44 protein-coding genes and 1 tRNA gene (1 of these 45 cut by a window edge) are annotated in these 57,671 nt (G+C 60.8%); 32 read left to right on the top strand and 13 right to left on the bottom strand.

The genetic code is table 11. The features are described from left to right. The 9 genes from ACTHXA_RS03400 to ACTHXA_RS03440 form a co-directional block, all read left to right on the top strand. Positions 1-710, top strand: a 710-nt coding sequence (locus ACTHXA_RS03400) for an LPXTG cell wall anchor domain-containing protein (RefSeq protein ID WP_441669358.1), incomplete at its 5' end; no start/stop codon positions are given. 158 nt (positions 711-868) lie between these two features. Further along, positions 869-5,083: a hypothetical protein gene (locus tag ACTHXA_RS03405; protein WP_441669360.1), complete on the top strand. Its 4,215-nt coding sequence runs from the start codon at positions 869-871 to the stop codon at positions 5,081-5,083. Then, positions 5,080-6,069, top strand: coding sequence for a hypothetical protein (locus ACTHXA_RS03410; protein ID WP_441669361.1), 990 nt, complete (start codon positions 5,080-5,082; stop codon positions 6,067-6,069). The genes ACTHXA_RS03405 and ACTHXA_RS03410 overlap by 4 nt, the downstream gene beginning before the upstream one ends. Continuing rightward, entirely contained in the window at positions 6,066-7,130 is a 1,065-nt protein-coding gene (locus tag ACTHXA_RS03415; protein ID WP_441669363.1) for a FecCD family ABC transporter permease, read from the top strand. The genes ACTHXA_RS03410 and ACTHXA_RS03415 overlap by 4 nt, the downstream gene beginning before the upstream one ends. After that, on the top strand, positions 7,127-8,221 hold the full coding sequence (locus tag ACTHXA_RS03420) for a FecCD family ABC transporter permease (protein ID WP_441669365.1): 1,095 nt from the start codon (positions 7,127-7,129) through the stop codon (positions 8,219-8,221). The genes ACTHXA_RS03415 and ACTHXA_RS03420 overlap by 4 nt, the downstream gene beginning before the upstream one ends. Before the next feature lie 35 nt (positions 8,222-8,256). Further along, on the top strand, positions 8,257-9,018 hold the full coding sequence (locus ACTHXA_RS03425; protein WP_441669625.1) for an ABC transporter ATP-binding protein: 762 nt from the start codon (positions 8,257-8,259) through the stop codon (positions 9,016-9,018). A gap of 99 nt (positions 9,019-9,117) precedes the next feature. After that, positions 9,118-9,852, top strand: a complete 735-nt coding sequence (locus tag ACTHXA_RS03430) for a FadR/GntR family transcriptional regulator (protein WP_441669367.1) — start codon at positions 9,118-9,120, stop codon at positions 9,850-9,852. A gap of 299 nt (positions 9,853-10,151) precedes the next feature. Next, positions 10,152-11,351 carry a hypothetical protein gene (locus ACTHXA_RS03435; RefSeq protein WP_441669369.1) on the top strand — a complete coding sequence of 400 codons (1,200 nt, stop codon included), beginning with the start codon at positions 10,152-10,154 and terminating at the stop codon, positions 11,349-11,351. A gap of 167 nt (positions 11,352-11,518) precedes the next feature. Next, positions 11,519-14,086, top strand: coding sequence for an ATP-dependent Clp protease ATP-binding subunit (locus ACTHXA_RS03440; RefSeq protein ID WP_441669371.1), 2,568 nt, complete (start codon positions 11,519-11,521; stop codon positions 14,084-14,086). 473 nt (positions 14,087-14,559) lie between these two features. Here the strand turns inward: ACTHXA_RS03440 and ACTHXA_RS03445 are convergent, their stop codons facing one another. After that, positions 14,560-15,579, bottom strand: coding sequence for a hypothetical protein (locus ACTHXA_RS03445; protein WP_441669373.1), 1,020 nt, complete (start codon positions 15,577-15,579; stop codon positions 14,560-14,562). 624 nt (positions 15,580-16,203) lie between these two features. On the opposite strand from ACTHXA_RS03445, the gene ACTHXA_RS03450 reads away from it, so the two are divergent. From ACTHXA_RS03450 to ACTHXA_RS03465, 4 genes are all read left to right on the top strand, one after another. Beyond that, on the top strand, positions 16,204-17,514 hold the full coding sequence (locus ACTHXA_RS03450; RefSeq protein WP_441669375.1) for a hypothetical protein: 1,311 nt from the start codon (positions 16,204-16,206) through the stop codon (positions 17,512-17,514). A 29-nt stretch (positions 17,515-17,543) separates the two neighbouring features. Then, a complete protein-coding gene (locus ACTHXA_RS03455) occupies positions 17,544-18,806 on the top strand; it encodes a nucleotide sugar dehydrogenase (protein ID WP_441669627.1) in 1,263 nt (420 codons plus the stop codon). A gap of 27 nt (positions 18,807-18,833) precedes the next feature. Next, positions 18,834-20,147 (top strand): hypothetical protein, encoded by a 1,314-nt coding sequence (locus tag ACTHXA_RS03460; protein ID WP_441669377.1) that lies wholly within the window; start codon positions 18,834-18,836, stop codon positions 20,145-20,147. Between the two features lie 130 nt (positions 20,148-20,277). Beyond that, on the top strand, positions 20,278-21,537 hold the full coding sequence (locus ACTHXA_RS03465; RefSeq protein WP_441669379.1) for an MFS transporter: 1,260 nt from the start codon (positions 20,278-20,280) through the stop codon (positions 21,535-21,537). Between the two features lie 89 nt (positions 21,538-21,626). Here the strand turns inward: ACTHXA_RS03465 and ACTHXA_RS03470 are convergent, their stop codons facing one another. Together ACTHXA_RS03470 and ACTHXA_RS03475 are read right to left on the bottom strand one after the other, a co-directional pair. Next, on the bottom strand, positions 21,627-21,773 hold the full coding sequence (locus ACTHXA_RS03470; protein ID WP_441669381.1) for a hypothetical protein: 147 nt from the start codon (positions 21,771-21,773) through the stop codon (positions 21,627-21,629). Between the two features lie 399 nt (positions 21,774-22,172). Continuing rightward, positions 22,173-22,331 carry a Ppx/GppA phosphatase family protein gene (locus tag ACTHXA_RS03475; RefSeq protein WP_441669383.1) on the bottom strand — a complete coding sequence of 53 codons (159 nt, stop codon included), beginning with the start codon at positions 22,329-22,331 and terminating at the stop codon, positions 22,173-22,175. On the opposite strand from ACTHXA_RS03475, the gene ACTHXA_RS03480 reads away from it, so the two are divergent. Continuing rightward, positions 22,324-22,491, top strand: a complete 168-nt coding sequence (locus ACTHXA_RS03480; RefSeq protein WP_441669385.1) for an SDR family oxidoreductase — start codon at positions 22,324-22,326, stop codon at positions 22,489-22,491. The genes ACTHXA_RS03475 and ACTHXA_RS03480 overlap by 8 nt on opposite strands. A 191-nt stretch (positions 22,492-22,682) precedes the next feature. On the opposite strand, the gene ACTHXA_RS03485 is transcribed toward ACTHXA_RS03480, so the two are convergent. The 3 genes from ACTHXA_RS03485 to ACTHXA_RS03495 form a co-directional block, all read right to left on the bottom strand. Further along, the gene (locus tag ACTHXA_RS03485) at positions 22,683-23,789 is read right to left on the bottom strand and encodes an alpha/beta hydrolase (protein WP_441669629.1); all 1,107 of its coding nucleotides are present in this window, start codon (positions 23,787-23,789) and stop codon (positions 22,683-22,685) included. After that, positions 23,789-25,273, bottom strand: a complete 1,485-nt coding sequence (locus ACTHXA_RS03490) for a flavin-containing monooxygenase (RefSeq protein WP_441669387.1) — start codon at positions 25,271-25,273, stop codon at positions 23,789-23,791. Before ACTHXA_RS03490 ends, ACTHXA_RS03485 begins: the two co-directional genes overlap by 1 nt. 71 nt (positions 25,274-25,344) lie before the next feature. Beyond that, complete coding sequence (locus ACTHXA_RS03495; RefSeq protein WP_441669389.1) at positions 25,345-26,544, bottom strand: alcohol dehydrogenase catalytic domain-containing protein; 1,200 nt, start codon at positions 26,542-26,544, stop codon at positions 25,345-25,347. A gap of 165 nt (positions 26,545-26,709) precedes the next feature. Here ACTHXA_RS03495 and ACTHXA_RS03500 point away from each other — a divergent pair, with 165 nt between their 5' ends. After that, the gene (locus ACTHXA_RS03500; RefSeq protein ID WP_441669390.1) at positions 26,710-27,990 is read left to right on the top strand and encodes a PucR family transcriptional regulator; all 1,281 of its coding nucleotides are present in this window, start codon (positions 26,710-26,712) and stop codon (positions 27,988-27,990) included. Positions 27,991-28,089: 99 nt separating this feature from the next. Here the strand turns inward: ACTHXA_RS03500 and ACTHXA_RS03505 are convergent, their stop codons facing one another. After that, positions 28,090-29,346: an ATP-binding protein gene (locus ACTHXA_RS03505; RefSeq protein ID WP_441669392.1), complete on the bottom strand. Its 1,257-nt coding sequence runs from the start codon at positions 29,344-29,346 to the stop codon at positions 28,090-28,092. 356 nt (positions 29,347-29,702) lie between these two features. On the opposite strand from ACTHXA_RS03505, the gene ACTHXA_RS03510 reads away from it, so the two are divergent. The 5 genes from ACTHXA_RS03510 to ACTHXA_RS03530 all read left to right on the top strand — a co-directional run bounded on the left by ACTHXA_RS03510 (position 29,703) and on the right by ACTHXA_RS03530 (position 33,880). Then, positions 29,703-30,308: an amino acid synthesis family protein gene (locus ACTHXA_RS03510; protein ID WP_441669394.1), complete on the top strand. Its 606-nt coding sequence runs from the start codon at positions 29,703-29,705 to the stop codon at positions 30,306-30,308. Then, complete coding sequence (locus ACTHXA_RS03515; RefSeq protein ID WP_441669396.1) at positions 30,305-31,471, top strand: amidohydrolase family protein; 1,167 nt, start codon at positions 30,305-30,307, stop codon at positions 31,469-31,471. Before ACTHXA_RS03510 ends, ACTHXA_RS03515 begins: the two co-directional genes overlap by 4 nt. Positions 31,472-31,505: 34 nt before the next feature. Then, entirely contained in the window at positions 31,506-32,189 is a 684-nt protein-coding gene (locus ACTHXA_RS03520; RefSeq protein WP_441669398.1) for an IclR family transcriptional regulator, read from the top strand. An 87-nt stretch (positions 32,190-32,276) separates the two neighbouring features. Further along, entirely contained in the window at positions 32,277-33,593 is a 1,317-nt protein-coding gene (locus ACTHXA_RS03525) for an MFS transporter (RefSeq protein ID WP_441669400.1), read from the top strand. Positions 33,594-33,661: 68 nt separating this feature from the next. Next, the gene (locus ACTHXA_RS03530) at positions 33,662-33,880 is read left to right on the top strand and encodes a helix-turn-helix domain-containing protein (protein ID WP_441669402.1); all 219 of its coding nucleotides are present in this window, start codon (positions 33,662-33,664) and stop codon (positions 33,878-33,880) included. Between the two features lie 171 nt (positions 33,881-34,051). Here the strand turns inward: ACTHXA_RS03530 and ACTHXA_RS03535 are convergent, their stop codons facing one another. Beyond that, positions 34,052-34,990, bottom strand: coding sequence for a Ppx/GppA phosphatase family protein (locus ACTHXA_RS03535; protein WP_441669404.1), 939 nt, complete (start codon positions 34,988-34,990; stop codon positions 34,052-34,054). A gap of 35 nt (positions 34,991-35,025) precedes the next feature. Here ACTHXA_RS03535 and ACTHXA_RS03540 point away from each other — a divergent pair, with 35 nt between their 5' ends. From ACTHXA_RS03540 to ACTHXA_RS03550, 3 genes are all read left to right on the top strand, one after another. Further along, positions 35,026-35,532 carry an amino-acid N-acetyltransferase gene (locus ACTHXA_RS03540; protein ID WP_441669406.1) on the top strand — a complete coding sequence of 169 codons (507 nt, stop codon included), beginning with the start codon at positions 35,026-35,028 and terminating at the stop codon, positions 35,530-35,532. 218 nt (positions 35,533-35,750) lie between these two features. Next, positions 35,751-38,969, top strand: a complete 3,219-nt coding sequence (locus ACTHXA_RS03545; protein ID WP_441669408.1) for an ExeM/NucH family extracellular endonuclease — start codon at positions 35,751-35,753, stop codon at positions 38,967-38,969. A gap of 226 nt (positions 38,970-39,195) precedes the next feature. Beyond that, entirely contained in the window at positions 39,196-43,656 is a 4,461-nt protein-coding gene (locus tag ACTHXA_RS03550; RefSeq protein WP_441669410.1) for a lamin tail domain-containing protein, read from the top strand. Positions 43,657-43,789: 133 nt separating this feature from the next. Here the strand turns inward: ACTHXA_RS03550 and ACTHXA_RS03555 are convergent, their stop codons facing one another. Further along, positions 43,790-45,172, bottom strand: coding sequence for an aspartate aminotransferase family protein (locus ACTHXA_RS03555; RefSeq protein ID WP_441669412.1), 1,383 nt, complete (start codon positions 45,170-45,172; stop codon positions 43,790-43,792). A 330-nt stretch (positions 45,173-45,502) separates the two neighbouring features. Between ACTHXA_RS03555 and ACTHXA_RS03560 the strand changes: the two genes are divergently transcribed. Both ACTHXA_RS03560 and ACTHXA_RS03565 read left to right on the top strand, forming a co-directional pair. Then, positions 45,503-48,178: a 5'-nucleotidase C-terminal domain-containing protein gene (locus tag ACTHXA_RS03560; RefSeq protein ID WP_441669414.1), complete on the top strand. Its 2,676-nt coding sequence runs from the start codon at positions 45,503-45,505 to the stop codon at positions 48,176-48,178. Positions 48,179-48,413: 235 nt separating this feature from the next. Then, entirely contained in the window at positions 48,414-49,073 is a 660-nt protein-coding gene (locus ACTHXA_RS03565; RefSeq protein ID WP_441669416.1) for a hypothetical protein, read from the top strand. Here the strand turns inward: ACTHXA_RS03565 and radA are convergent. Continuing rightward, complete coding sequence (gene radA, locus ACTHXA_RS03570) at positions 49,070-50,437, bottom strand: DNA repair protein RadA (RefSeq protein ID WP_441669418.1); 1,368 nt, start codon at positions 50,435-50,437, stop codon at positions 49,070-49,072. The two genes, ACTHXA_RS03565 and radA, sit on opposite strands and share 4 nt — an antisense overlap. A 120-nt stretch (positions 50,438-50,557) precedes the next feature. On the opposite strand from radA, the gene ACTHXA_RS03575 reads away from it, so the two are divergent. The 5 genes from ACTHXA_RS03575 (at position 50,558) to ACTHXA_RS03595 (ending at position 54,927) form a co-directional block, all read left to right on the top strand. Then, positions 50,558-50,647, top strand: a tRNA-Ser gene (locus ACTHXA_RS03575). A 435-nt stretch (positions 50,648-51,082) separates the two neighbouring features. After that, entirely contained in the window at positions 51,083-51,772 is a 690-nt protein-coding gene (locus tag ACTHXA_RS03580) for a SipW-dependent-type signal peptide-containing protein (protein ID WP_441669420.1), read from the top strand. Positions 51,773-51,794: 22 nt separating this feature from the next. Further along, a complete protein-coding gene (locus ACTHXA_RS03585; protein WP_441669422.1) occupies positions 51,795-52,316 on the top strand; it encodes a signal peptidase I in 522 nt (173 codons plus the stop codon). Between the two features lie 11 nt (positions 52,317-52,327). Further along, a complete protein-coding gene (locus tag ACTHXA_RS03590; RefSeq protein WP_441669424.1) occupies positions 52,328-53,098 on the top strand; it encodes a hypothetical protein in 771 nt (256 codons plus the stop codon). Beyond that, positions 53,095-54,927: a choice-of-anchor G family protein gene (locus tag ACTHXA_RS03595; RefSeq protein ID WP_441669426.1), complete on the top strand. Its 1,833-nt coding sequence runs from the start codon at positions 53,095-53,097 to the stop codon at positions 54,925-54,927. Before ACTHXA_RS03590 ends, ACTHXA_RS03595 begins: the two co-directional genes overlap by 4 nt. Here ACTHXA_RS03595 and ACTHXA_RS03600 read toward each other — a convergent pair. From ACTHXA_RS03600 to ACTHXA_RS03610, 3 genes are all read right to left on the bottom strand, one after another. Next, entirely contained in the window at positions 54,924-55,313 is a 390-nt protein-coding gene (locus ACTHXA_RS03600) for a TetR/AcrR family transcriptional regulator (RefSeq protein ID WP_441669631.1), read from the bottom strand. The two genes, ACTHXA_RS03595 and ACTHXA_RS03600, sit on opposite strands and share 4 nt — an antisense overlap. Positions 55,314-55,455: 142 nt before the next feature. Next, positions 55,456-56,007 (bottom strand): PIN domain-containing protein, encoded by a 552-nt coding sequence (locus ACTHXA_RS03605; protein WP_441669428.1) that lies wholly within the window; start codon positions 56,005-56,007, stop codon positions 55,456-55,458. Further along, positions 56,004-56,531: a helix-turn-helix domain-containing protein gene (locus tag ACTHXA_RS03610; protein ID WP_441669430.1), complete on the bottom strand. Its 528-nt coding sequence runs from the start codon at positions 56,529-56,531 to the stop codon at positions 56,004-56,006. Before ACTHXA_RS03610 ends, ACTHXA_RS03605 begins: the two co-directional genes overlap by 4 nt. A 52-nt stretch (positions 56,532-56,583) precedes the next feature. On the opposite strand from ACTHXA_RS03610, the gene ACTHXA_RS03615 reads away from it, so the two are divergent. Both ACTHXA_RS03615 and purU read left to right on the top strand, forming a co-directional pair. Beyond that, complete coding sequence (locus ACTHXA_RS03615; RefSeq protein ID WP_441669432.1) at positions 56,584-56,913, top strand: hypothetical protein; 330 nt, start codon at positions 56,584-56,586, stop codon at positions 56,911-56,913. 357 nt (positions 56,914-57,270) lie between these two features. Next, positions 57,271-57,671 carry the beginning of a formyltetrahydrofolate deformylase gene (purU, locus tag ACTHXA_RS03620; protein WP_441669434.1) on the top strand. Its footprint extends 508 nt past the window's final position, so only the first 401 of its 909 coding nucleotides appear in the window; it begins with the start codon at positions 57,271-57,273; the stop codon falls past the right edge of the window.

Here is a 57,671-nt window from a genome sequence, read left to right on the forward strand (position 1 = left end):
CGGAAACGCCTGAGCCGACTGAGACCCCTGAGCCGACCGAGACGCCGGAGCCGACCGAGACTTCCGACCCCGAACCGACCCTCGAGCCGGTCGCGGATGAGGAATTGACGGATGAGGCACAGGGCGATGTCGTCGCACCAGCGACTGCAGCTCCCGGAGACGTAATCACCGTGAGTGTCGGCGAGGATTACGCAGGCCAGGAAGTGCACGTGTGGCTGCACTCCGACCCGGACTACCTCGGCAAGGTCACGGTGGACGCAGAAGGCAATGTCTCAGTGACTCTGCCGGAAGACGCCGCGACTGATTCACACCGCATCGTGGTGCAGGCGCTCGACGGATCGCTGATCGGCTGGGATGACATCCTCATCGAAGTTGACCCTGCGAACACCGACCCGGCAACCCCTGGCCCGACCGACACCGATACCCCGGGTACTCCGGTGCCGACCGAGTCCGACACCCCGGGCACCGACACCCCGGGCACCGATACCCCAGGTACGGATACTCCGGGCACTGACACCCCCGATAAGGGCGACCCGACAGACAGCGGCAAGAAGGACGACAACGGTGCCAATACGTCACCTGAGTCCGACGACGCGCTCGCTCAGACCGGTGTCACCATGCAAATGGGAGCGGTAGCGGTAGCGCTGCTGCTCGTCATGGCAGGCGCGGTAGTGCTCGTTGCTCGCCGACGAAAGCTCAGCGAGAACTAATGAGCAACACGATCCGTGGGGAGCGCGCACGCGTTCGCGCTCCCCACAGATCGTGACTCCCGTACGAAACGGGCCGCTTCGCAGCCCTACCACCACAACCACAACTACAAGAACCCAACTCGCGGTCCAATGCGGCCGCCAATTCTTACTGAGGTACGATGTTCCGTCCACGACGCTCCACCAGCGCCACCCAACGTCGACGCCGCCTTGTGGCAGTGCCGCTGGCTGCGGCGCTCGCGCTTGGCTTATTCGCCGCGCCAGGAATGGTGAACGCTCCGGCGGCGCAGGCGGCACCGGGTCTGTCGGCCACGGCTGGAACGCCCGGAACGACTGCCGACAACGGTGACGGGACCTCGACCTACACCCACTGGGATGGCGAAACCGTCACCTTCGAGCATGAAATTGAACTCGGTGAATCCATCGAGCTCTCCGGCACCGGATGGCTCGCGAAACCAGACATGGTCGATGAGGGCGAAGAGGGTTCGGTCATCGGCTTCAAACTCATCGATGCCCAGTTGGGGATGCTCGACCGCACCTTTGCCCTGACCAATCCTCGCCTCGGCGAACCGGTCACGAACACGACGGTGTGGGACACCGTGTGGGCCGCTGGGTCCTACGAGGAAGCCGTCAACGGTAGTTGGGATATCTCGCTTGCTTGGCCAGACGCATCCAATGCCGTCACTGCCCCGAATTGGGAAGTCGGCGATACCTTCTCGATCCAGCTGCTTTCGGGAACGATGTACTCGGATGAAGCGAGCGTCGACCCGAATACGCGACCGGATGTGTCCCGGACTACCGCACTCGAAGTCGAAATAGTGGGTGAGGAAGAAGACCCCACCGACCCGACCGATCCTGACCCAACTGACCCTGATCCCACTGATCCAGACCCCACCGACCCGGACCCGACCGACCCGGATCCTACTGACCCTGATCCCACCGACCCCGACCCCACGGATCCCACCGACCCGGAGCCCGAAGAGAGCGCCCCCGTTTTCGTGGAGAACCTCGCCTCGGATGACGTGCGGATAAACCTTGGCGACAGCGGCAAACTGACGGTCAAGACGCAATCCTTCCCGAAACCAACATTCACGTGGCAGCGGAGCACGACCGCCGACTTCGCGAATCCTGAAACCGTAACCCAACGCGTGTCGCCTGGGCAGTACGACGCAACCACAGGTGAAGTTACCTCTGCATTGACGATCCCGGGTGACCAGGTCGGTGCCGCCTACTACCGCGTGATCGCTGGTAACGAGGTCGGCGCTGCCGCAGTGTCCAATATCGTCACGGTTTACGTGGTTGCCGTCGCGCCGAGAATTACGACTGACCTGCCGGATGCGCTCACGGTCCGCGTTGGTACCGATACCGAGTTGAGCATCGACGGCACGGGCGTGCCCACGCCAGAGGTCGTGTGGGAACGCAGCGACGATAGGGGCACCACGTGGACGACGCTGGACGGCGCCGGTGTCACCACCGAAACCGATCTCGGCTTCTCGAATAGCTTCACCATCGAGAACCCATCCCTCCAAGACAACGGCGCACTCTTCCGCGCGAAAATCACGAATGCCGCGGCCGAGGTGATCTCGAAGGAACTCGAGCTTTCCGTCACCGAAGACGCCGTACCGCTCCAGATCCTGACGCAGCCACAATCGCAGGAAATCGAAGCCGGCGAGACGGTGACCTTCGAGGCTGCTGCCGGCGAAACCGACGCCCAGGTGAAATGGCAGCGTTCCACCGACGGCGGAGTCAGCTGGAACGACCTGCGCGGGGCTACGAACAAGAGCTACTCGATCGCTTCGGTAACCGAATCCCTGAGCGGTGCGCTCTATCGAGCCGAGTTCACCTCCGTGATCTCGGGTGAACAGGCGACCACGGAAGCGGCGACGCTCACGGTTACCCCGCGCAACAACATCCGCACCTACTGCGGCACGAGCTACGGACCCGGATCGGTAAACACGGGCGTTCCCTTCTGCTTCGAGGGCCCCGAAAAAGTCGTCTACGGCGAGGACATCGTCATTAACGGCCTCAACGGCTACCTCGCAACCGACGGCCAAACCGGATCGGTGATCAACTTCTTCCTCGACGCGCAGTATTCCGGTGACCCGAACACGATCACCTCGAAACAGAACTTCACCAACCCGGCCACCGGCGCTCCACTCGGCGACAACCGCACCCACGCGATCACGCAGGCAGACTCCAACGGCACGTGGACCGCCACCATCAAGTGGCCGACTCCCGACAACGTGAATCTCACGCAAGCACAGATTGACGAGCGCTTCGCGCCGGGCACCAACCACTCCATCCGGATGCTTACCGGTTCACTGCTGCCATCACCAACCGACCTGCAGCGCGGTGGCTCCGTGTTCTTCACCGTGGTCGAGAGCCTTGACGACGAAGTGGAGATCACCGAGCCGCTCTACAGCCACTTCACGCTGAATTCGACGGCCGCCGGGGATGACGCGGTCGCCTGGGTGCCCTCCTCGGTTGGTTCGGGCAACCCCTTCGAACTCACCGGCACCGGATGGCTCACCAGAGACAAGCAGTGGGGTTCGACCGTGACGGTCCGGCTGTTGCAGGCGGATGGCAGCTACTATGAGTCCCCGAATCCGATCGATGTGAGTGACCCCAGCGTCTGGCAAATCGTCCAGGCGAGTGAAGACGGGGTGCTGAACACCGAGGTCGCACTCCCCGCGGGAATTAAGGGTGGTGACTTCCTCGCCGTTGAACTGTCCACAAGCGACGACGGCACCGAGCTCGGCGACGTGGACCGGCTCCTGACCTCCCTAAACTTCACGATCGACCAGCAGGCCTATGTGCCACCGATCGGTGAAGACGCCCAGTGCACCGCGAACCCGAGCGAAGCGTCCTACGAGCTCGCACCCGGGATGAACGTCCCGGCGGCAAACGTCGGCGGCACGATTCGGATGACGGGTGAAAACTGGTGCAACCTCGTTGGCGGCGGTTCGCTGATCGCCATCAAGATCAATGCCGGTAGCTACTCGCACCTCAATAGCGAAACGGCCCACCAGTGGAACGCAAATATTGATGAGAACTCCGGGTCGGTCATTGGCAACACGGGGGAGTCACCCACGACGCTGGCCAAGACGAATAAGACGATCTGGTACATCATTGAGGCCGATAGCAACGGCTCCTTCGATGTGAACATCCCACTACCCAATCGCGAGAATTCGAACCCGAAGTTCAGCGAAGGCTCCTACACCTTCCAGCTGCTTACCCGAGCGGTCAGTGCCGATGAGTACTACCAGGGCGCCCGCCCCGACCCCTCGCGCACGGTGGAGACGAACGAATTCACTGTGGTGACCGAAGGCCAGTCGCTGGATAACGTCAAGCCGGGTAAGCCGACCGCGGCACCCGAGCCGCTCCACGCGACCAATAATCTGACCAACGCCACCCAAGGCGGCGTCAAGATCACGCAGTCGGCGAACCACTGGACCGTCGATGTGCCGAATGCGAAGCCCGGCGATTGGGTCTTCGTATACATGTACCAAGATCTATCACCGCGCCTGCCGTGGGGCGTCGAATGGTTCGAAGTGAACCGAAACCGGCAAATTACCTTGCCCCTCGATGGCGCCACGCTGATTGTCGGAACGAATAAGCTTTCGGTCCAAGACCGAACCGGTGCACTGCTCGGTTGGAACTGGGCGACGGTAGCGGCAGACACCCCGCCCACCGCATCCAATAACAGCGGCGGCAATAGCGGCAGTGGTGGCAATACCACCACGAATTCGGGCAGCGGGAACTCTGGCACAAACAGCGCATCCGGCGGTAGCAACAGTCCATTCGCGACCGGACCGAGCGTCCGTCCGCCCATGAATCTCACCGCGCCCCAGGTCGCGATGCCCAAGCCCGAAGGAACCCCGGCGCATCCGGTTCCCGGCTACGAGGACCTCAGCCCCCTGAACCGGGGCGACGTCACCGCCGTTGAACAGGACGGTGCACTCACCGTGACCCTGCCTTCCATCCAACCTGGCGAATGGGTATTCCTCTTCCTCTACCTCGAGAGCGGGGAAATCCTGCCCATCGATTGGGTGCAGGTGGGCGGTGACCACACCATCACCATCGAAATCGGCACGCTCCCGAACGGTAAGCACCGACTCGCATTCGTGGATGCATACGGCCAGATGGTCGGCTGGGTACCCGCGAACGGCCCCGATATTGACGTCGTCCCCGACGAGTTCTTGGACCCGGCACCGGAACAAGCCGGCTTCAGCCCCACGAGCGAAAACGACATCACCTGGACGCTGATCCTCATCGGCGCCGCAATCCTCATCCTGGCGGGCTCCTTCACGGGATTCTCATTCCTGAGCCCAACCTCCCCGAAACGTACGAGTACGAATAAGGAAACGCTGATATGAACACGACCAAGCGCACGCGCGGTCCCCTCGCACAACGATTCAGAGCGCTGACTCAGATCGCGGCCGCGATACTCGTTGCCGGCACCCTGACCCTGGCTGGCGACTACTCCGCATCCGCCCTGCCACCGGACGGGCCGGCACCCGACACCCCGGGAACAAGCTCGCGGGTGTGGCCCAAGGAAGTGAGCCCGGGCGACCTCCTGTACTTCGAGGTTTCGGGCTACCCGGCCAATGAAACGGTGTACATCAAGATCGACGACGGCCTGATGTGCACCGACACCTCGCACGGTGCTTGTGTTTATCACACGCAGCGGCTCGACGCGAACGGCTACGCGACCGGTTCGATCGTCGTCCCCGACATTGGCACAGGGAACCACTGGTTGAGGATGCTCGCTACCGGTGACGTTTTCGATTCGGAGACCGGTGAGAAGCTCGGCTACAAGGGCTACACGCGCTCCGGTGGTAACGACTTTGTCATCGTTGCGGGCGGCGGCTCTGGTTCTGGCGGTCCCGGATCCGGTGGTTCGGGCGGCTCCGGCGGGTCTGGTGGCTCTGGCGACGGCGGCGGATCGGGCTCCGGAAACAACTCTGGCGACGGCGGCGGATCGGGCTCCGGAAACAACTCTGGCGACGGTGGCGGTGGTGGCACCGGCGGCGCTGGCGGATCGGACTCCGGCGGCACTGGAGCCGGTGGATCCGGAGGTACCGGTGACGCCGAAGCCATTGAAGGCGGCAGCGTGGAACTCAATGTCACCGAGAAGCCCGAAGCTGGCGACAATATGGATGAGCTGACGGAGTCGAAGGCTCCCGAAGCCACGGATGCGACCCCGGCTCCCGAGGTTTCCAGCAGTAATGAGTCGGCTGTTCCCGTGCTTGGCATTTCGGTGCTCGGCGGCGCCGTTGTGATTGCCGTGGCGCTCATGACCTGGGCGATCATCCGTCGCAATAAGGCCAATAAAGCGGCCGGCGCCGACGGCGAGGCATGACCCCTGAGGTAGATACTGCGGCGCGCTCCCGAATCGAGGCACGCGGACAGGTCACTGTCACGCGGCCCGGTTCGGTGAAGGCGTTGGCAGTACTCGGTGTGCTCCTCGCGCTGGTGCTGGCGATAATTATTTCGCTCTCGCTCGGCTCGAAAGAGATGGGCATCGTCCAGACGTGGACCTATTACTTCTTCCCGGATGGTTCTGCCGACAGCAACATCATTCATCAGCAGCGGGTGCCTCGCACGATCTTGGGAATTATCGTCGGTGCCGCACTCGGCGTTGCGGGAGCGCTCATGCAGTCGCTCACGCGCAACCCCCTTGCCGACCCGGGCGTGCTCGGAATCAACGCCGGTGCATCCGTGGCCGTGGTGCTCGTGGTGGCGTTGACCGGCGTGAGCGGGATTAGTTTCTACCTGTGGTTCGCCTTCGCGGGTGCCGCCTTGGCCTCCATCGCCGTGTACTCGCTCGGCAGTTCGCGACGCAATAGCGCGACACCCGTGCGACTGGCGTTGGCGGGTGTCGCGATCTCCGCCGCGCTGCAGGCTTTTACGAACACCATCATCCTTGGCAACCAGACCGCATTTAATGAGTTTCGGTTTTGGGTTTCGGGTTCGCTTGAAGGCCGCTTCTACTCGGTGCTGTTCGCGATTCTGCCGTTCATTGTGGTGGGTATCTTGCTGGCGCTGCTGCTTGCGCCCTCACTCAATGCGCTCGCACTCGGCGCCGAAACCGGCAAGTCCCTTGGCGTTCGCGTCGGCCAGACCCGGGTCGGCACAATGGTTGCCATCACCCTCTTGTGCGGCGCGGCAACGGCCGCGGTCGGCCCGATCTCGTTCGTCGGGCTCGCGGTGCCTTTTGCCGCGCGATTAATGGTGGGATCGGATCAGCGCTGGGTGATTGCGTTCAGCGCAATACTCGGCCCAGCCTGGTTGCTCGCCGCCGATGTGATTGCCCGCGTGGTCGTCCGCCCCGAAGAAGTCCAGGTCGGCATCATCGCCGCGCTTCTCGGCGCACCGGTGTTCGTCGCGATCGTCCGTCGTCGAAAGATTGCTGCGCTATGACCCGAACTCTCCCCGTGACTGATACCGGCGCATCCGACACGCAAATACGAAAAGCGCTGCGCGCCCGCCACGCGCAGTGGAATATCGCCGGATTCCGCTTTCGCTTCGAGCGCCGCGGCGCCATTGTCTACCTGGTGCTCGCGGCTGTCGCCTTCGCTGCCGCGATCGCGGGCATCCTCATCGGCGACTATTCGGTAAGCCTCGGCCAGATCCTCGCATCCTTCACTGGCACTGCCGAGGACCCGCTCGCCCAGTACTTTGTGACCCAAGTGCGCCTCCCGCGCGCCGTCAACGCCCTGTTCGTCGGCGCGGCACTCGGGATTTCGGGCGCCATCTTCCAGACCGTGTCGGGGAATCCGCTCGGTAGCCCCGACATCATCGGATTCACCACCGGTGCGGCCACCGGAGCGCTGCTGCAGATTGTCCTGTTCAATGGCGGCACCCTCGCGGTCTCGATCGCGGCGATCGTCGGCGGCCTCATTACCGCGGCAATCGTCTACGGATTCTCGTGGCGCGGCGGCGTGGCCGGCTTCCGACTCGTACTGGTGGGAATCGGCATCGGCGCGGTACTCAGCGCCGTCAACTCGCTCCTCGTGGTGAAAGCACCACTTGATGCCGCGCAAGAAGCGTCCCAGTGGCTCGTGGGCTCGCTCAACAGCACCCTGTGGCCCGAAGCGCGCGCCGTCGGGATTGGGATCTGCCTGATCCTGCCGATCGTCATTTGGCAGCACCGGGCGCTCACCCAACTCGCGCTCGGTGACGATATTGCACTCGGAGTCGGCGTTCGCCCCGAACGCACGAGACTCGTGATGATCTTCGCCGCGGTTGCGCTCATGGCCATCGCGACCGCAGCAACGGGACCGATCGCCTTCGTCGCGCTCGCGGCACCCCACGTCGTGAAAAAACTCACCCGAACACCGGGCATCGCGATTTTCGGAGCCGCGCTCATGGGCGGTGTGCTGGTGCTCGTCTCCGACCTCATTGCGCGGCGCATCTTCGCGCCGAATGAACTCGCGGTCGGGGTCATCACGGGCCTACTCGGCGGCTTCTACCTCATCTGGCTGCTTGCAGTCGAAAGGAAACGATTGTGACTCCATCCACGACCGCACGGCTGCGCGCTACCGGCATGAACGTGAGCTACAACGCGCAAACCCAGATTCTGCACGACATCAATGTTTCAATTCCCGACGGTGAATTCACCGTGATCGTGGGACCGAACGCCTGCGGCAAGTCGACCCTGCTGAAGGCGCTCGCGCGCATGCTCGCCCCCTCGCACGGCACGGTGCTGCTCGACGGTACGCCCATTCAGGAGTTCCAACCAAAGGCAGTCGCGCGAACCCTCGGCTTGCTGCCGCAGGCACCGCAAGCTCCCGATGGCATTACCGTCTCCGACCTCGTCGCGCGCGGTCGATTCCCACACCAGAACTTGCTGCGGCAGTGGTCCAAAGCCGATGAGGATGCGGTGGTCGAGGCGATGCTCGCGGCAAACGTCGCGGATCTGGCCGACCGCACGGTGGACGAACTCTCCGGCGGTCAGCGGCAGCGCGTGTGGATCGCCATGGCGCTCGCGCAGCAGACACCGCTGCTGCTGCTCGACGAACCGACGACCTACCTCGACATTTCCCACCAGGTCGAAGTGCTCAACCTCGCGCGCCGACTGCAGCAGGACGGTCGGACAATCGTGGTCGTGCTGCACGAACTGCACCTCGCGTTCCGCTACGCCACCAACCTGATTGTGATGCGCAATGGCGAGATCGTGGCCGAGGGAGCACCGACCGAAATCGTCAATGCCGCCCTCATTCGGGATGTCTACGGCCTCGAGTGCGTGGTGATCGACGACCCATTGACGGCGCGACCGATGGTGATTCCGATTGATGAGGACCAGTGACCGGCCGGACTCTGTGTGGGCGGGCAATCGCTACCAGCAGTTGCCCCGAGAAGAATGGCAAGATCATGTCTCAGCCAATTGCGAAAGCGGAGGGATTCCATGACCTTCTCGGCGACTAGCTCGAAAGTAGAGGAGTCGGCACGCTTCCTCCAGGAGCAGATCACCTCGGGGCAGTGGCCCGTCAATACGAAGATTCCGCGTGAACCCGAGTTGATGGAGCTGCTCGAAGTCGGTAAATCGACGGTCCGGGAAGCGGTTCGGTCGTTATCGGCGATGGGGATGCTCGAGCCTATTAAAGGGGTCGGCACATTCGTGCGCTCGCGCACACCCGTGAGCCATGTGGTGCGTCAATTCATGGAGGGATTCGACCTCGATGACCTGCTCGGACTTCGCAGCAGCCTGGAAGTCGAAGCAGCCCAGTTGGCGGCGCGAAACCGCACCGATGAAGACCTGCAGAATCTCCAGCGCGCGCACGAGCGGGATGTGAATACCTTGCCGGGAACCGTATCCACCCTCGAACGAGGCCAAATGCCCGGTTCCTTCCACCACTACGTCTTCGAAGCGTCCGGGAACAAGCTCATGGCGAGCCTCTACGCGAACGTGATGGGCGCCATCCACACCATGATTGACGAAGGACGGATTGCCCACGGCGTATCTGATGCGATACGCCAACGCGACCACGGGGCGCTGCTGCAAGCAATCACCGATCACGATGTTGCGTCCGCCGCCCACGTAATGGCAATGCACGTTGACCGCGACCTGATTAGTGCCGCTTCGGAAGGACCGGACGATTCCCGCGCGGAACTGCTGCGCACAAATGGGGCGGGCGCCTGAATGCCGCGCTCTGCACTGCTGCGCACGAAAGGGGCGGGTGCCTGAAGGGTGCGCGGCGCACCGGCGTGACGGCGTGAGCGCTTCGCCGACCCGCGCGCTTCGCCCGCCCGCGCAATCACGCCCGGAACGCGCATCCTGAGAGCGAGCGACTGCGTGAGCCGTACGCGAAGAAGTATCCCAAGACCCTGTGAGCGTTCGGGAAAACATCAGTAATTACGGTGATTCGGCTCCTACCCTGGGGTGATTGCGAGCGCGATCCGCGCGCTCGGAACTACTTGAGGGAGGTCGAATTGCGTCACATGGCTGTCGGTGTCGCATTCGCGATTTCCCTCATCGCACTGCTTGGCACGACCGGATGCGCGAGCGCCGGCCCGCAGGCGGAAGAGCAAGTTGATGCCTTTGCCGAGTACATCGCCAAGCTGCGTGAACTGCCGGGCGTCGATGCCGCGGAAGTCAACGCCAACGAGGAAACTTCGGCCGCGAGCCTCGGGGTGACGCTCAACAGCGACGTTGAACCGGAACCGCTCAACAGCATCGGGGCCACCGTCTCCGAATTTATCGACGAGGCGGGCGATAACGGATTCGTCCCGAGCGAGCCGCAGATTCGACTCGATGACTCCACCTACTCCTACTTCAGCGGACTCGAGCCCGAGGAAGTGGGGGAGCAGCTCAACTACTGGGTGGACCTCCACCGCGCGGGAGTGAACTCTGTGCGGGTGCGGACCTTCACCGCCACGGCGAGCGTGCCTGCGCTGGGATCGCACGGTCAGCCCGCCGATCTGCTTAGCGCTCAAGAAGAAGCTGAGCAGCCGCCGCGATACGTGCTCGTCGACTTGCCCGAGCAAATCGATCAAACCGAGCTGCAAACGATGGTTGACGATCTCGCGACGATCGATGATCCCGGAGCGCCGGAAGGCCAATGGGACTTCCTCAACCTCGCCCCGAATACCAAGGGCGAATACGCTGATCCGGGCTTTCCGAGTACCGCAGAACTCGGCTATGCCATCACCACCGGCAACCACTTCAACGAAGTAGCGGGACTCGCGAACGTTGAAGTAGTCCGCGACCACGGCGACGACACTCCGCTGCGCATCCGCATCGCCGTCTTTGACGACATCATGGACGGTGTCGCCAGCAGCGAAGCCGAGACTACCTTCCAAGAAACGGAAGCCTGGTGGCACCTCATTGACCTGGTCGCACTACTCGAAGGTGCCGGTGCGCTCGATTACGGCGTTGAAGTCCTCGCAAACCCGTTGACCGACGGTGGCAATTTCCAGTTGCGGTTCGCGGTGCACGGCTGCGAGTTCTCTGCGGGCAACCAGTGGCCAATGCTGGCCGAATACCTCACCGACACGTGGGCGCACAACGTTTCGGCAGAACGGTATGAGGTGGATCCGGAATGCGAGCCGGTCACCCCTGACCCAGAGAGCACGACCGAGGAAGATGGCGACGACGAGCATCCGGAGCAGGAGTATTCGGCGCCGGATTCCAGGCCATAAATATTGGTCGGGCTGCGCACTCAATTCCATTGCGCATCCGTTACCGAAACCACTCACGCCGAGGGCGAACAGGGGCGAAATTTGAGGGGCCGGGCAAGTACGCTCGAATTCAACCTGGCCACCGGTGTAGTAACTGGCGCCGGAACCAGCACGAAGGAGAGATCCGCATGTTTGAACGCTTTACCGACCGCGCCCGACGCGTGATCGTGCTCGCCCAGGAAGAGGCGAAGCTCCTTAACCACAACTACATTGGCACCGAGCACCTGCTGCTTGGCCTCATCCACGAGGGCGATGGCGTTGCGGCGAAGGCGCTCGAGTCTCTTGGTATTTCCCTCGAGGCGGTTCGCGATCAGGTGCAGGACATTATTGGCAAGGGCCAGCAGAAGCCCAACGGCCACATCCCCTTTACTCCTCGTGCCAAGAAGGTGCTTGAGCTTTCGCTGCGCGAGGCGCTGCAGCTGGGCCACAACTACATTGGTACCGAGCACATCCTGCTCGGTCTCATTCGCGAGGGCGAGGGCGTTGCTGCCCAGGTACTCGTGAAGCTCGGGGCCGACCTCAACTCGGTGCGCCAGCAGGTCATTCAGCTGCTCGCCGGTTTCCAGGGCAAGGAGCCCGTTGCTGCGGGTGCGGAGCAGTCGAGTTCCTCGAGCTCGACCGGTTCCGCGGTGCTCGACCAGTTCGGTGAGAACTTCACGCAGCTCGCGCGCGATAACAAGCTCGACCCGGTCATTGGCCGCGAAAAGGAAATCGAGCGCGTGATGCAGATCCTTTCGCGCCGCACGAAGAACAACCCCGTGCTCATCGGTGAGCCCGGCGTCGGTAAGACCGCTGTCGTTGAGGGCCTCGCGCAGGCCATCGTCAACGGCGAGGTTCCCGAGACGCTCAAGGACAAGCAGCTCTACAGCCTCGATCTCGGCTCGCTGATCGCCGGTTCGCGCTACCGCGGTGACTTCGAAGAGCGACTCAAGAAGGTCACCAAGGAAATCAAGTCCCGCGGCGACATCATCGTCTTCATTGACGAGATCCACACCCTCGTTGGTGCGGGCTCGGCAGAAGGTGCGATTGACGCTGCGAACATCCTGAAGCCAATGCTTTCGCGCGGTGAGATGCAGACCATCGGTGCCACCACGCTCGACGAGTACAAGAAGCACTTCGAGAAGGATGCTGCGCTCGAGCGCCGCTTCCAGTCGATCATCGTGGACGAGCCCTCGGCTGCGCACTCGATCAACATCCTCAAGGGACTGCGCGACAAGTACGAGGCGTTCCACAAGGTCACGATCACAGACGACGCGGTTGTCGCAGCCGTGAACCTCTCGGACCGCTACGTCTCCGACCGCCACCTGCCCGACAAGGCCATCGACCTCATCGACGAAGCGGGCGCTCGCCTGCGCCTGTCGGTGCTGTCCTCACCGCCCGAGCTGCGCGAACTGGACGAGAAGATCGCCAAGGTCCGTAGCGACAAGGAAGAGGCGATCGACAGCCAGGACTTCGAAAAGGCCGCATCCCTCCGCGACGACGAGAAGAAGCTGCTCGGTGAGCGCCTTCGCCTCGAGAAGCAGTGGAAGGCCGGCGACGTCAAGGCAACCGGCACGGTGGATGCGGGACTCATCGCCGAGGTGCTGGCGCAGGCAACGGGTATCCCGGTGTTCAAGCTCACCGAGGAAGAGACCGCTCGCCTCGTGTTCATGGAAGACGCTTTGCACGAGCGCGTGATCGGTCAGGAAGAGGCCGTTTCGGCACTCTCAAAGACCATCCGCCGCACGCGAGCTGGCCTCAAGGACCCGAACCGCCCATCCGGCTCGTTCATCTTCGCCGGTCCCACCGGTGTAGGTAAGACCGAGCTTGCGAAGGCCCTTGCGGAGTTCCTCTTCGACGACGAGTCGGCGCTGATTACTTTGGATATGTCGGAGTTCGGTGAGAAGCACACCGTCTCGCGGCTGTTCGGTGCCCCTCCAGGATTCGTTGGCTTCGAAGAGGGCGGGCAGCTCACCGAGAAGGTGCGCCGCAAGCCGTTCTCCGTGGTGCTCTTTGACGAGATCGAGAAGGCCCACCCGGACATCTTCAACTCGCTGCTGCAGATTCTTGAAGAGGGTCGTCTCACCGACGGCCAGGGTCGCGTGATCGACTTCAAGAACACCGTGATCATCATGACCACGAACCTCGGTACCAAGGACATCGCGGGTGGCCCCGTTGGCTTCCAGGTTGAGGGTGACACTGCGACCACGTACGACCGGATGAAGGCAAAGGTCAACGAAGAGCTCAAGAAGCACTTCAAGCCCGAGTTCCTCAACCGCGTTGACGACACGATCGTGTTCCCACAGCTTTCGCCGAAGGAACTGCTGCGCATTGTGGACCTGTTCACCAAGCGTCTCGCCGAGCGCATGCTCGATCAGGACATGACGGTGAAGCTCTCGCAGCCTGCCAAGGAACAGCTCATCAAGATTGGCTACGACCCCGCACTTGGTGCACGGCCGCTGCGTCGCGCGATGCAGCACGAGGTCGAGGACCAGCTGTCGGAGCGTATCCTGCGCGGTGAGCTGCGCGGCGGCGACCACGTTGAGGTTGACTTCGATGGCAAGGCCTTCGAGTTCGACATTCAGCGCAAGGAGCGCCAGCGAGTTGGCGCGGGTTCTGGTTTCGTGAACGCCGAGGGCGTTGTTGAGACGACCTCGGATGCAGGCGTCGCCGGCATCGCCGAGGGCAGCGCCACCACGCAGGACCTCGACAACTAGGTTTCGGGTCGGCTTGCTGTAAGCGGTTGCGCCCCTCCCATTTGGGCGGGGCGCAACCGCTTTTCCGTGCGTGTAGACGGCGTTGTGCTGTGCTCGCCCCGTGGAAATCAGCTGATCCCGCTGAATCGGCTAGGTCTGTTGAATCGGCTGGCTGCCTGAACCGTGGCCGCGCCTCTCCTTCGGGGAAAGCGCGGCCACTGTCGCGTTTGCGTCGCTGTTGCACCCCACTCGAGCACTTCGCGTACCTATGAAAGTGGACTGTACCCACGAGAACGTAATTTACCCACGCACCCCAACAATTCGTACCCACGAGAATGAGGTTTACTTATTCCTAGAAATAGGTAAACGTCATTCTCGTAGGTAGCGAAAATGGGTGGAGTCGTGGCCCAACGGTGAACCGCCGAATCTGCAGCGACCCAGCCTCTCGGCGGCAGCTCATCCACTCGGCGGGAACTCACCGACTCGTCAGCGACTCAAGCGCGCGAAGGCGCCGCAGCGCCGGACTTCCGAAATCGAACGGCCTCGAACTGCACGGAGTGATCAACCGGCTCGAGCGGCGCGACCTTAGCCAACAAGTATTCGCCACGGGGCTTCGGCATCTGCGAGGCAATATGCATCCCGTTCTCAAGCATCCGGCCGAATTTCGCTGAGTTCTTCGTGTCGGACCAACCCCAGCGAATGACGTGGGTCCCGAGCCGTTGCAGACTCTTTTCGCGGCTGCGTTCATCCTTGATTACGTCCTCAGCCTTCTGCCCAGGGCGAAGCAGCGTCGTGTACTTAACCGCACCATCCGCCTCACCGATAAGCCCTAGTTCAGGCCACCAGAAGTCGACGCGCGCAACGAAATTGCCGAACTCGTCGAGCACAGTCACCTGCTCGAGCGGCATCGGCAGCCCGAGGTCGTGGATGAGAAATCGGCTGCGTGACTCGAGCGGGCTCTCACTTCGAGCACTCGCGATCGGCAGCAAGTTCCTGAGTCGCGTCGCCGACTTTGCGGAAGTGTCGATGGCATCCGGACCAAGCCCCATCCGCATTGCTGCATCCAACACCGACAACCCGTCGCGCAGGTCGAGCACCCGCACAAGATCCCGCACCGTTCGCTCGAGGCTCGTTACCCTGCATCCGTACAAGTCAACGACCTCGCTAGGTGGATGACGCATTTTGTAGCTGTGGACCCACTTGCTGCGGTGACCGCCGCTCGGATGATGCACAATCACTCGATCGGGAATCATCGCGTAGGGGATCGGCAGCCCGTGCAGCAGTGCGGCGCTATGTCGGGCGATGACTCCGGTGCTCAGCTCGCTGACCGTCGACACGATCTTCGCAACGTGGATGCGCGTGGCGGGGATATTGCGATGCTCCTCGTCCTGGGTCATGAGGTATGAGCCCGGCCGAAGCCGCAGCACCTTGCCCTCTTCCGCTTCGCGCCGAAGCTTCCATGCCGAGGGGGATGCGTCGTAGTGCTCACTCGTATGCCGAACCACTGCTGCCATGTAACCGTCATACCGATTCTGTGCGGGTGGATGCTGCGGCTATCCACAAGACGCGGGTCTGTGCATAACTTGGCACTCCTGGTTGTGGGGACTGCTAGTCGGGCTCAGCAGCCACGGGGTGTCTGTCGTGCTGCCTGGATGAGTGCGCGCGATACCTATGACAACGTGGCTGGCGTACCCATGGAAACGCGGTATACCCACGAAAACGCGGCGTACCCGCGATCTGCCGCCCCGGACGCTGCCTGTCTGCCGCCCCGGACGCTACCTGTCTGCCGCCTCGGACGCTGCCTGCGAGAACGTGGCATACCCATGAAAACGTGGTGTACCCACGAGAAGTCCAGAACGCTACCTATGAGAATGAGGTTTACTTGTCGCTGGAGACCGGTAAACCTCATTCTCGTAGGTACGAAGCGACGAACCGGGTGACGGCCAGGCCGAGGACCCGGGCGACGGCCAGGCCGAGGACCCGCGCGAGGGCCTTGTCGAGGACCCGCGCGGGGGCCTTGTCGAGGGCGCAGAGATTGTGCCATTGCGTCAGTGTGCGCGCTGCCGAACATTTCTGAGTACTGAAACTTATACGTTGAGGGTTCAGCTCAAGACACGCCAGCGGTGGGAGGATGCGCGATGAGGGTATTCTCGCAATCGGAACGACACCGGGCGCTGGACTCGATGAAGCGGATCTACGACCAAACCTGCGGCGTCGAAGAGATTGAAGCGTTGCAGCTTCGCGGGTTCAACAAGGTATGGGCAAAGGCGCTCCGTGACTCCGTATTTTACCAGCGCTGGCAGTCGCGGTTCGACTTACCCGATACCATTGCCGACCTCAACGAGCTCGACAACTGGCCCATCCTGACCAAACAGGATGTGCGCGAGAACGAAGCCCTCATTTTCGGCGACTTGGATAGAAACGAAGCCGATGTGACCGGCGGCACGACTTCGGAGCCGACGAAATTTCCATCGCATCCGAGCGAACACACCGTGCGCTACGCCAATAACTGGGTAGGCCGATCTTGGTGGGGCATCACTCCAACTGAGCGCTCAGCGCTCATGTGGGGGCACCGGCATTTATTCGGAACTGGTATTCAACGAATCATCAATCGCACTGACCGATACATTCGCGATGCCATCACTCATACGCTGCGGCTCAACGGGTACCTGATCAGTGACGCCGATTCGAGAAGTCATGCCCAGCGCATCCTGAAATACCGGCCTCAGTACCTCATCGGCTATACCTCCGCGCTCGTGCGCCTCGCTCGAGTGTTCGACGACGAGCTAATCGCGAAGTTCTCCGACCTGCAGCTCAAGGGCACGATCGTCACATCCGACAATCTTAATGAGCGCGACGAAGTCCTATTGCGCGAGCGGTTCGGTTGCCCCGTAATCATGGAATACGGCGCGGCCGAAGCTGGCGTGATCGCGGTGTCTCGCGGCGAAACGCGCAATGTCGCGACGTTATGGGAAAGCCAACTAGTCAGACAAGACGATGTGCGTGGCATCGCACTCACGACCCTGTACGATCGCGTGTTTCCGCTGATCAACTACGGGCTTGGCGACGTCCTCGTGCCTCGAACGATAAGCCCTGGCGGTAGCATCATTGCGATTGAATCGGTTGCCGGGAGAGTCCTCGACGTGTTGCGGTTTGCATCGAGAGACGGCGAGATTGTAACTCCGGCCGCCCAGATCACCGACCTCTTTGAGCTGTACGAAGACATGCACGCGGTGCAATACACGCAAGAAAACCCTGGACGAGTCGGGATTCATGTCCGGATTGAACCGGGCACGACCCTCGACGCAATCGAACAGCACTTCTGGAAGAACATTCGTCGGGCGTATCCGCAGTTGGAACGTGCGTCGGTGCGGTTCATCGACGAGCCCGAGCAGATGCTGAGCCGATCAGGCAAACACCTCGTGATTCGTCCGTCCACGGACGCGTAGCAGGGTATCGCGAGATAGAGAGGCCAATGATGACCGGGGACGCGATCACAATCGTTGGGCAGGGCTATGTCGGCTTGCCGCTCGCGCAAGCCGCAGTGAACACCGGACGCAAGGTGTGGGGATTCGATGTGAGCCAGGGCCTCGTCGCGCAACTCAACTCGGGCACCTCGCACATCGACGACCTCAGCAATGAAGACGTGCGTCGGATGCGCGAGCAGGGATTCGAAGCGACCTGCGACGCATCCTGCATGCGAGAGTCTTCGGTGATCGTCGTGTGCGTGCCGACTCCGCTTGGAGAAGGAGGATCGCCAGACCTGTCGATGGTGCAGTCAGCGATGAGCACGATTGCGAACAACCTGAGTCAGGATGCACTGGTCATTTTGGAATCGACAACGTACCCGGGCACGACCGACATGCTGTGCCAACCGCTGTTGGAAACCGAGTCGGGGATGACGTGCGGCAGTGACTTCTATCTTGCGTTCAGTCCCGAGCGCGTTGATCCGGGACGCACGGATTATGGCATCACGAACACGCCCAAGCTCGTTGGTGGGGTAACGCCCGAAGCGACTGATCGTGCAGCGGGGTTTTACGCATCCTTCATCGACACCGTCGTGCCGGTGAAAAGCTCCCGTGAGGCTGAGACTGCGAAGCTGCTGGAGAACACGTTTCGGCACGTGAACATCGCGCTGGTGAATGAGATGGCGAAGTTCTGCAATGACCTCGATATCGACATTTGGGAAGTGATCCGGGGTGCTGCGACGAAACCCTTTGGGTTCATGAAGTTTACGCCCGGCCCAGGGGTTGGCGGCCACTGTATCCCGATTGACCCGAACTACCTTTCGTACGAAGTGCGGCGGAGGCTCGGCTACCCGTTTCGTTTTGTTGAGCTCGCGCAAGAGATCAATAACTCCATGCCGAAGTACGTGGTGACGCGCATCGTGCGGCTGCTGAATGAGCAAGCAAAAGCGGTGAATGGGGCGAACGTGCTACTACTCGGGGTGACCTACAAAGCGGACATTGCCGATCAGCGGGAATCCCCGGCCGTGCCGCTCGCGAATGACCTCGTTGCGCTCGGTGCAAAGCTGAAGTTTCACGATCCGTACGTGAAGCGGTGGCGGCTCGGAACCTGCGCGCTCAATGTCGAGCCCGACCTTGAAGCGGCCCTCGCATCCGCGGACCTCGTGGTGATTCTGCAAAATCACGCATCCTATGACCTCGATGCCGTGGTGGGCGCGGGCACGCCGGTATTGGACACCCGCGGTGGAGCGCCCGATCCAGCCCATCGGCTGTAGCGCGTCACGGTAAGGAGGCTTGTGGGGATGGGTACGAACAGATTCACGGCACTCGCCGACAAGCGGCGGATATACGAGAATCAGCCGTCTGCGGAAGAGATAGACGCGTGGCAACTCGAGCGCTTCAATACCGCGTGGCGCAAAGCCCTGACGGATTCGCCGTTCTACCGGCAGTGGCAAGAAACACACGATCTGCCGGAATCCATCGGCGCACTCACGGAGCTCAAGGCATGGCCGGTGCTCACGAAACAGGAGATACGCGACAACCAGTCGCTCGTCTTTGGCCGGGTGCCACTGTCCTCTTCGTACATCACGGGCGGATCAACGGGGGAGCCGGGGCGCTTTCCTGCGCAGGGTAGCGAGGATCGTGATCGGTTCGCGAACAATTACGTCGGTCGATCCTGGTGGGGGATCGGGCCGCGCGACAAGACTGGACTGCTGTGGACGCATTATCACCTGCACGGTGAGGGCTGGCATCGGTATGTAAGCCTTGCGGAGCGCCGCATCAAGGATTCCATCGGGCGGATGCTTCGCCTCGACGGCGGCGTATTCGATGAGGATGCGTTGCGAGAGCAAGCACGTCGGTTGCTTAAGTATCGACCGAGCCACCTCGTTGGCTATGTGTCGGCGCTTTCCCGGCTTGCGGGCGCGCTCGACGTGGGATTGCGCGAAGAATTTGGTCGGCTCAAACTCAAGGGCGTGATCGGCACTGCCGAGGTGATGACCTCTGCGCAAGAGGAATTGCTCCGCAACGTCTTCCAGTGCCCCGTGATTATTGAATACGGGGCCACCGAAACTGGTGTGCTCGCAGTGTCACGCGGAACGACGCGGAACCTTGAAGTGCTTTGGCACAGTCAACTGATTCGGGTGGACGAAGGGAACACGATTCTCGTGTCCACCCTCGATGAACGGATCTTCCCACTGATTAACTTCGCCTTGGCGGACACGATCGTCCCGGCTTCAGTGTCTGCGCAAGGCAGCGTGCATTCGATCGAGAAAGTAGGCGGTCGCGTCGGGGATGCCTTGACGCTCGGCGCGGGCGAGAATCGCCTGACCATGCTCGCGATGGATCTCGTGGAATTAGTGATCGAGTTCGACGAGGTGACGGCAGTGCAGTTCTCGCAAGAGAGCCCGGAGCGAATCGCGGTGTATGTTCAGCTTTCTGAAGGCGGGGTGCTCGCCGATGTTGAGCGCCACTTCTGGACAATCTTGGATCGGATTCGCCCCGGGCTCACCCGCGACGCAGCCGTCTTCGTCGAGACACCCACGCAACAACTCGGCAGATCCGGCAAACACTTGGTGGTGATTGCGCCAGGCACCGTCGGGCGGTCGGCGGAGTGACGCACGGGTTGTGCGGTGACCAATGCAAAACGGCTCGACACGGCATCCGTTCACATGCACGCACTCGGCGCGGTAGCCGGCATCGCAGCGACGGTAATGACAGCACCCGACCAGGCGTAGTCTGGAGCGCATGAGTGCTGGCAAGGGGGAGGCACCGCTTTCGCGTGTGCTGACGATCGCGTTTCTGCCGACGTTTATCTATTCGATCGGGCAGGGCGCCATCGTGCCCGTCATCCCCGCCGTGGCAGCGAACCTCGGCGCCGACGTTGCGTTCGCGGGCTTCATCGCCGGGTCGCTGCTGATCGGCCAGGCCATCGGGAACCTGCCCGCGGCATCCGTCGTGCGAAAGCTTGGCGAGCAGAAGGCCATGATGATCGCGTCACTCGCGACCATCATCGGCGCATCCATTTCATTCTTCGCGACCTCGACGTGGATGCTGTTTGCAGGCATCCTGATTCAAGGGCTGATGACGGCGACATTTGCTCTCGCGCGGCAGTCATTCCTGTCGACCTACGTGCCGCTGAAGTACCGTGCCCGCGCGATGTCCTCGCTCGGTGGGGTGTTCCGCTCGGGGATGTTCGTGGGGCCGTTTCTCGCGGCCTGGCTCATCAGCATGACGGGTGATCCGCAGGTGAACTTCCTCGCGTTCATTACGTGCTCGTTCCTGGTGTTCGTGGTGCTGCTCGTGCTGCCCGACATCGAGAAATACGCGAAGCCGAATCGGCGACTGAGTATGGCCAAGGAGGAGAAACCCGGCAAGGAATCGCTGTGGCGCACTTTCGGCCGCCGTCGCAACGTGCTGCTCACGCTCGGCGTCGGCGCGGGCACCATGATGATGGTGCGATCGGCCCGGCAAGTGGTGCTGCCGCTGTGGGGGCACGCGATTGGGATGGATGCGGGATCTGTCGCGATCGTGATCGGCATCGGCGGTGCGATCGACTTTGCGCTGTTCTTCACGAGCGGCTGGATCATGGATAAGTTCGGTCGCGCAGCGAGCGCCGTGCCCGCGATGGCCGGCATGGGTATCGGATTCTTCGTGTTGGCCTGGCTGTTCTCGGTGCCGCATGCGGACATTTGGTTCATTGTGCTGACCTGCTGGCTCGCACTGTCGAACGGCATCGGTTCGGGGATCGTGATGACGCTCGGCGCCGACCTCGCGGACCCGGGCGACCCCGCGCCGTTCCTCGGTGCCTGGCGAACGATCACCGATATGTCGAGCGCGACCGTGCCGTTCATTGTGTCGGGCCTCGCCGCGGTCGCGAGTCTGCCGGTCACGGCTGGTGTCTTCGGCGTGATCGGCCTCGGTGGATGCGCGCTATTCGCCCGGTACATCCCGAAGCACGTTCCGAAACCGCCGAAGACCGGTCCAATCGAGCTTGGCGGGGAGTAGTGGGACTGGGGCTAACTCACTGGGCCCTCAGAAATAGAAGCGGCATTCACGGGCAGGAAACGAGCGGAGGACGTTGACGCGGACGACGTCTAGGAACCTTCCGATTCCGCCTCGTGCTCGGTGATTGTCTGCAGGATGAACACGGCCGCACGCTCGAGCATCTGCTCGCCGGTGCGAACTTTGCCCGCCTGAGTGAACAGCCCGTGCGCGTGATTCGGGAGGTGGACGAGCTCCACCGCAGTGCCGCCAACCGCCGTGCATACTCGATCGCCTCGTCAGCGAGCGGGTCGATTCCTAGGAATGGGTGGTGGGTGCTGGCCTGGGGCTGAAATTTTTGGCGGTGCGGCGACCCCATGAGGTGCATATACCTCCTGTAGATGCCGGTACGCCAATTCTGGAGGGATGGCGGGCAAGTGGCTAGGTCGGCCGGTGGGCTGATGAGCAGCCAGGTCGGAAGGTGAGCCGGTGAGTAGGAAGGCCGGAGTGCAGTCTGGCCAGGGGATGGGTGGGTGCTGGCCTGGGGCTGAAATATTTGGCGGTGCGGGCGACCCCATGAGGTGCATATACCCCCTGGGAATGCCGGTACGCCAATTCTGGAGGGCTGGCGGGCAGACGCCCTGCCTACAGCCCACTCCCTACCGCGGCTCCCGCGGCAACCGGTCGAGGTAGTCCAGCAGCACTCCCTCACGCATTGCCCAAGGCGACACATCAAGCTCGTCGATCCCAAACGCATCCATTACCTCGGAGAGCACGATGCCGCCGGCGACGATTTGGTAGGACCGGTCTTTGGTCACGCCCGGCCGTGCGGGCCGCGACGCCGCGGACATCACCCCGATGAAGCGTCTTGGCAAGCCTGAGAACATTGCCTCGCTCATCGCCTACCTTGCGAGCGATGACGCAGAGTTCGTTACTGGTGCCGAGTTCGTTGCTGACGGTGGGTTCACTGCGCAGTAGACGGGCAACTCGCGCAAGTTTACGCAACAACGCGTCGGGCAGGGATACAGATCCTCGCCCGGCGCGTTTTGTGTTCCGGTATGGCGAAAGCCGGATGTGTCGGGTGCCAGCCTTGTGCGTCACGGACAAGACTCTTCAAACTCTGATGAACTCCGAGAGTTCGAGCAAGTCACTCTTGAAGCGGACGACGTCTAGGAACGCTCCGTTTCCGTCTCGTGCTCTGCGATCGTCCGCAGGATGAACGCTGCCGCACGCTCGAGCATGCGTTCGCCGGTGCGAACTTTGCCCGCCTGCGTAAACAACCCGTGCGCATGGTTCGGGAGGTGGACGAGTTCCACCTCAGCGCCGCTGAGCGCCAACCGTCGCGCATACTCGATCGCCTCGTCAGTGAGCGGGTCGAGCCCTAACGATAAGATCCAGGCCGGTGGCTGCGGTGGCTGCGGTGGCTGCGGTGGCTGCGGTGGCTGTGCGGCACCGTCATCACCCAACGCAAGCAACGGCGAAATTCGCGGGTCATCCAGCAGCACCCGATCCAACACGTAGTTCTCGACAAACCACCGAATCGTGTCGGCTGTGAGCGGCACGCCTTCGGTGATTCGTGCAAACCCCGCCGACTCGTTCGCGACATCGAGCATCGGGTAGAGGAGCACCTGCCCGATCACCGTGGTGCCCGGCACTCGCATCGAAGGCACCGATGCGAGTGCCGCGGCGATCCCGCCGCCAGCGCTGTCACCGATGGTCACGATCCGGCCCGCATCCCAGCCGCGTTCCGTAGACACGTCGCGGACCCACTCAACCGCCTCGCGGCAGTCTTCATGCCCGATCGGGAATGGATGCTCGGGCCCAAGCCGGTAGTCAATCGCGACTACTGGCAGCCCGGTGAGCGTCGCGATGCGGCGACAGACCGAGTCGTGCGTCTCGAGCGAACCGATCACCCAGCCGCCGCCGTGCGCGAACACAATGACCGGGTCGCGTCCGTATCGGTTGGATGAACCTGACGCGCCGCGACGACCAGTTGCGACCGGATCAATCTTCGAGGAACCCGAATCGGCGTGGTTCGAGCCAAGCCCATCGCAATCGCGCGGATCGTAGACCCGCACCCCGAACGACCCGACGGCAACGTCTTCAACCAGCGCGACATCATCCGCCGGAAGTCCATTCGCCGCGCAGGACTTCTCGTAGTTCGCCCGCGACTCGATAACCGACGCAGCGTCCTGGTAGGACTTACCGCCAGCCTCGCGAAAGGCGGCGATGAGCGGACGCTGGTCGGCAGCGACTCGCGAAAGCGGGATCTGCATCACGCGAGGACCAGCGCTTCCGACTTGATGAGGTAATCCTCGGCGTTAAACTTCGCGGCCTGTTGACGGAACTCCTCCACGGTGCCCGACCAGTTGTTGATGACCTTGCCCTTCGAGTTTTTGTACCAGCTCGAGCACTCACTCGAGAACGACGACCCCTGCATCGCAGACTGCAGCGACTTGTTGAACGCGTCGAGCCGTTCGCGGCGGATCTCCACCGAGACACCGGACATGTCCGCGGTCTGCGCGAGCATGTCAATGATGTGATCCTGCTGGATCTCGAACATTGCGATATTCGAGTTGTGGTTGAGGTTCGTGTTCGGGCCGTAGAGCAGGAACATATTCGGGAAGCCGTCCACCGAGCTGCCAACGAAGGCCTCCGCATCCTCGCTGCCCCAGCGGTCGGCGAGCGTCACGCCGTCGCGACCGACAATCTGGAGATCGCCCTGGAAGTTCTGGGAATAGAACCCGGTCGCGTAGATCACCACATCTGCCTCGTGCTCGATACCGTCCGCGGTCACCACGCCGTTTTCGGTGAAGTGCGCGATACCCGAGGTGACGAGCGAGACGTTCTCGCGTAGGAAAGTGGGGTAGTAGTCCGAGGTGCGCAGGATGCGTTTGCAACCGAATTCGTAGGTCGGGGTCAGCTTTTCGAGCAGCTCGGGGTCGGAGATGACCGAGCGGAGGTAGTCGATGGATTCCTGGGCACCGGCTGCTTGACCGTCCGTGTTCAAGCGGGTGCGTTCGAATCCAGCTTCGCGCAGTTCGTGGATCGAGCGGCGTGAGGCTTCGAAGATCGAGGGGTCCGCTTCGAATTCATCGAGTTGCTCGGGCGTAAAGGTGAGCTGCTCGCGCGGCAGGATGTAGTTCGCCGAGCGCTGGAAGACCTCGAGGTGCTCGGCTTCCTGCGCAACGAAGGGTACGTACTGGACGGCCGAAGCGGCCGAACCGATTGAGATGACTTTCTTGCCACGCAAGTCGATGTCGTGATTCCAGTTCGCCGAGTGAAACTGCTCGCCCTGAAAGCGCTCCTGGCCCTCCCAAGTCGGCGTCTTCGGCGCATTGAGCTGACCCCATGCTGGCACGAACACGTTCGCGGTGTACTGTTCACCGCCACGAAGTGTGATCAGCCAGTGCGCCTCGGCCTCGATCCAGCGAGCCGAAACCACTTCGGCGTTGTACTTGATGTATCGGTCGAGCCCGAACGCATCCTTCATCTGCCGCTGGTATCCGAGCATTTCATCCTGACCGGCGAACATCTTCGACACGCGCAGGTGCGGGAAGAAGCTGTAGCAGTAGACGTGCGCCTGGGTGTCGCAGGCGGCACCCGGGTAGGTGTTATCGCGCCACACGCCACCGATCTCGTTGGCTCTTTCGAAGACGATGAAGTCGCTTTCGCCCGTGCGAACGAGCTGTGCGGCCATGCCCAGGCCGCTAAAGCCTGAGCCGAGAATTGCTACGCGGAAGTGTCGTTGAGTGGTCATGATCTTGTCCTTTGGGTGTGTCGTGGTGTGTGGATGCACTGAGTCAGCGCCCGGCTGCGGCAGATTCGGTCTCAGAGAGTCGCGGGTTCGGCAGGATGGGTCGCGGCATTTTCCGGGGCCGGGAAGCGGATGATTTGCCGCAGGACCGATCCAGCTGCCAGCGCATCCATGCCTTCGTTAATGTCTTCGAGCGCGATGGTGTCGCTGATGAGGCGTTCGAGTGGGAGCCGTCCCGCGCGCCACAGCTCGACAAACTTTGGAATGTCTCGACTTGGAACGGCCGAACCGAGATAGGAGCCAACTACGGTCTGCGCGCGGGCCGTGAGCAGGAGCGGCTCAATCTCGCTTTTCGCTCCGGGTGCGGGAAGCCCAACGGTGACCAAGGTGCCACCGAAGCCGATCATCCCGACTGCGGTTTCGAAGGCGCGAGGGTGTCCGACCGCTTCGATCACCACGTCGGCGGCGATCCCTAGTTCGGATGCTTCGGCCGGGGAGAGTGCAGTCGTCACGCCCCAGTCGCGGGCCAGTTCGAGTTTGGCGGTATTGGAGTCGACGGCGATTACTTCGCGCGGTCCGACGGCGAGCGCGGTCAGCAGTGCTGCCATGCCGACGCCGCCGAGACCCACGATCGCGATTGACTGCTCGCAAGAGAGCTTCGCTGCATTGAACACGGCGCCACCGCCGGTGAGTACCGCGCAGCCGAGCACCGCAGCGATGTCTGCTGGCACATCCTTCTCGACCGGGACGATAGAACGGCGGTCGACCACAGCGTATTCGGCGAAACCGGAACAGCCGAGGTGGTGTTTGACCGGTTCGGTGCCGCGGCTGAGGTGTTCGCTACCGTCGAGCAGCGTGCCCGCTTCGTTGCTCTGCGAGCCCTTCGAGCAGGGGAGCTTGCCGTCGGTTCCGCACTCGGCGCACTCGCCGCAACGGGGGAGGAAGGTGAGGATGACCCGCTGGCCGAGCTGCACATCCGTCACACCCTCTCCAACCTCTTCGACGATGCCCGCGGCCTCGTGCCCGAGGAGCATCGGTACCGGGCGCGGTCGCGAACCATTCACGACGGAGAGGTCCGAGTGACAAATGCTCGCGGCTTCGATGCGGACCAGGAGCTCATTTTGCGCCGGGGCGTCGAGGGTGAGCTCGTCGATCGTGATCGGCTTGTTCTCGGCAAACGGCGATTCCGCACCGAGCTGGTTGAGCACTGCACCTCGAATCGTGCGGGTTTGAGTGTCGGTGCTAGTAGCACTGGAAGTGTTGAGCGAAGTCATGGTCCTGATCTCCTGGGCGGTCAGTCGAGCGGGTATGCGGGGTATATCGGCTGCGGCTTCTGAGGTGAGCCTTGAAATGCCAACTGATTGGGCTTGCTAAATCGATATTGCTTCGTCGAGCGCTGGCATGGCATATTGTATCCACCACAGTTCAGAGTTGAGGGTGTGAGTTTCTACACTCCAGGAAAAGAGGATGCGATGGCTCGCGAGTATGGAGAGGCTGAGGCTTCCGCAGTAGCCATGTCCTATGCCGCGGAACTCCGAGAGATGCGGGCCAAAGCGGCGTCCACCGAAAAGGAACTCTCGCGATACCGGCGGATGCTCGAAGCAGACACTGCCCTGCACGAAGCGCTTGCTGCGACCAGTGTGTTGACCGCCTTGCGCGATTGCATTGCCGAAATGCTCGGCCTCAACGTGAAGATTGTCGATCTCAAGGTTCGGCATGACGTGCGCGACCCGAGTGCCACTCTCGATTCCGCGACACGACCACTTGTGGCACTGTCGGCGCAGCAAAACGAACCGGTTGAGCATCTTCGCGAGGATCAGGCCGTCCTCACTGTGATGGCGGTGCAGCGCGAGGCGACGGTGCTTGGCGCAATCCTGGTGGAGGGGCGCATCGCCTTGGAAGCCGAGCCCGCTCTGGATCGCGGCGCGCGCATCCTGGGGATTCATCTCGCGACCCGTGAGCGCGAGCGCAGCGACTTCGAGCGACGCCGCAGTGAACTGATCTCCCAGGTGCTCGCACCAGCGCCTACTGGGCTTGCCCGAACCACGATTGATCGACTGCGTGACTATGGGGTGGCCGAGTCGCAGCCCTTCCGCATCCTGGTGGCCGAGGGGAACGAAGCGAGCAGACGTGACTTTGAGCACCGTCTCGAACTCGATTTTGGCGCGGGACTTCTGCGCACGAAAGTCGGCGAGCAAATGGTGGCATTTGTGCCAGAGCATGCCTTTGCGCGGATCCGCGAGCAGCTCGAGGCGCAGGGCTCGCGGTTACACGGAAAACTGCTGGTCGGCCATTCGCCGAAGCTGCACATGCTCGACATTGTTCCCGAGGAATACGCGCTGGTGCAGCGACTGTTGCAGGCGGCACAGGCGCAGTCGGCCCCGTCGCAGAGCGCGCTTGTGTCACTCGAAGGCTATGGGGCAATCGGCGCGTTCCTGACCAAAGTGACCATCGAGCCGACGAAGCGCGCCATCCAGGACACGCTCGGTCCGCTGCTCGAGTATGACCGGTTGCACCGCGCCGATCTTGCCGAAACTGCGTATGAATACTTCGATTTGGGTCGTTCGGTGTCCAAAGTGGCGACCAGGATGCTCATCCATGAGAACACGGTGCGGCAGCGGCTCGAGCGCGTCGCGTCGCTGCTTGGCGTAGGATGGGCGCATGGTCAAGCGGGGCTGGACCACCACATCCTGCTGGCTGCGAACCGTTTGATTGGGTGAGTGCCGACAACACGTCGAGGCTCCGTTAGGTGCCGAACAGTCGACTCCCGGCCATATGGTTGATTGTGGCTGCGGCTCGGGCCTGTCTGAGAAGAACACCTAGTGTTCCCATAGCGTGGAAATCGGCAATGCCCAGAGCCGGTCACCAAACGGGAGTGACCGCTGCCCGGTATGCAGGACGATCCCTGCAACGAATCGCTCGCCCAACCGTTCACGGAGGTACTCGAGTCCTTTGAAATCACCAATTCGCGGGCTTGAAGAAGCCTTAACTTCGATGCCGACGATGTCGCGACGGCGGTCCTCGAGAATAATGTCTACCTCACGGCTGTGGTCGTCACGGTAGTGGAACATACGAATTGATCTCGCTGACCACGCACGCTGCTTTGCGAGTTCACCCACGACGAACCCTTCCACGAGGCCACCAGTGAGAGGCGATGACACTGCTGTTTCGAGTCCGTCAACATCGATACCGGCGAGGTGCGCTGCAAGTCCGGTGTCAGTGAGCGAGATCTTCGGTGTGGACACTGCGCGGTTCGCGATGTTATTCGACCAACCGGGAATGACCCGAATAAGAAACACGCTGCGAAGCGCTTGTAGATAGGCGGGGATAGATCGCGATGGGACGTCGATTTCGCGACTGATTCGAGCGGCGACGAACTCGCTGGAGTTGCGTGCTGCGATGACATTGAGCAGCGTCTCGAGCCGATCTGGGTATTGGATGCCGGTAATGTCCGTCGAGTCCTTCGTCAGAAGTCGTTCGGTGTAGCTTGACAGCCAGCGATCTCTGGAGCGCCCAGATCGGTTGCGTGCTTCTGGAAACGCTGGAGCTATCGCAAGCTCGAGGTACTCGCGTCGGGTGATGTCAGTGTGGTCGGACGGCACGTTGGCCGATAGCAATGACCATGCGAAGGATGCGAAGTCGGCGGTTCGGCCTATGAGTTCGTCTTGACTGAAACCTTCAAGTGGAATGGTCTCGGCGCGACCCGCCAATGACTCCTGAGCGCCACGAAGCGAGAGAAGATCGGCGGACCCAGTGACAATGAAGCGTCCTGGGCGACGGTCGCGATCGACTGATGCTTTTATCGATGTCATTAGCTCCGGCACACGTTGGATCTCATCAATAGCGAGAAGCCCTTGTGGATACTGCGCAGCGAACCCATCCGGGTCTGCTGCTGCCGCGCTTCGATCCGCAAGGTCGTCGAGATTAACGACCTTCGCGTCACGATTGCGAATGAGCTGGTGCATGAGCGTGCTCTTGCCGACCTGACGGGCTCCACTGATCACGGTGATTGGCGTGTCTGTCAAAGTCTCTTCAGCCAGTTCTGTGACATTACGAGGCAGAAAGTCAACGTCCATGCGCTGATCCTACGCTTCTAATGCGGATTTCACCGGATAGCTCTGCCGATTTCCCCGGTCTCGTCTGCCGATTTCACCAGGTTCCTTTGCCGGTTTCACCAATCCGATAGGACGTCGCTCGAAGCGAAGCTCACACACTGAAAGTCACTCACGAGACCCACGACCTCCACTCAACACATTCGATTCTGGGTCAACGAGGTTCGACATGTACGAACACTCGTTGCATCCAAGCGAACCAGCTTTAGGGCTGCAAAACGCATATAACAGTGGGGTAACGGAACGAATCTCGCCACTTCCTGCAGTGCCATGCTGGTGCCCTCCGAACAGAAACAAGGCTTTCAAGAACAGGAGTGCGAATGTCTGATCTGCGTACGCTGACACTGACGTCAGGCGAAGTGAAAATTAGAAAAACGGTTCGGTATTTCGAAACCGTCAACAGCGATGGTCATAGGGAAGTGGAAGAACCGATCCACCGCGTCATCGTTGGCGCAGTCATCGAAAACCCTTACGCCGGACGATATGACGAAGAGTTGGTTTTACTCCAAGAAGCCGGCGAGGCTCTCGGCGACTGGCTCATGCGCGAGGCCATCGACCTGCTCCCAGGCGAGGTAAAAGCATATGGAAAAGCCGGTGTCGTGGGTGAGTATGGTGAACTCGAGCACATCGCCGCAATTCTTCACCCTCGATTTGGCAAACCTACACGCAGCCTCGTGGAAGGCATATCGATTCTGCCCAGCGTGAAAAAGCGCGGCTCCGCGGGATGCACCGTTGATGTGCCAGTGCACCACAAGACGGCGATGCTGGTCAGGGACTACTTCGATTCCGTCTCGGTCGTTGTTCCTGATGCACCCATGTCGAATGAGATTCTCGCGCTGCTCGCGGTTACTGACGGACCACGCCCGCACCCACGCATGGGTGGTCTGCAAGAGTCCGAGATGGTTGGCGAGGATGGCCTTCGATGACGACGCGCTATCTGATTCGAAACGCAGGGGTGATCGTTTCGGGGGATCCCTCCGCTCCGCTAGTCGACGGCAACGCGATCGCGGTGGCAGACGGAAAAATTCTCGCAGTCGGGGATGCCTCATCCTTGCCGCACCTCGCAAATGCGACAGTCATCGATGCGCAAGGGTGCACGGTCGTTCCAGGGCTAATCGACTCACACGCGCATCCGGTGATTGGTGACTTCACACCCCGCCAGCAAGCTCTCGGATGGTCGAGTCGTGCGTTGAATGGCGGAGTCACCGGTCTGATATCAGCGGGGGAGACTCACTGGCCCGGTCGGTCTAAGGATGGTCCGGAAGCAAAGGCGATCTGTGCGGCTGCGTACTTGACTAGCCGGAACCGGCAGGTTGGATGCGCACGAATCTGGGGCGGAGCGCTGTTGCTCGACAGCGGGCTAACCACCAGCGACATCGACGAACTCCACGAATTAGGCGTCAAGATGCTTGGCGAGATTGGTCTGGGTTCGGAAAAAGACACCGCCAAAATCTCCGAACTCGTGGCGTACGCTATTTCGCTCGGATGGGTAGCTCCGCTGCACTTCGGTGGAGCTTCGGTGCCAGGATCCAGTGTCGTTGGGATCGATATGGCTCGCGAGGTCAGACCCACCATCATCAGTCACATAAATGGAGGACCTACCTCTCGTGGTGATGACGAGATCTTCGAATTACTCGAAGAGTCCGAAGTTGCGGTCGAAGTGGTCTTCGCAGGCAACATGAAGATGATGCGCAAGGTCGTCGAGAAGCTAATCGACCGCGGTGAACTTAGTCGGCTCCAGTTCGGTACGGATACACCGTCTGGAACTGGCGTCGTTCCGCTCGGGATGCTGCGGCTGCTTACGGAAGCTACAAGTGGGACAGAACTGGACCCGGCAACCGCGCTTTCGCTCGCTTCGGGTGGAACTGCACGACGCTATGGACTGGCCGGTCGGGGTGTCATCACCGAGGGGGCACACGCAGACCTAATTATTCTCGATGCAGCGAAGGGCGGGTCTTCAAGCACACTGTTCGACGCGATGCGTGATGGGAACGTCCCCGCCGTGTCGCTGGTGATGGTTGATGGGGTCGTTGAAGTGGCGAAAAGCTCGGTGACGCCGCCACCTTCACGGCCAGTCACAATCGGCTAGAGTCCAGGAGTCATCTACTACCAGAGGACAGGCTATGTCGGAACAGCAACCTACCCAACGAGTGCTCACCTCGGCGCTGAAGTGCTTGAGCACTTTGAAAGCGATCTCGTCGTCTGCTCGAGAACTCACCTTCGCAGAGATTTGCAAAAGCACTGGGCATGCGAAAGCCACAGTCCATCAGCAATTGCAAACACTGGTTGCGGCCGAACTCATCGTCAAGACCACTGGAGGTTACCGTTTATCGCTCGCGACACTCGCACTTGGTCGCGCTGCGCTCGAACAGCACGGCGTGGGGGCAGGAATGGCGGCGTCGGTTGCCGCGCTAGCAGCTAAGTCGGGGGAAGCCGCATCAATCGCGGTTCGTGAAGGGGATTTCGTGCGACTCGTCCACCGAGTCACGATTGACAACTCGATCCTTGCGGGCCTTGGTGCGGGGAGCCTCATGCCGCTTCCGGTTTCAGCCTCGGGCACCGTACTCCTTGCGTACGACGCGAACGAGTCGGAAAAGCGCTCGGATGTCGAGACTCAAAAACTCGAGGAAGTGCGCAAGCAGGGATACGCAGTGAGCGTGGATGAGTATCTCGTGGGGATGTCGACTATCGCGATCCCGATTGTGATGCCGACTGGTCGAGTTGCTGCGCTGTCGCTTGCGGCTCCGACCTTTCGGTTCGATAAAGATCGACTCATGACGCTGCTAACGAGATCTCGTCTCGTTTAGTTAAGTATAGCGAAGTCAATCCAAATAGAATTTCGGAAACGGAATTTTCTACTCAGTTTTTGATCAATGAGGATTAAAGGTGTTCTAATGAGTGCGACTGAAATGTCTAAAATAGAAACAAAAAAGAAAAATTCGAGTGCAATTAAGAGTGCTTATGGGGCCTATTATGTCGATTTGCTCGATATTTATCTGCCTGTGTTGGTGCTGCCGCCAGCGCTGATTTACTTTGTGAACCCGGCTATGGGAGCGCAAGCCATTGCAGGGGTAACTGCAGCAATCTTTGTAGCTTCTTTGCTCGGCCGGCCGGCTGGTGCTGTAGTGTTTGGCCCGCTGGCTGACAGAATCGGTAAGTCGCGGGTTGCGATGATTTCGATGTATTTGTCCGGGGCTGTTACGCTTGCGATGGGATTATTGCCCGGGTTTATGCAGATAGGCTGGTGGTCGATTGCCCTATTTATTCTATTCAGGTTCCTGAACGGATTATTTATCGGTGGTCAATATTCATCCGCAATACCTCTGGCGATGGAGGCTTCACCGAAGCACAAACGTGGATTCAACGCTGGCCTGATCAATAGTGCGTTCCCGGCAGCATACGTGACAATCGCACTTAGTGTCATGTTGCTCACGAGTATCATGCCGGTTGGTGATATCGATTCCCCATACGTGGCATGGGGATGGCGAATCCCGTTCATTCTCACCGGCATCGCAGAAGTGATTATTGCAATCAATTACCAGCGCAATGTTCGCGACGCAGTGAAGGCTCCGAGCGACAGCGAGGGGAAGCGAGCCAACCCGCTGCTCGCTCTGTTGAAGTCGGAATACCGTGGCCGCCTGATTCAGGTATTCGTAGTGATGACGGGAATGTGGCTGGCGCAGCAGTCGGTTTCAGCACTTATGCCTGGCACGCTGAACACCACGGTAGGGCTTGAGCCATGGCAATCCTCATTGATTCTCATGGTGGCATTTGCCATAGGTATCCCGTTGAACATCGCTGCGGGCGCGCTCAGCCAGCATCACGGGCGACGACGCATCATGCTGTGGCTTTCTGCGGGCGTCTTGATTCTCGGCACGGTCTGCTATCTTCTTACGATCCAGTCGCAAGGGATTTCAGCGATGTTGTTCGTATTTGTTACCGTCTGCGTCGTATTAACGATCTCGCCATTTGCGATCGTGCCCGCGTATATTAGCGAGCGGTTCCCTGTCTCGGTCCGCGCAACGGGCTATGGAGTGAGCTACAGCCTCGCCCTCATCATTCCGTCGTTTTATGCGGTCTATCAGGAATGGTTAAGCAACTTCATGCCCTTTGAGCAGACTGCGGTAGTGCTACTCGGTATCGGGGCAGTCGTTATGTTCGCAGGCGTACTTGCTGGCCCAGAGACCCGTGACGTCGAGATCACCGACTAACGGGTTGAGTGACCCCTGTCTCGAAACCCCCTGACGGTGTCATCCGCACGGCACCGTCAGGGGTTTCTGTGGCTCGGCCGTGGGGCACCCCTGTTGCCGAGACCGCGTATGAATACTTCGATTTGGGTTGTTCGGTTGCCAAAGTGTCGACCAGGATGCTCATCCACGAGAACACCGTGCGGCAGCGGCTTGAGCGTGTGGCCGAGCTCCTCGGCGACGGATGGGTGCCGGGGCAATCGGGGCTCGATCACCACATCCTGCTGGCTGCGCATCGGTTGATTGGGTAGCTGCGGGCGGCGCGGGTGGTGGTGCGAGTGGGCTGAAGTGCGGCTGGTGTCCACCCGGGCTGAAATTTTTGGCGGTGCGGGAGACCCCACTAGGTGCATATACCCCCTGGGAATGCCGGTACGCCAATTCTGGCGGGCTGGCGGGCAGACACCCTGCCGGCAGCCAGCTGACTACCGCGGCTCCCGCGGCAACCGGTCGAGGTAGTCCAACAGCACACCCTCGCGCATTGCCCAAGGCGACACATCAAGCTCTTCGATCCCAAACGCATCCATTACCTCGGAGAGCACGATGCCGCCGGCGACGATTTGGTAGGACCGGTCTTTGGTCACGCCCGGCAGTGCGGGCCGCGACGCCGCGGGCATCTGTGCGAGGCGCGGTACCCAGTCATCGAGTTGCCACTTCCGCAATCGCACGCGGTCGGTGGGGCCGACGCCATCGGTAATTGAACCGGCCAGCCGAGCCAGTGAACGAACCGTCTTCGAAGAACCGACGAACTGGTCAGCATCCGGCAACTGCCCAAATTCACGCACAGCGGTGGGGAGTGTCCGGCGGATGTGCTGGCGGAGCGCCTTCAGCTCACCACTGGAGGGCGGATCGCTCTTCAGGAATCGCTTCGTAAGCCGACCCGCACCGAGCTGCAGCGACATCGCGAGATCCGGCAGTTCATTGGTTCCGGTCGCAAGCTCAAGAGAGCCGCCACCAATGTCGACGAGGGAAATTCGTCCAGCCGACCAGCCAAACCAGCGACGCACGGCCAAAAAAGTGACCGAGGCTTCCTCTTCGCCACTCATTACCTTGAGCTCGATGCCGGTCTCCTTGCGGATCCGTTGCAGTAGCTTTTCGCCGTTCTTCGCCTCTCGAATCGCGGAGGTTGCCATCGGCATAAGTTCGTCGAGGTTGAGATCCTGGATCAAGTCCGCCGCGGTATGCATCTTCGACATGATGCGCTCGACCCCGGCGTTCGAAATCGAACCGTCCTCCTCGAGGTACTTCATGAGCCGCATCGTCGACTTCTTCGACGTTTCGGGGACGGGCATCGCACCCGGCCTCGCGTTTACGACGAGCAGGTGGATGGTGTTGGATCCGACATCGAGGACTCCGAGGCGCATAGCTATCAATACTACGCGCGCGTTAGGCTGTTCCGATGCAGCAGTACACGATTCGCCGCGCCCGCACACCGGATGTCGTGGGTATTCAGTCACTCATCCAGCCGATGGTGGACGAAAACATCCTCCTCGGTAAGGGGCTCGTGGTGCTGTACGAGGCAGTGCAAGAATTCGTCGTTGCCGAGACGCCGACCGGTGAAATTGTCGGATGCGGGGCCCTCCACGTGCTGTGGCGTGACCTTGGCGAGGTGCGAACGATTGCGACGTCGGCGAAGGTGCGTGGCGACGGCGTTGGTCACCAGATGCTGGTGCGGCTCATTACGGATGCGCGCGAGCTCGGTCTCGAGCGTCTGTTCTGCTTGACCTTTGAGACAGAGTTTTTCGGTCGCCACGGCTTTGAAGCGGTGAACGAGCAAGTCGTGGATGAAGCGACCTTCCGGGAGATGCTCCATTCTCCGGACGCTGGAACGGCAGAGTTTCTCGACTTGCCCTGGGTGAAGCCGAACACGCTCGGCAATACGCGCATGATTCTGCAGCTTCAGTAATCGCCAATTGGACTGGTCCACAGGGGTTCCTCGAAGCAGCTGGCATTCCGTACAAATAAATTGCACTCAGTGTGCACGCAGAGAAAGGTAAACGCGCAGTAACGCCGAAGTGATTTCCTGGTGGCGTTATTTAGCTGTGATGTTTACCGGGTATTCGTTTCGAATCCGTAGCTTGGCGCGCGCTTATCCTGTTCATCCTTATTCTGGAAAAGGTATCCGTGCGTACTTATTTGAAGAAGCTGGGCGCTTGCGCGCTGGCAGTGACGTTGGGGCTGAGCGGCGTTGCCGCGATCGCTCCCGCGCAGCCAGCAGTTGCGGCATCGTCCACAGTGGTCATTAGCGAGGTCTACGGCGGTGGCGGCAACTCTGGCGCCACGCTGAAGCACGACTTCGTCGAACTCTACAACCTCTCCGCAACTGAAATTGATGTGAGTGGTTACCAGATCGTCCGCTATTCGGCAGGTGGCGCGGCACAGGGTGACGTGTTCACGCTGCCAGCGGGCTCAACGATCGAGCCCGGCGGCTACTTCCTGGTGCAGATGCAGGCGGGTGCCGGAGGCACCGAAGAGCTCCCCACCCCGGACGTCGTAGGTAACCAGGGTTACGCAGCCGCAAACGGCGCATCCGAACTGCTCGACGCATCCGGAGCCACAGTCGACCTCGTCGGCTACGGCACAGTCAGCGTCTACGAAGGTGCCGCAGCTGCACCCGGACTGTCGAGCTCGACCTCGGCTCAGCGCCTCGACCCTGCCGTGGACACTGACGAGAACGGCGATGACTTCCACGCTGCAGCGCCTACCCCACAGAACTCCGGTAACGAGGGCACCGACCCAACCGATCCGGTTGACCCCGTCGAGCCCGGCGAAGTTGTCGAGATCTCGCAGATTCAGGGAACCGGTTCGGCAAGCCCCTACGACGGTCAGGACCTGACCACCGAAGGTGTTGTGACCGCGGTCTACACCGGCCAAGGCAGCAAGAACGGCTACAACATCCAGATGCCAGGCGAAGTGGACCTCGCCGAGCACGACGCATCCACCGGTATCTTCATCTACGGCGGACCGAACTGGACCGGCGGCGTCTCGATCGGCGACTCGGTGCAGGTCACCGGTGAAGTTGACGAGTACTTCGGCGTCACGCAGATTAACACCGAACCCGGCACTGGCGGTTCAGTCCAAATCCTCGACGAAAGCCTCGGCGAAGCCGTCGCCGTAGCGCTCCCCGAGTGGCCCACCACCGACGCAGAGCGCGAGCTCTTCGAGGGCATGCTGCTCGACCCACAGGGCGACTATGTCGTCACCGACAACTACTCGCTCAACTCGTTCGGTGAAATCGGTCTTGGCTTCGAGGGTCTCCTGCTCACCCCGACCGAAGTTGGGGCGCCTGGTTCGGCTGAAGCCGCAGCGCAGCAGCAGAGCAACAACGAGCGGGGCATCCTGCTCGACGACGGCCAGACCTGGAACTACATGAACAACGACGCGGCGAAGAACTCGCCGCTGCCGTACCTCACGCTCGAGACCCCGGTCACGATCGGTGCGGAACTGGACTTCACTTCTGGTGTCATCCTCGACTACGGCTTTGACAAGTGGCGCTTCCAGCCCACCGAGCCGGTCAAGGGCACCGAAAACAGCCCCGTTACCTTCGGTGACGTTCGTGAGGATGCGCCGCAGCTCGCGACCCGAGGCGACGTCACCGTTGCGACGTTCAACGTCCTCAACTACTTCACGAGCCTCGGTGAAGACGAGCCAGGCTGCCAGCCATACCGCGACCGCGAGGGCAACCCCATCGCGACGAACTACTGTGATGTCCGCGGTGCCTTCACCCAGGAGGCATTCGACATGCAGGAAGACAAGATCGTCGCTGCGATCGAGGCGCTTGACGCATCCGTGATCTCGCTCGAAGAAATCGAAGACTCCTCGGACTTCGGCCAGGACCGCGACTACGCACTGAGCCAGCTCGTTGACGCACTCAACGAAGCAGCAGGCGCAGACAAGTGGGAATACGTTGCAACTCCCGAGGGCTATGACGTACCCACCCGCGGCAACGACGTGATCCGTACCGCCTTCATCTACCAGCCCGCTGAGGTTTCCTTCGTCGAAGGTACCTACGAGATTCTCGATGACGCGGCATTCACTAACGGCGGCAACAACGCAAACGCGCGTGCACCGCTTGCTTCATCGTTCATCCCCGTGGGCGAAGGCCTTGAGGATGCGGACAACCAGTTCATCGTGATCGGTAACCACTTCAAGTCGAAGGGTGGGTCGGGCTCGGGCGGCAACGCGAACACCGACAGCAACGTCGGTGGCTGGAACCTCGCCCGTACCCTCCAGGCTGAGGCGCTTGTCGACTTCGCTGCCGACCTGCAGGAAGAACAGGGCACCGACCTCGTGTTCCTGACCGGTGACATCAACGCATACTCGGCAGAAACACCGATCACCACGATCACCGACGCCGGCTACGAGCACCTCACCGTCGGCGGTCCTGAATACTCGTACTCATTCGGTGGCACGGTTGGCTCGCTCGACCACGTCTTCGCATCGCAGCCCGCAAATGACCTCATCGTTGACCAGGACATCTGGACCATCAACGCCAACGAAGCAATTGCGCTCGAGTACTCGCGTTACAACTACAACATCGCTGACCTCTACGCGCCGGATCCGTTCCGTTCTTCGGACCACAACCCGGCCATCGTGGCGCTTGACTTCCCGAGCAACGGCACCGAGCCCACTCCGACGCCGACTGACGACCCAGAGCCGACCGAGACTGATGGCGAAACCACGCCAGCCGATCCGACCGTTGAGCTTTCGGTTGAGCGGGTCACCGAAACTGATTCGATTGACGGTATTCAGTACGAAGGCACCGGCTTCCCCGGTGATTCGGTGCGCGTCGAGGTAATTCAGGCTGATGGCACCACCTCGCTCATTGAAGCCGCAGGTGAAGTGACTGACGGTGCGTTCAACGGCGCCGTGATCTACCGGACTGAAGACGGCACCGCCGTGAAGATGCCCGTTGGCGTCCACACGCTGCGCTTCACCCAGGAAGTTGCCGACGGCGATGACATCGTCGTCGAGGTGACCTTCGAGGTTGTCGCGGATGACGCTGGCACACCAGTACCGACCACCCCGGGCGAGGATGATGACGCTGCTCAGGGTGACGACAGCGCTCAGGGTGATGACGCTGCTCAGGGTGACGATGCTGCTCAGGGCGATGACGCTGCTCAGGGTGATGACGCTGCTCAGGGTGACGACGGCGCCCAGGGTGACGACGCTGCCCAGGGTGACGACAACGGCAAGGGCGACGACGGCGAATTCGTCGGCGACGACCACGAAGGTGGCCTCGCGAAGACCGGTGCTGACGACGCACTGCTCATTTCGCTCGCAGTTGGCCTCGTGCTGCTGCTCGCAGGCGCCGGTGTGATGCTCAACCGCCGCCGCGCATAGCGACAAACCCAAGCGGTTAGTAGTCGCTTGAACAATTAGGGGCAGGCCTTCGGGCCTGCCCCTTCTTGTTTCTCAAACGGTTGTGCACGATGGCGTGTCGCCTGCAGTGGTGCGAATCTTCCACCGCCAAAGCTTGTTGTCTGTGCACTCCCTGTTAATCGTTTAGACACACCCACTTCCTAGCCTGACTCCGGTTCTGACCAATCTGTGATCAACAGTTATCGAATTGGAAGAGGAAAAGGTGCGTAACTTCTTAAAGAAGCTGGGCGTAACCGCTCTCGCCGCTGCAGTCGGGTTCGGAGGCGTCCTCCTCGCTTCCCCTGCGCAGCAGGCGGAGGCGACGCCAGCGGGCGACAATGTCGTCATCAACGAGTTGTTTGGACGTGGTGGCTCGAGCGGCGCCTCCTACACTCACAAGTTCATTGAACTTCACAATCCAACGGACGCCCCAATTGACATCACCGGTTGGACGCTCTCCTACCGTTCGGGTACAAGCGCTGGGAGCCCGAGCGGTAATCTCACCCTTGACGGCGAAATTCCAGCGGGTGGCTACTGGCTCGTTCAGGGCGGCAGTAACGGTTCTGGTGGCGACGAGTCACTTCCCACTCCTGATCAGGCTAGCGGCGCACTCAACCTCGGCGGTGGCTCCGGAACGGTAATGCTCCGTGGCGAAACGCAGACCGGAACTCCCGCGACTGGCGATGTCGCCGGTGGCAACTTTGTTGACGTCGTCGGGTGGGGAAGCTCCAACACCTATGAAGGTGACCGCGCCGGAAACATCAATAACAACACGCAGAGCCAGTCCCGCACCGACGGCGTAGACAGCGACAACAACGCCAATGACTTCACCTCGGGACAACCTACCCCCACGAACTCTTCCTTCGTGCCAGAAACACCTGAAGAGCCAGTAGCAACTGGTGACCTCACAGTCACGTACTTCAATGACAAAAACCCTGTTGACGGTTCCTTCAATGACGGTGACGAAGACACCCGCAGCGGGTACGTCTACGCGCAGAGCGCTGACGGTCAGTGGTACGGAACGATCGCGAACACGACCTCGGGCACGCACAACTTCCCGGGTCTTCCTACCGGCGAATACTCGCTCTACTTCGTGCTCCCGAACCCAAACGTTGCTGTATTCAACGCTGCTGACAACACTCGACTCGTAAAAGAAAAGACGACTCGTGTTGAGGGCGCCACATACATCGACTATCAAACCGGTGAACACAGTGACGGTCCGTTCGTCGTCTCCGGAAACCAGGATGTTGCAGTCGCCACTGGTGTAACGGTTACCGAAGAAGGCACCGCGTTCCAGGCAGGCCTCTCGTCGGTCTCCGCAGCCGCCACCGTCACTGGTCCAGGCTTCGAAACCGGCACGAACCAACTCGGTACCGTGGCATTCCTTGATGGCGACAATGCCCTTGGTTCCTTCTACAGCAGCTCCAATTCCTACCTCGCGACGGTTGAAGACGGCAGCGCAACCACCCAATACTTCCTCGAATCAGAAGTCAGCATCGTTGTTTCGCCAATCGATGGCTACGAAGTTTCATCCGTAACCGCGTACGCAAGCTCACGTTCGAACGCACTTCCCGTGACCAACACCGCCGACGGTGTGTACTCGGTGGAGCGTTCGGGCGTAAACGAATCGCACGACCGCATCTACTTCGAAGTTGAACTCGCGGAAACCGTAGTCCCTAGCACGGAATCGCTTGTGATCAACGAGGTCTACGTATCCTCGGCCGCCTACGAGGACAAGGCGTACCCGAACGCGTTCATCGAGCTGTACAACCCAACTGACGAGCCGATCGATCTCACCGGCTGGAGCATCCAGACCCGCACCCCGGCGAAGACCGACGGCGCGATCGCGGTGTACGAGCTCTCTGGCACCGTTCCTGCGAATAGCTTCTTCCTCATCCAAGGCCTCACGCACCTTGCGTGGCAAGAGGAACCACAGACGCAGCTGCCGACTCCCGACCTCACGCTCAACGTGCGCCCGAACCTCCTCGGTGGGGCACTCATCCTGAACGACTCAACTGAGCCGATCGGAAACGTCAGCGGCGACTTGAGCGGTCAGTTCGTGGATGTTGTTGGCTGGCAGAACGCTGACCGCGACATCACGACGCAGAGCTACGAGACCACGGCATTGGATGTTGCACTCACCGGTCCGAACAGCTTCGAGCGCGTAGAGACCGGCGTTGACACCGACAACAACTCGGTCGACTTCGCCCCGCAGCCCACGCCGACCCCGACCAACTCGCTGGGCGAGACGGAGGCACCGGTTGCGACCGGTCACCTGCAGGTGACGTACTTTGATGATGACCGTCCCGATGGTGTCTATGGTGAGGGTGACGAGCTGAAGTCGGGCTTGCTGTACGCACAGGATGCGGATGGCAACTGGTACGGCACCGGCGTGAACCGTGAAACCGGTCTATTCAACTTCGCTGACCTGCCTGCTGGTGAGTACCAGGTGTACTTCCAGCTCGCGAACGACCGTTCCTCGGCATTTGACGCTGCTGACCGCTCGCGACTTGAGGTTGCTGAGGTTCCGCGCGTTCAGGGGGCGACCTGGATTGACCCGGCAACCGGTGAGCACCGTACGTTCACGGTCTCCGCTGGTAACCGTCCGGTTGCGACGGCAACGGTCACCGAAGACGGCGTTGCCGAGCTGTCGGTTGGTGTGTCGATGAACTCTGCCTCGGCCGCGGTTACCGAGTCCGGTTCGACCGTGAACACGCACGAACTCGCTGACGTGACCTTCCTTGATGGTGACGCTCCGGTGGCTTCGTACGAGAGCCCCGCGAGCGTGATCCACCTCGCAGTGACCGAAGAAGGTGGCCGTACTCAGTACAACTTCATCAACGACACCGTGAGTGCAGTCGTGACCCCGGATGAGGGTTACGAGATCGTTTCGGTAACTGCTGGTGACCTTGAGGTGACCGCGGGCGAGAACGGTGTCTACACGGTGAACCGTGCGGACCTGTCGTCGAACACCGCTCGTGTGGAATTCAAGATTGAGGTTGCGCCAGTCGCAGCACCCGTTGCGACCGGTTCGCTCGACGTGCTCGTGTTCAAGGACAACGACCTGAACTATGAGTACGACACTGACATCGACGACATCTTCAACAAGTCCTCGAACAACAACGTGCTCTACCTCGAGGATGCGGACGGCAACCTCTACGGTGTGCCGAAGTCCTCGAACGGCAAGTGGGTCACCGACGGGCTTCCCGTTGGTGAGTACACGCTGTCGGTTCCGACGCCGGCAAGCACGAAACAGACGGAAACCATGTTCGACAACTTCACTGACGAACTGGTGCCTTACGAGATGATCGAAGCTGGCCAGCCGGTACAGATCATTGATCCGGAAACGGGCGAGTTCACCGCAGGCGAGACGCGCGAGCGTGTCGGTGCCGTGAAGCGCATCACCATCACCGAGAACCAGACCGAGTGGGTCGCCTTCGGTTACGCGCAGATCAAGGCAAGTGCCGTGATCAACGTCACGGATGACTCGGATGTTGCATCTCAGGATGCTGCGTCGGTGACGTTCTACGACGGACAGACCGAGCTCGAGTCCATGTGGATCGACGGCGCGAACCGCTACCGCGCAATGTGGTCGACCGCAGACGGCAACCGCGCGTACTTCCACAACGAGGAAATCACGATCGTGGTCGAGCCTGCCGAGGGCTTCCAGGTGGATGAAGTAACCGTCACGAGCGGTTCCACCACCCTGACGCCGGTTGCGGGCGAGAACAACACCTTCACGATTCAGCGCGCAGATCTGCCGCGAATGACTTCGGAGGCTGTCTTCCACGTATCCGTCTCGGAGATCGAGGACACGACTCCGGAGCCGACCCCAACCGGTACGGAAGAGCCGACCCCGACTGGTACTGAGGAACCGACCCCAACCGGAACTGAGGAACCGACTCCAACCGGTACTGAGGAACCCACTCCGACCGGTACCGAGGAGCCGACTCCGACCGGTACTGAGGAACCCACTCCGACCGGCACTGAGGAACCGACCCCGACCGGTACCGAGGAGCCGACTCCAACTGGCACTGAGGAACCCACTCCGACCGGAACGGAAGAACCGACTCCGACCGGCACCGAATCGCCTCGCCCGACCGAAACCGATGGTGACGATGACAACGATCAGCAGCCCGCATCCCCGGATCTGTCGGTATCGCCAGACCGCCTCACGCAGACCGAGTCGCTTGACGGAGTCAACTACGAGGGCCGTGGCTTCACCGCGGACACCGTGCGCATCGAAGTGGTTCAGGCGGACGGCACCGTCACCCTGATCGACGACGCTGCCGAGGTCGTCGACGGCGCCTTCAACGGGGTCATCATCTACCAGGACGAAGACGGCAACGTCTACGCAATGCCAGTTGGTGTGCACACGCTCCGCATCACGCAGGAAGTCGCAGATGGTGAGGACATCGTCGTAGAGGCCACGTTCGAGGTTGTCGGCGACACCTCGGGTACGGTTCCGCCGAAGGATGACGATGGCAAGGATGACGATGACAACGATGGCAAGGGTGACAAGGGCGACAATGTCGACTTCGATGGCAAGGACCACGATGGTGGCCTCGCACAGACGGGTGCCGACAACGGACTGCTCATGTCACTTGCAGTAGGCGCGCTCCTGTTGCTCGCGGGTGCGGGCGTCATGCTCCAGCGTCGCCGCGCATAGTGATCAAGAATCACGACCGCGGATAGCGCAAGCTAACTGCAAATGACTGTGGGGATAGGCTTTCGGGCCTATCCCCACAGTCATGTGTATCGCTATCGCGAGTTTCTATATCGCCGTGGCGAGTGCGATGTTGCTATCCCCGCAGCGCCGCCGCGAGTTCGTCGAATGCGGACACGAACGCGTCAATGGATGCATCGTCGTGCGTGACCGAGAGCGTCCATTCCTCTTCTCGACCCGGGGTCATAAAGATGCCGCGATTCATATTGAAGAGCCACGCAAGATCGGCGAGGGGTCCGGCATTCTCTTGGTTCGCCCAGTACGTCTCGTAGTCGACGATCTTGGTGTCCGAGAACACTACGCATCCCTTCGACCCGATTCCCACGGTGTAGGCGGCGAGATCGTAGCGCTTGATCACGTCATCGCAGCCGGCAAGGATGCGGTCATTGAGATGTGCGAGATGGGCGTAGGCATCGTCGGTCATCACCTCGAGGAGGGATGCGCGCGTCGCCGCGAGCGTTAGCGGATTACCGTTATACGTCCCCACCTGGAAAACCGTGCCGTCCTCGACGACCTCCGAGATCGACTCGGACATCCCGATTGCGCCTGCGGGCAGGCCGCCACCGAGCGCCTTCGCGAGGGTGACCATGTCGGGTGTCACACCGTATTTTTCGGTCGCACCGCCGGCCGCGATGCAGATGCCAGTCTTCACCTCGTCAAAGATGAGCACGATGCTGTGCTTGGCCGTGATTTCGCGGACTCGTTCGAGATATCCCGGTTCGGGCAGCACCACGCCGAGGTTCATCATGGCCGCTTCCATGATGACGCACGCGGGCTTGCGACCCTCTGCGGTGAGCGCCTCGATTCGCTGCTCCATCGCATCCGCGTCGTTAAACGGTACCGCGACGGTCATCTCAACGACCGCCTGCGGGATGCCGCCGCCGTAGGAGACCGAGGCGTAGTTGTCTCGAGGTCCGCGTTCGGCGGCTTCGACTGACCCGATATTCACCATGACGGTGTCGTGGTGTCCGTGATACGAGCCAAAGATCTTCATGACCGTATCGCGGCCGGTGAACGCGCGGGCGATGCGGATCGCATCCATCGTCGACTCGGAACCGGAGTTCGTATACCGCCATTTCGGCAGCCCAAAGCGGCGCGCGAGCTCATTGCCCACGACGATCGCGTCTTCGGTGGGCGCGGCGAAGTGAGTGCCGAGCGGATACCGTTCGGCGACCGCCTTGCCGATCGAGGGGTGGGCGTGGCCCTGCACCATTGACCCGAAGCCGTTGTGGAAGTCGTAAAACTCGTTGCCGTCGACGTCCCAGACCTTCGGGCCCGAGCCTTTTTCGACGTAGATTGGCCAGGGTTCGTGGACCTGGTACGAGGATGCGACACCGCCGGAGAGGTGTTGGGATGCGTCCTCGAAGTATTGCTTCGAGGTTTGGGTTTTCGCATTCAGAACGTCTGCCTCGACGGCAATGAGTTCTTGGATGCGTTCGTGATTAATCGGGGCGCCCATGGTTGGGACTCTTTCCCGGTCGGCCTGGCACCTGTTGCTGGTTTCGATTACAGCGGTATCGCGGACCGGCCTGGCGTCGGCGACACTGTAGAAATCGGGCTTCGACGCCCAACTCCAACCAATTGTAGCTGACGCCTTGTGGCGGATATCGGTGGTATCGGGCTGGCGTCGTTGGGGATGCGCGGGGCTGCGCTGGGGTGCGTTGACGGGATGCGGGGTGGTGATTCGCCGCCACATTAATTTGGAAAAAGCGTGCGTGATTTACCCGTTCGTTACCTTTGGCTGAGAAGGTCATGAGCGTTTCGTCTCAAACACATCAAGGAGGGCCACGTGGCTCAGGTATCCAAGTTTGTGAAGGGTGGTGTCGCAGCCGCCGCCGGTTGCGCGCTGGCGTTCACAGGTCTTGTGCTCCCAGCACAGGCAGCACCAATCACCGACGGTCAGCCGATTCTGCCGACCGACGGCTCGACGCAGATTAACCTGATCGGCTTCAACGACTTCCACGGTCGCATCACGCTCGCTGATGCATTCGCCGCGAACGTCCTTGACGTTCAGGAGCCATTCGGCGCAGAGAACACGCTGATCGTCTCGAACGGTGACCAGGTTGGCGCCTCCGAGTTCGAATCTTCGGTTGCTGCCGACGTTCCCACGCGCGACGCACTCAAGGCACTCGGTGTTGACGCTTTCACCGCAGGTAACCACGAATTTGACGCCGGCTATGACATTGCTGATAACGACGTCAATGACGCGCTCGCGATTCAGAACGACTTCGGTCACCTGCTCGGAGCAAACGTCACGAAGGAAGACGGCTCGCAGGCTCTCGACCCGTTCAAGATCTACGAGGTCAACGGCGTTTCGGTTGGCGTTATTGGTGCGGTTACCGCGTCGACCCCGTCTGGCGTCAGCCCCGATGGAATCCAGGGACTCACTTTCGGTAACCCGGTTGCCGCAGTCAACGAATACGCAGCGCTCCTGAGCGACGGCGATGACTCGAACGGCGAAGCCGATGTCATCGTGGCGTCGTACCACGAGGGCGGCCCGACGAGCGGCCCCATTGGCTCGAACCTCAGCAACGCAACGTTCGCGGAAATCGCCAACGACACCGCTGAAGAAGTCGACGTAATCTTCAACGCCCACACGCACCAGACGTACAACTACGAGCACGAAGGCCGCCCGATCATTCAGGCTGGCCAGTACGCCGAGGCTCTCGGCCAGGTCGTGCTCGACATCGACAGCGAAGGCAACGTCTCCGCATCCTCGTCGTCGATCGTGGACACCTTCGTACCTGCGCCTACGCCAGAGAACGCAGACGCAACCGCGCCTCGCGTAGACGCATCGACCTTCGAGGGCGCAGCCGCAACCACGTACGAGGCTGTTGCAGCCATTCGCGCAGCGGCTCTGGAAGAGGCCGAAGTACTTGGCGCCGAGCAGGTTGGCGTCGTCAACGACGACATCTCGCGCGCATACATCTGGGAGAACGGCGCAGCTCAGGGTGACGACCGTGCCCAGGAATCGACCCTCGGTAGCGTCGTTGCCGACTCGATGGTTGTGTGGGCGAACGGCAACACCGAAATTGGTGCTGACCTTTCGATCATGAACCCCGGTGGTCTTCGCGCCGACATCGACGGCGACGGTGTCCTCACCTACAAGGATGCACAGATGGTGCTTCCTTTCGTGAACAACCTCTCGGTGGTTTCGATCACCGGCGCTGAACTCAAGAACGTGCTTGAAGAGCAGTGGCAGGTCGACGAAAACGGCGAAGTGCCGAGCCGTCCGTACCTCCAGCTCGGCATCTCGTCGAACGTGAACTACACCTACTCGGGTGCGATCACGGACGACCCGAAGACGACTCAAGGCAGCCACATCACCTCGGTATACATCGATGGCGAGCCACTCGCCGACGAAACCGTGTACACCGTCGTGATGCCTTCCTTCCTCGCAGCAGGCGGCGACAACTTCTTCTCGCTCAACAACGCTGTCGAGAAGTTCGACACCGGTTCGGTAGACCTCTCGGCATTCATCGAGTACGTCGAGTCGCTTGAGAACACCGAACTCGTTCCTGAGCAGACCCGCAACGGCTTCAACGTCAACGGCTACTTCGGCGAAGAGGGCGCAACCCCGGTTGTTGGCCAGGGCGAATCGCACACCTTTACCGTCTCGGACGTCGACCTGCACTCGCTCGAGTTCATCGCGAACACCGAGCTCGTCGCATCCATTGGTGACGTCGAGGTTGGCACCGCTGAAATCACCGGTAACACCGCGAATGGCGAACTCACCAACGCTGAGATCACCATCACCATCCCGGCTGAGGTCGCAACCGGTGCCCACACCCTCACCCTCACCGCGAACCCCTCGGGCTCGGCAGTACAGCTGCCGATCGAGGTTGAGCAGAGCGCACCGTACGTCACGACCGAGAAGAAGAACTACTCGGTAGAAGAGTCGGCTGAAGGTGTTGAATACGCCGGTGCAAACTGGGAAGCAAACACTCCAGTTGCGATCACCGTGACCCTGCCCGGTGGCGAAGAAACCTCGCTCGACGGTGTTGCAACCAACGATGAAGGTGTCTTCGGTGACATCCTCGTTTGGGAAGAGTACGACGCTGAGACCGGTGAAACCACCGCGACTAACCTCCCCTTCCCTGAGGGCAAGTACGTCATCACCGCAACTCAGGGTGACGTGACCGCATCCACCGAGTTCACCGTCGGCGACGACGCAACTGGCGATGACGACGCAACCGGTGACGACAGTGCATCGGGTGACGACAGCGCATCCGGCGATGACAGCGCTTCGGGTGACGACAGCGCCGCCGGTAGCGACGACGCATCGGGTGATGACAGCGCATCCGGTGACGACAGTGCTTCGGGTAGCGACGACGCATCGGGTGACGACAATCTCGCTCAGACCGGTGCCGACAGTAACCTGATCTTCGGTGTCCTCGCAGCTGCTGCAGCCGCGCTCGCACTCGGAGCAACCTTCATGCTGATCCGTCGCCAGCGCAACGCCTAAGCTCTAGAACTCCTAGCGCTCGAGGCTAACGCTCGATAGACACACTGCGGCTCGCATCCACTGGGATGCGAGCCGCAGTGTGGTTTTCCGGACGGTGGTGTCCACTTGCTCGTTGCCACGGTTGGTGTGCGGTGTGCGGTGTGCAGTGTTGCCGGGGTGAGGTAGCTGCCCGGATGCGTGGGGTTCCTCGGTGTGCCTTCGGTCCTGACCGCTGATGCTTCCGTACCCTGATGGCATGAGCGGGAACCAGAGCAGCAAACCCAGCGCCGCCGTCTATCGGCGGCGACGGCTGGTTGTGCTGATTGCGCTCATCGTCGTGATCGCGCTGTTGTGGTGGCTGATTAGCGCACTCGCCGGCGGTGGCGAAGACCCGGATGCGACCACGCAGCCATCGGCGACTCAGGAAGAGACCGAAGAGGCGGCGCCTGCAGAAACTGAGCCGCCCGCATCCGAACCGGCCCCGGAACCCACGCCTACGGTCGAGCCCACACCGACTGTGTGCACGGAATCTGAGGTGAGCGTGGAAGCGGTGGTCGACGCCTCAAGTTATGACGTGGATGTGAATCCGCAGTTCTCGGTGCACTTGCAGAACACTTCCGATGAGTCGTGCATCATCGATGTCGGCACAGCTTCGCAGGTGTACACGGTGGCTTCTGGCAGCGACACGATTTGGGTGTCGACCCACTGCCAGCAGGATGAGGACTCGCAAGTGGTTGAGTTGCTTCCCGGTAAGGAAGTGGATGCGCCAGCATTTGCGTGGGAACGCGAACGTTCCAGCACGAGCACCTGTGAGGATGAGGAACGCCCCGAAGCCGTTGGCGGGGGAGCGTACTACAACCTCACCGTGAAAGTTGGCGGGATCACTTCCTCACCGGTCTACTTCACGCTGAACTAGCTCCTACCACCGTTGATCTGACGCGCATCCTTCGGGACGAGCGCGAGCCCGAGCGCATCCCGAACACTGCCGGTACCCGGACCAACCGGAGCGGTAAACCCAAGGCGGGCTGCCTCGCTCACTCGCTGGCGCTCGGACGTGACCCCACGAATCTCTCCGACGAGGCTGACCTCTCCGAAGACCACCGCGCGTTGCAGCACCGGTCGATCTTGGTAGGCGCTGGCAATGGCAAGCGCGATTGCGAGATCGGCTGCGGGTTCGGTGACGCGGACGCCGCCACTTGTTGAGACGTAGACATCAAATTTTCCCATCGGCAACCCGATTCGACGTTCTAGTACGGCCAACACCATCGCGACGCGGCTGCCTTCCACACCGTTTACCACGCGTCTCGGGTTCGGCGCTTGCGTGCCAACGACCAGTGCCTGGATCTCGACGGGGAGCGCGCGTCGCCCTTCGAGTGACATCGTCACGCAAGAACCCGCAACCGCATTGTCGCGTTCGCTGATGAAGAGCGCTGAGGGATCAGGCACTTCGTTCATGCCGTCACCTTCCATCTCGAAACACCCCACTTCATCCGTCGGGCCAAAGCGGTTCTTGAGCGTTCGCACGAATCGGAGTGCCGTCTGCCGATCGCCCTCAATGTGTGCCACAACATCGACGAGGTGCTCGAGCAATCGCGGACCCGCGACATTACCGTCCTTCGTGACATGGCCAACGATAATCGTGGGCAGCTCACGTTCCTTCGCGACGCGGACCAGGGTGGATGCGACCGTCCGCACCTGGCTCGGCTGGCCGGCGAGTGAATCGACTTCACTCGACGAGACTGTCTGCACCGAGTCGACGATGAGTAGCGCGGGGTCGACCTCCTCGACATGTCCGAGCACGGTACCCAGGTCGGTCTCATTAGCGAGGAAAAGCGTGGGTTGCAGGGCGTTGGTCCGTGCCGCCCGCATCCGTACCTGGTTCACTGACTCTTCGGCGCTGATGTACAAGACTTTCGCGCCCGTTGCTGCCACCCGGGAAGCCACCTCGATCAACAGCGTCGATTTGCCAACGCCGGGCTCGCCCGACAGGAGGATCGCCGCGCCCGGAACGATGCCGCCGCCGAGCACTCGATCAAACTCGCCGATGCCCACCGGGAGATGGTTTGCGTCTGCGCCGGTCGCTTCAGTGATCGGTCGGGCGCTTGTAGTGGGCTTGGCGGTGGTCGCCTGAAAGTGCACGCCCTTCGCGGTCGCGCCGCGCTCTTCGATAGTTCCCCAGGTTTGGCACTCGGGGCAGCGGCCCACCCACTTGACAGCCTCATAGCCACACTCGGTGCATACGAATGCGGGTTTGGCTCGGGACTTACTCTTCGGAGGCATGCCGTAAGGGTATGTCGAGCCACCGACATCGACCGTTCGGGACTCACACAATTCGGGTCTTGAAATTCATGTGCCGTTCAATTTGCGCTGAAGCGGGGGTGTGCCCGTATACTTGTCCGCGGTGACGTGTCCGAGCGGCCGAAGGTGCAACACTCGAAATGTTGTGTGGGGGCAACTCCACCGTGGGTTCAAATCCCACCGTCACCGCCAAGTTAGAAGCCCCGACTTCCGCAGTATTGCAACGAAGTCGGGGCTTTGGTCATGCCTGGAGTGATGGCTGCGGGTTGAACTTGATCTGACTGATGGGCAGATAAGCGTGGATGGTCACCGGGTGTCATCGGTTCGTTCGATACAGCGCTCCAGATTCGGCCGTAGGCGAATCGTTCAGACTGTCTCTAACCCGGAATTACGAGTTACATCGTGCAACTTCTGTCCCTCGGTGCCAAAAAGGGTTTACGATACTCAGGTGTGCTCATCGTGTGCGCACAAATCGAAGTTCTTTCGTCAAAGGTCGCATAACTACCGCAGTCACCAAGTTTCCTGGCAAAAGAAGCTGCTCAGAGAAGTTCCGTCTCGTCCGCAGCTGAGATGATTCGCGCACATTTTTTCGACCTTCCAGTTTGTTAGTTCAGAGAGAAGGAATACATGTCCACCGAAAAAGCTCGGCCACGTAAAGCTGGCAAAGTAGCAGCAATCACTGCCGGCGCCGTCATCATCGGAATCGGCGCCACGTTCACGCTTGCCACCTGGAACGACTCGGAGTGGGTGAATGGTCTGCTGGAGGGCGAGGCAGGTATTGGTACATCAGAGTTTGAAGTTCAGCAGAACGCCATGCCTGCGAACGAACTTGAAGCGGCGGATTTCGGCGATTCCGAGACTTCGCCCGGTAACGCCCTTACCTTCGCGATGAGCCCACTTGCACTGACTCCTGGCGACACGATCTATGCCCCGGTCTCGCTGCGGACCACTGCCGACTCGGTGGCGGGAACGGTCACGCTCCAACCAGCGGTGAGTGCACCCGGAGTCACTGCGGAGGACACAGGTGGTCTTCTTTGGGATGCAATTGAGGTGACCGTGTACACGAGCAACGTCACCCCGGACACTCGGCCGACGTGTGACGCTGCAACGGTAGGCACCGGCAACTGGACCGCGATAGACGGAATCGATGGTCTCGACGACACGGCAGCTCAAACCCAGTCGCTCGACGCCGAAGCCGCATCCACCCAGCACTACTGCTTTACCCTTACCCTTCCGGCGGATGCGAGCGATGACCTTCAAGGGCGCACGATCGCTCCGACATGGGAGTTTGCGTCGGAATCCGAGACTGAGAACTAAGACGCACCGCGAACAACGCAAAATGCGTCGAATTTTACGCGTACTGGGGAGCGCCGCCACGGTTCTTGTGGTCTTGGCGGCGCTGCTCGTGGGCGGCTGGTTTGTGTACTCAGCATCCACTGGAGCCACGCTTGTAATCTTCCGCACTGGCTCGATGGACCCCACCATCCCGCAGGGAGCGCTCGCCGTCTCGCTACCGATTTCGGCCGAAGAGATCGAGATTGACGATGTAATCACCGTCGAGCGCGAAGAAGGGGAGCTGCCGGTCACACACCGTGTGATCGAGATCCGCGAAAGCGAGCAAAGCGGGTATCGCGAGATCGTGATGCAAGGGGATGCGAATGCTCAGCCAGACCTGCATCCTTACGTCATTGACCAAGCTCGAGAGGTGACATTCTCAGTCCCGGGAGCCGGAACCGCGCTCACGATTGCGCAATCGCCCCTCGGCATGGGAATCATGATCATGCTGGTCGGTGTACTTGCCACGTGGGCATTCTGGCCGGCTCCACGGGCCGAATCCAAAGCTGAAGTAACCACGGAATAGTGAGGTGCTGGATGACCGCCAAAGTGCGAACTCGCGCGATGGCGTGCTTTGTCGTGCTCTCTTCGCTACTCGTTGTTTTCGGTGTATTTCTCACCGCTGATCGCGCGCAAGCTGCGCTTCGTGAAGTCACGCAGACTGGTGAGCAGGGCCTACTCGCGCTGAGCGCCGACCCGCTTCCGCTTCACTGGCAGGATGTGCGCCCTGGCGAACAGACCCATTGGCTTATCGAAGCGTCGCTTTCGGATGCAACCCAAGGAACGCTGGCCCTGGAGATGCACGCCGAGGGCGAATTCATCACCGATCTCGGGTTGACTGCAGCCGTGAGCGCCTGTTCTGTTCCCTTTAAAGGGGATGCGGGTGCAACGGTCGCTCCTACCTGCACCGGTGCGGAAAGTGTCATCGTGCCAACGACCGCTGTCTCGCAAATCGCCGGGCCGGATGCCGGTGAGATATTCACGTTGGCTGATCTCCACGCGGGGGATCCGCGAAATTTGCGAGTCTCACTCGCACTTCCGGCTGAAGCGGATCCCGCAATTGCAGCGGACGCTGAAGGAGTTATTTCGATCGGCCTGCACGCTTCGGGTGAGGATGATCATCGCACGGCCCCAGGTGCGAGCTCGGTACCGGGCGCTGAAAGTGAGGGATTAGGTGGGGACCTTGCGCGGACCGGTGGCGATCTCTTCGCACTCGCGATACTCGCGCTCGGGCTCATCGGGCTGGGTGTGAGCGTCCGAAGCTGGCGCCGCAGCGCACGTGACGTGAACGCGGAGGCCGCATCGTGATTGCAAAGTTCTTGCGGACGCGAGGGCGCAGCGTTGCTGCGCTTGCATCCACCCTTGTCTTGGCATTCGCGGCGCAAGTCGGCGTTACTGCAACTGAAGCATCGTGGAACGAGTCCGAGTGGGTTCATGACCGTATCGGAACTCTCGACTGCAGCGCTCCCGCTGGGCAGTTTCAGACTCGCGGTGAGGGACAGTTCCTCAGCGGCTCACTGCTCGGTGTTGATCTCGACAATGTGGCGGAGGTGAAGGGGGTTGAGGTGACGCATGATGGCACCGATGCCCGAGTCGATCCGGTTGATGCTGTTGGAGTCGAACCAGCAGGAAATGGTGGGTACGCGAATCCGCTCACTGTGGAGACATTGGAAACACTTGAACTTCAATTCGGTGAGATTCTTCAACTTCCTCTCAACAATGACTTGGGAGTGGTCGGACAGTACGGTCAGGCGAGCGACAGTGGCCTGGCAGCGGGGGCAAGTGGGCTCATCACGGAGAGTGGCGGAATTGCCTTAGACAATGGCTCACCAACGTATCCTCATCTCGCCACCCTCCAGCTATCCGATCTGATTTCTGGAATTGACCCGGTGGTCGGGGGAGCTCTCACAGAACTTGCCGATGTCTCGCTCGAAATCGGTGCCGTCGCAGGTCGTGCCAATTTCGATGGATGCGACTACGCGTGGGGCGGGGATCTGGCCTCAACTTTGGACCGTGAATACCTTGCCTCTTCACTTGACGTGGTGCTCAATGCCCCGACTGTGGGGTCACTTGTCGTCGGAGTCGAAGGAATCGTTGAGGATCTGGAACGTGCAGTCGAGAACATTGCCGGGTCAAGTGGGACTCTAGAAAGCATCGCTGGTGGCCTCACGGGTCTGCTTAACACACTGCTGGGGGCCGACAATTCCTTGAGCCTCGGGCAAATTGCAGTCGATTCCCTAAGAGTCGACATTGACCTGGGGGACGTTCGAGCTTTGCTGGCTGAGACACGTACTGACAGTGACGGAGTTCTCACCCTTGACTTGAGCAGCGGCAAAATCCAGATTGACACCGCTGCGCTACTTGCGTCGGCGTATCCCGACGACTACAGCAATGGGCTCAACGGACTCGCCCCAAACACGAATATTCTCAATGATCCATTGGTGGTGAATACGCTGACGACGGCACTCGGGTCGGTGCTCGATGACTGGACCCGTGATGTCACATCCGCAATCTTCTCGGCGGTGGATTCGGTTGAGATTTCTGTGGACGCGTCAGTCGACCTTATGGTCACATACACTTTGCTGATCATTCCGGTTACGGTCGAAGTCGGTGAAATTCATATAGGCGTTGACGGCACGCTCGAAGATTTTCGCAACGGTGATGCAAGCGTGGCGGCAAGCGCCAAGCTGCTTGGCGGTCTATTGGGGCCGGTACAGGACATCCTTGACTTGCTGCTCGATCCGTTACTTAGCGGCATCGTTGCTGGTGCTGGGTCCGCGGTTGGAGCAATCGTGAGTCCGCTACTGGATGGCTTGATCCTCGAGTCGGAACTTGCCTCCAATTTGCTGGCGCTCACTCAGCCCGTCGTCGATGCGGTATCCGGGGTTTACCGAGGTTTGTTCTTGGATGGTGTTGTCTCGATCACCGTCAACGCGCAGAACGAGCCTGTCGTTGGGCATCCTGAGCCTGCCGACTGGGCGACGGCCTTGGAAGAAGGCAGATACGATGTCGCAGCGCTTCGGATCGGTGTGCTCGATGGCGTAGGTGATGCAGGCGTTCGCCTCTACCTGGGGAGAGGCTCTGTCGGGCCGGGATGTCTCGTGACGCTCGCCGATCCGGCTTGCGCGGGCTATTAGTGGCATACGCCGGATGTGCTGGGTACGCCGGATGCGCCGGTTCTCGTCACAGTTTCGCTGTGCGACTCCAATTCCTCCACGAGTGACCACCGAAAATGCACTTTACTACCCTCAGGAAAGTGGCACAGTGCGTTTCGGGTGGTACTCGGCGATAGGGGCGGGCGGCCGGGCGAGACAGTGCAGCGTCGTGGGCAACGCGTAACTCTTGCCACGACTTTGCCATGGGCGCTGGACGGACTGGAATCGTCAGCAAGAGCTTTATCCAACGTGTTTGCCGCCCGCGACGCGTTCGCTTCGATCAGCGCTTTGAAAAGTCCCTGCTTGCTTCCGTATCGGCGATACATAGTCTGGTTCGAGACGCCAGCCACCTTGGCCATCTCGAGCAGCGATGCGCGACGCTACCCTCGCTCTCGCAGTAAGGCATAGGCCGCCTCGGGAATCCGTTCACGACGGTGCTCGTCTGTCTTCGACATGCTCCAATCGGTACGAAGCTGCCAGCTGACCTTGGCGCGTGCGCTCTATAGATGCTCAGTACAGTTTTGATCTAGCCGCATCGACAAACCGCGGAACTCCGGCGCGCGTGAGAGCGAGTAGGAAGTCATCGAGAGTCATCGCAGGTGAGTCGTAACCGTTGACGAGTTCGACAAGGGTGCGGAGCGTAGGTGCGTGGTAGAGGTCGAGCTGGTCGAGGAGGAAGTCGTCAGGATGGACGACGTCGAGGTCGAATGGCTGGACGCTCGCTTCTGGGAAATCCGTGAGATTGAAGGTGACGAGCACTTCTGCACCACCGCGGACTGCAGCGGCGAGAACGTGCCGATCCTTCTGGCTGTTTGTCATCGTTGGTACCAAGTCGTCGTAGCCGGAGACCATCGCATCCTGGAAGTATCGCTCCAGGGTGCCGACACGTTTCTCTACCAACGTTGGTTCCTCGCCGTTCTTGACCAAGTTCTTCGATAATTCGAAGAGGACGTCCTTTGACCACAGTGGTCGGAACAGGCCGCGATCAGCAAGTTCGAGGATGAAGTCGTTCAGTAGTGCCCCGTAGAGAACGTTGGTGTCGAAGAACGCTGGAAAACTCATTCTGCTTCCAGCTCCGCGCGACGCCTCACCTCAGCTGGATTACCGACCTGGATCTTCGCGTCGAGATTGGCGCGCTGCAACTCGCGCAACTTAGTTCGGCGCTCGGCGCGGAAGTTCTCCTGGTAGTCGATTAGATCTTCAAGTCGTACACGGCGGTGGCGACCGGGCTTGTCATATTCGATTTCGCCAGCCTCGAGGAGTCGGACCAGTGTTGGCCGGCTGATGCCGAGGAAGTCAGCGGCCTGCTGCGTCGTCATCGTCATGCCCTGTGGGACAACAGTGATGCCCTCGCCTGCGGCGAGTGCATTCGTCACCTGCTCGAGGACGCGGAAGATCCCGTCAGGGATGGGGCGTCCGTTGCCATCAGGGTCGACGAGCGCTGCCTGTGATGAGTGCTGCGCGAGGTGAGCCTCAAGCTTGCGCATAAACTCAGCGAAGTTGAGGATTTCTTCGTGCGCGGCGGCTTCCGGCAGGTATGTCTGTGCCTTGCGGGCACCGCGTGGTGTGTCTGTCGAGGTGCTCATATCATCAAGCTTACTCAGGTGAAACGAAAAAATCGAACACGAAGTGAAGTTGATGCTTTCCAAGAGAGGCTTGGTCTGCTTTGTGATGCTCCTGACTCTCGGTGGCGAGAATCCGTACGAAGGGATGCTTGTATTCATTACGGTCCCGCTTAACCCGATCAGTGTTGTTGTCGCAGCGTTTGGTCTGAATGCAGGGCTGCGCGCGAGAATGCACGGTGCTCACGCGACTGCTGGCATCACCGCATCGGCGATCGGTTTGTTGCTCTCGCTCTTGAGCGTCGTTAATCACCCATCGATTTCGCTTCATGGCGGCGCACGAGTCGAAGTTCAGCCAACTGGTGACCACCTGAAACGCGGTTTACTACTTTCAGGAAAGTGGTAAGACACGTTTCGGGTGGTACTCGGTGATGAGAAGCGGGGTGAAGCGACGCGGGCTGAGGTGAGTGGGGCGGGGGCGGGATGAGGTGAGCGGGGCGGGGCGGGGCCAGATGAGGCGAGGTGAGCGGGGCAGGGCGGGAGCAGAGCAAGGCAGAGCGGAGCGGGAGCAGGGCGGGACAGGGCGCGGTAGGGCAGAGCGGAGCGGGGCAGAGCACAAAAGGTTTCAGGTAGTTGACACTCGTGCATAGTTTCAGTAGCCTGAAACTATGCACGAAGCGGTGCAGTTTCATTGGGAGGCAATGCAGCTTTGCCATGAGGCGCAACCGCCGCCCACCACTTTTCGTTTGAACGAGGAGAAGTAATGACCGCAACGCAACCGATTACCGGCACACTTCCCGAAATAGTTCGCCGTGACCAAGCGACTCTGCTCGTAAGTGGTTCCGACCGCCAGGGACTAGTCACCGACATCTCTAGTGTGCTCACCGACTTCGAAGCGAACATCGTCTCGCTCGACCAGTACAGCGACGACCCGCTCGGCGGCAACTTCTTCCAGCGCACCGTGTTCACGGTCAATGACTTCGAAGGCAAGCGCGAAGCACTCGAAGAGGCGCTCGACCGCACAGTTGCGAACGGCCTCGGACTCGAGTGGCAACTCGTTCCGAGCAGCAACCTCAAGCGCGTCGCGATCCTCGCATCGAAGGCAGACCACTGCCTGCTCGACCTCCTGTGGCGCCAACGCCGCGGCGACATCCCAATGACCGT

It is taken from the genome of Gulosibacter sp. (assembly GCF_052090685.1).
Lineage (GTDB): Bacteria > Actinomycetota > Actinomycetes > Actinomycetales > Microbacteriaceae > Gulosibacter.

Coding starts and splice junctions, on each gene's coding strand:
- ACTHXA_RS03535 (WP_441669404.1), bottom strand. CDS start 34,990: ATGCGCCTCGGAGTCCTCGATGTCGGATCCAACACCATCCACCTGCTC.
- ACTHXA_RS03485 (WP_441669629.1), bottom strand. CDS start 23,789: ATGCAGATCCCGCTTTCGCGAGTCGCTGCCGACCAGCGTCCGCTCATC.
- ACTHXA_RS03590 (WP_441669424.1), top strand. CDS start 52,328: ATGACCGCCAAAGTGCGAACTCGCGCGATGGCGTGCTTTGTCGTGCTC.
- ACTHXA_RS03465 (WP_441669379.1), top strand. CDS start 20,278: ATGAGTGCTGGCAAGGGGGAGGCACCGCTTTCGCGTGTGCTGACGATC.
- radA (WP_441669418.1), bottom strand. CDS start 50,437: ATGCCTCCGAAGAGTAAGTCCCGAGCCAAACCCGCATTCGTATGCACC.
- ACTHXA_RS03440 (WP_441669371.1), top strand. CDS start 11,519: ATGTTTGAACGCTTTACCGACCGCGCCCGACGCGTGATCGTGCTCGCC.
- ACTHXA_RS03450 (WP_441669375.1), top strand. CDS start 16,204: ATGAGGGTATTCTCGCAATCGGAACGACACCGGGCGCTGGACTCGATG.
- ACTHXA_RS03410 (WP_441669361.1), top strand. CDS start 5,080: ATGAACACGACCAAGCGCACGCGCGGTCCCCTCGCACAACGATTCAGA.
- ACTHXA_RS03520 (WP_441669398.1), top strand. CDS start 31,506: ATGTCGGAACAGCAACCTACCCAACGAGTGCTCACCTCGGCGCTGAAG.
- ACTHXA_RS03605 (WP_441669428.1), bottom strand. CDS start 56,007: ATGAGTTTTCCAGCGTTCTTCGACACCAACGTTCTCTACGGGGCACTA.
- ACTHXA_RS03495 (WP_441669389.1), bottom strand. CDS start 26,544: ATGACTTCGCTCAACACTTCCAGTGCTACTAGCACCGACACTCAAACC.
- ACTHXA_RS03555 (WP_441669412.1), bottom strand. CDS start 45,172: ATGGGCGCCCCGATTAATCACGAACGCATCCAAGAACTCATTGCCGTC.
- ACTHXA_RS03615 (WP_441669432.1), top strand. CDS start 56,584: ATGCTTTCCAAGAGAGGCTTGGTCTGCTTTGTGATGCTCCTGACTCTC.
- ACTHXA_RS03425 (WP_441669625.1), top strand. CDS start 8,257: ATGAACGTGAGCTACAACGCGCAAACCCAGATTCTGCACGACATCAAT.
- ACTHXA_RS03515 (WP_441669396.1), top strand. CDS start 30,305: ATGACGACGCGCTATCTGATTCGAAACGCAGGGGTGATCGTTTCGGGG.
- ACTHXA_RS03540 (WP_441669406.1), top strand. CDS start 35,026: ATGCAGCAGTACACGATTCGCCGCGCCCGCACACCGGATGTCGTGGGT.
- ACTHXA_RS03610 (WP_441669430.1), bottom strand. CDS start 56,531: ATGAGCACCTCGACAGACACACCACGCGGTGCCCGCAAGGCACAGACA.
- ACTHXA_RS03505 (WP_441669392.1), bottom strand. CDS start 29,346: ATGGACGTTGACTTTCTGCCTCGTAATGTCACAGAACTGGCTGAAGAG.
- ACTHXA_RS03490 (WP_441669387.1), bottom strand. CDS start 25,273: ATGACCACTCAACGACACTTCCGCGTAGCAATTCTCGGCTCAGGCTTT.
- ACTHXA_RS03415 (WP_441669363.1), top strand. CDS start 6,066: ATGACCCCTGAGGTAGATACTGCGGCGCGCTCCCGAATCGAGGCACGC.
- ACTHXA_RS03585 (WP_441669422.1), top strand. CDS start 51,795: ATGCGTCGAATTTTACGCGTACTGGGGAGCGCCGCCACGGTTCTTGTG.
- ACTHXA_RS03525 (WP_441669400.1), top strand. CDS start 32,277: ATGAGTGCGACTGAAATGTCTAAAATAGAAACAAAAAAGAAAAATTCG.
- ACTHXA_RS03430 (WP_441669367.1), top strand. CDS start 9,118: ATGACCTTCTCGGCGACTAGCTCGAAAGTAGAGGAGTCGGCACGCTTC.
- ACTHXA_RS03510 (WP_441669394.1), top strand. CDS start 29,703: ATGTCTGATCTGCGTACGCTGACACTGACGTCAGGCGAAGTGAAAATT.
- ACTHXA_RS03565 (WP_441669416.1), top strand. CDS start 48,414: ATGAGCGGGAACCAGAGCAGCAAACCCAGCGCCGCCGTCTATCGGCGG.
- ACTHXA_RS03405 (WP_441669360.1), top strand. CDS start 869: ATGTTCCGTCCACGACGCTCCACCAGCGCCACCCAACGTCGACGCCGC.
- ACTHXA_RS03580 (WP_441669420.1), top strand. CDS start 51,083: ATGTCCACCGAAAAAGCTCGGCCACGTAAAGCTGGCAAAGTAGCAGCA.
- ACTHXA_RS03435 (WP_441669369.1), top strand. CDS start 10,152: ATGGCTGTCGGTGTCGCATTCGCGATTTCCCTCATCGCACTGCTTGGC.
- ACTHXA_RS03460 (WP_441669377.1), top strand. CDS start 18,834: ATGGGTACGAACAGATTCACGGCACTCGCCGACAAGCGGCGGATATAC.
- ACTHXA_RS03420 (WP_441669365.1), top strand. CDS start 7,127: ATGACCCGAACTCTCCCCGTGACTGATACCGGCGCATCCGACACGCAA.
- ACTHXA_RS03455 (WP_441669627.1), top strand. CDS start 17,544: ATGACCGGGGACGCGATCACAATCGTTGGGCAGGGCTATGTCGGCTTG.
- ACTHXA_RS03445 (WP_441669373.1), bottom strand. CDS start 15,579: ATGGCAGCAGTGGTTCGGCATACGAGTGAGCACTACGACGCATCCCCC.